The sequence below is a fragment of the Photobacterium sp. GB-1 genome (assembly GCF_003026165.1).
Lineage (GTDB): Bacteria > Pseudomonadota > Gammaproteobacteria > Enterobacterales > Vibrionaceae > Photobacterium.
The window spans coordinates 1-57,671 of sequence record NZ_PYOB01000027.1 but is presented as its reverse complement, the minus strand read 5'-3'; the positions used below and the strand labels follow the sequence as shown (position 1 = coordinate 57,671).

The window sequence follows — 57,671 nt, the reverse complement described above, 5'->3', positions numbered from 1 at the left end:
ACTTAAGTTATATTCATCGTTGTCTAATGCCGTGATATGAAAATCGCCATGTTTAGCTAATAAGGTAGTAACAACACCTTTACCACAGCCGATATCTAACACTTCACCAGATTTAATGGGCAATGTTTCAAGTGCTTTTAGAGAGTCTTCATCACAACTAGGGCCAAGTCGTTCTAAATCATCAAAGATCGCTTCAAAGTCTGCCATGTATTGCTCATGTTCGTTCATATCTTTTGATAGCCATTTTAATCGTAAGGCTTGTTTTTCACTGAAACCTTGCTTCATTAGCCACTCTAAGTGAGCCGAGGGTGCTGCTGATTCCATTGATTGATGCCATTCTTTCATCGAATTTATACCCAGCATGGCAGAAAGCAAATCACGGGCTTTCTGTTTTTGGGCGATTTCTTCATCAAGAATATTTAGCCGTTGAAGTAGCAGATCTCGATCTATTTGGGCATCTAAACAGGATTGGCACTCTTTCAATGAAAGCCCGCCTGCTTGCAGTTGCTGTAACAGTTTTACCCGTTGCACATCTTTGTCGGTATAGCCACGATAACCATTGCTTAAGCGTGTGCCAGTGATCAGTTTAAGCTTTTCGTAATAAAGTAATGTGGAACGACTTAATCCCACCTTTTGCGCTAACTCAGAAATACGGTACATGGCAGCTTTCCCCTTTATTGATAGGCGAACTATAAACTATGAAGCTTTAGACAGGTCAAGGGTTTTGAGATACAAAAAAGCCGACATTACGTCGGCTTTTTTCGCTTTGTTCTTTGTTACCCAATCCTATTAATCATCAGCAATTTCATGGGTCCAGAATAAAATGCCTGTTGCAATTAAGCTTAAGATGATCGGGAGAAGTAATGCATATTTGAAGGAGTAATCCATCACTTGTGTTCCTGCAATTGCGCCAAGAAAGATGGATAACCATAAGCTGAAATGGCGAAAAAACGTGCTACGATCGCCTTCACCCATTAATAGCATGGCAATAGAACGTCCAGTATTAACCAAAAAACCTGTTACGTAAGTGAGTGCGGTTGATTTTTCAATGGTTAATCGCAGTGCGATATTTTGAATACCCATAGCAAAGCTTAAGAAGAAATTGGTCACAATTGGTTTAGCGATAGGCTCAACAAACAATGTTGCTGATAGCACTAATGTGACTAGCGCCATGATCATACTGCGATAAAAAGGTTTGTTAGCTATCGCGATAGCTTCACCGACGGCAGCACCTAAAACAAATAATACAATAACCCCAATGTAGTGCCACGCTTGTGGTGTATTGCCTGAGGTTAACAGTATGCCCACATGGGTTGTGTTACCACTCATAAAAGAGATAAACAGGCCATTTTTCAGATGGATAAAGCCAATAGCATCAACAATACCTGCAATAAAAAGCAGATAGAAGGGCATGGTTGAATGAAGGTGTTTTTTCTTAATCATTAGTCATATTCATAAAGTTAGGTGGTAAATGTCCATCGCATGAAGCTCAATTATAAAACAGTTTTTTCTTGTTTGTGGTTTTGTGTCGACACTACTGTCGAAATAAGGTGTCGACAGCAGTGTCGATAGGCGAACATCCTATGTTTATTTCCTTTTAGTAGTAATAAAAAGTGAAGAGTAGGAGAGCGCGCTAGGTATAAGTGAATGATCTTTAGCTAATAAAACACAAAAATACCTTATTGGTATGATTATTGCTTTTTGTGATGCTTTTTGCAATTAACTGGAAAGATCATGAAAAGCTTTGTTGTTGCAGATCCCGACAAATGTATCGGTTGTGGCACTTGCATGGCAGCGTGCTCCGAAGAACATAAAAAAGTCGGACTGCAAAGCCATCCTCGTCTTACCGTGGTTAAACATGACAATGCTACGGCACCTGTTATGTGTCGTCACTGTGAAGACGCGCCTTGTGCGGCTGTATGTCCGGTACAAGCTATTTCTAAACAAGCAGATCGTGTTGTTCTTAACGAGTCGCTTTGTGTTGGTTGTACATTATGTGCAGTCGCGTGTCCGTTTGGTGCTATCGCTTTTGATGGTAGTCGACCAATTGCGATGGCAAACAGTTACGATACCTATATCCCTTCTACTCCTCGTTCTAGTAACCCATCAACGTCAATTCCTAGCACTTTTGGTCAAGATATTTTGGCATGGGAACCGGGCGTGAAAAGTATCGCAGTGAAATGTGATTTATGTGGTTTTCGTGAACAAGGGCCTGCCTGTGCACAAGTCTGTCCTACTCAAGCAATTGTGTTGATTGATGAGAGTAAAGTGATGAAAGCACGCCACAGTAAACGTGAAAGCGCGGCTGACAGTGCCGTTTCTGTGAAATCAGGAGCTATGAACAAATGAATCCGTTAGTTTTAGTTTTATTTGCTGTGATCAGCTACGGTGTAGCAGCCCTTATTTCTTGGCTTGGTCGTAAGGATGAACGTGATAGTTTACGTTTGGCGGGTGTGATTAGTGCATTTGGTGGCGTGTTTGGTGTTTTAGCGGGTGTGTCTACCATTGTGGGTCATTATGACTCAGCCGATTTTGCACTGGCGACGCGCTGTATGGTGAATATGGATATGCTTTCAGCCTTAATGGTGGTGGTAATATCCATAGTGACCATGGCGGCGTCTATTTATTCGATTAATTATTTAAAAGAATATCTGGGTAAATCGGGTTGGAAAATCAATATCCTATTTAACATCTTTGCTGCGGCAATGACGGTATTAGTGATTTCAGCCAATGTGATCACTTTTATGGTGTTTATGGAAGTGGTCTCAATCGCATCATGGTTGATTGTGATCAGCGATGGTAGTTTGGCAAGTCGTAAGGCTGGTTTGAATTACTTTATTGTCGATCATATTGCTAGCTTTTTGATCATGGCTGCATTTTTGATCCTATCGATAAATGCCCATAGCTATGACTTTAGTGCGTTCACTACTACACCAATAAGTGCTGGCTTTGCATCATTAACCTTCCTATTAGCGTTAGTTGGTTTCGGTATTAAATCAGCGGGTGTTGGTTTACACGGTTGGTTAATTAAAGCCTATCCTATTTCGCCTTCGTACTGCTCTACCTTGATCTCATGTGTGATGGTGAAGATTGGTATCTATGGCATCTTAAAATTCAGTATTATTTTCCTTGGCGCAACCCAGTTATGGTGGGGTTTCCTTGTTCTGATCTTCGGTGCGGTATCGTCTGTTTTAGGAGTAATGTATGCGTTAGCAGAACATGATATTAAGCGTCTATTGGCTTACCACACGATTGAAAATATTGGCATCATCTTAATTGGTGTCGGTGTCAGTATGATTGGTATCGCAAGCCATCATCCAGTGCTTGCGCTATTGGGCTTACTGGGTGGTTTATACCACTTATTAAACCATGCGATCTTCAAAGGCTTATTGTGTTTAGGCTCAGGCTCTATTGTGTATCGTATGCATACCAAAGACATGGATAAGATGGGCGGCTTGGGTAAGACCATGCCAAAAACAGCCATTGCGTTCTTAATTGGTACCTTAGCGATTTGTGCGTTGCCACCGTTTAACGGTTTTGTGTCTGAGTGGTTTATTTATCAATCACTATTTAGCATGGGTAAAGTAGGAACCGCAGCAAATATGTTGTTTGGCCCGTTCGGTATGGTAATGCTGGCACTAACAGGTGCATTAGCTTGTATGTGTTTTGTGAAGGTTTACGGTATCTGCTTTACTGGTGCACCGAAAACAGGACAAGCGGCGAATACTCGTGAAGTGGGCGCTGGCATGACAACAGCAACAACGATGTTAGCGATATTATGTATTGTATTAGGTGTGGGCTCGCCTTGGATTGCACCTTATTTTTCTGATATTGCATCTTCAATTCTTCATCTTGGCCCTGTTTCTGTTGCAACAGGCAGTGCGGTTTATCCAGCAGTGGCTGATCAAGCGATTCTCTCTACCCCTGTAATTGCGATTATGCTAGCGCTGTTAGCACTGGTTCCAGCGATATTGCTTTATGTGTTCCGTCAACGTCGTTTGGTACGTCGTCAACAAGGTGATCCTTGGGCGTGTGGTTACCAATATGAGCAGCGTATGACAGTTTCTGCCGAAGGTATTACGCGTCCAATGCGTCATATGTTTAGCCTTATTTATGACAACCGTCCAAAGCAATCTTTGATTGATCGTCATGTCTTACCACATTTATTTGCGGTAGCTGACGGTAGTCAACTTGATGGTCGAAAAGTCTGCATTATGTGCTGCGCGGCTGCGCTATTTGTGGTGTTGTTCTTTCCTTTCATTTCAGGAGTGAGTTGCTAATGTCCCCACTTGAAATGCCTTCTGCTAGTTGGATCACGCTAGCTGTTGTTCAGGCTTTATTGATGCTACTGCTTGCCCCTTTAGCCACCGGATTTTCCCGTGTTATTCGCGCTAAAATTCATTCTCGTAAAGGGCCGGGAGTACTCCAAGACTACCGCGATATTTATAAGTTATTGCAGCGCCAGTCGGTATCACCGTCAAATGCAGGCTTTATTTTCTGGATCACGCCTTGGGTAATGGTGATCACTATGATGTTGATCGGTATGGCATTGCCAACCGTGACGCAAGTGTCACCTTTCCCTATTTCGGGCGATATTATTACCGATATTTACTTATTGGCTATTTTCCGTTTCTTCTTTGCGTTATCAGGTATTGATTCAAACAGTATGTTTGGTGGCTTAGGTAGTAGCCGAGAATTGACTCTTGGTATCTTGGTTGAGCCAATGCTGATCCTGTCGATTGTAGTTGTTGCATTAGCAATGGGTACAACCGATCTTGGTTATATTAGCCATGCGATGGCAAATGACAGCTGGCATTCGCCATTAGCGATTATCTTGGCAGGTCTTGTGTGTGCATTTGCACTGTTTATTGAGATGGGTAAATTACCGTTCGATAGTGCAGAAGCAGAGCAAGAGCTACAAGAAGGCCCTGTGACTGAATACTCAGGTGCTGGTTTAGCGATGGTGAAATTAGGCCTAGGTCTAAAACAGCTCGTTGTCGCTCAGTTCTTCCTTGCGATTTTCATTCCTTGGGGTAAAGCCCAATCATTAGGTTTCGGCAGTTTATTTTCAGCAACCGTGATCTTATTCATCAAGCTTTTTGTGGTTTTCTTCATTGCAGGTATTGCGGAAAACACCATGGCGCGTTTCCGTTTTATGAAAATCCACCGCGCTATTTTCCCTGTATTTTTAGTGGCCGTGTTGGCACTTATCTTTTTAATTTTTGGTTGGTAAGAAACAATAATGACAAACAATACATTTGAACAATATGCCACTAAACCGCAATCAAATCGGATTGGCAAACAGTATGTCGATGGTGTGAATCATTTCTTTCCATCAGCCATTATTGATGAAGAGTGGCAAACGGATAATCAAGTGACCATCACGGTAAAAATGACCTCTTTGGTCGAAGTGATGAAATGGCTTTATTACGATCAAGGCGGTTGGCTGACCGTTACATTCGGTAATGACGAGCGTACTTTAAATGGTCACTTTGCGGTTTATCATGCGCTTTCTATGGAAGGGGAAGTCAAAAGTTGGGTAACGGTAAAAGTACTGGTTGATGCCAATAGCCAAGAGTTTATTTCTATTACGCCAACTATTCCTGCTGCTGTGTGGGGCGAGCGTGAAGTGCGTGATATGTACGGCTTACGTCCAGTAGGTTTACCTGATGAACGTCGTTTAGTCCTTCCTGATGATTGGCCTGAAGATCTACACCCACTACGTAAAGATGCGATGGACTACCGTCAGCGTCCACAGCCAACAACCGAAACAGAAACCTATAACTTTGATAACCAGTTAGGTGATGACAGCAACCGTATTGTACCTGTTGGTCCATTACACATTACTTCTGATGAACCGGGTCACTTCCGTTTATTCGTTGATGGTGAAGACATTGTTGATGCGGATTACCGTATGTTCTACGTTCACCGAGGCATGGAAAAACTGGCAGAAACACGTATGGGTTACCACGAGGTAGCGCAGTTAACTGACCGTGTTTGTGGTATTTGTGGCTTTACTCATAGTGTGGGTTACAGCAACACGATTGAAAATGCATTATCGGTTGATGTGCCATTCCGCGCCAAGATGATCCGCACTGTTTTACTTGAAGTTGAACGTCTACACAGCCACTTACTAAACATTGGTTTATCTAGCCACTTTGTTGGTTTTGACTCAGGTTTCATGCAGTTCTTCCGTGTCCGTGAAAAGACTATGGAGCTTGCTGAGCTACTAACAGGTGCCCGTAAAACTTACGGTATGAACTTGATTGGTGGTGTACGTCGAGATTTTCTTAAAGATCAACGCTTAAAAGGTATTGCGATGGTCAAAGAAGTACGCAAAACCTTTTCTGAGTTGGTGGAAGTGCTTCTAGCAACACCTAATATCGAAAGCCGTATTGCAGGTGTTGGTATTTTATCAAAAGACATTGCTCGTGATTACAGCCCTGTTGGTCCACTTATTCGTGCTAGCGGCTTTAAGCGTGATGTACGTATTATTCATGGACAATCTTTAGAGTCTTACGGTGATGTTCCAATGGAATTACAAACCATGGACGGCGGTGATGTGCAATCACGTGTGATGGTTCGTATCCGTGAAGTATTTGATTCACTAAATATTGTTGAATACGGCCTTGATCACCTACCACCGGGTGCAATTCTCACTGAAGGTTTTAACTACGTACCGAATAAGTTTGCGTTGGGCTTTACTGAAGCGCCACGTGGTGAAAACGTGCACTGGAGCATGACAGGGGATAACCAAAAACTATTCCGCTGGCGTTGTCGTGCAGCAACGTATGCGAACTGGCCTACGTTACGCTATATGTTACGAGGTAACACCGTTGCTGATGCGCCGTTAATTATCGGTAGTTTGGATCCATGTTACTCATGTACTGACCGTGTCACCATTGTTGATACCAAGAAGAAGCGTAGCAAAACTATTCCTTATAAAGCGATTGAGCAGTACAGCATCGACCGTAAAAATTCACCGTTTAAGCTGTAGGAGGCGTTGTGTTTAAGTTATTAAAGACCGTCTTAAAAACCGGTGAAGTCACAACCAAATACCCATTCGCACCATTGGAAGTGAATGAAGACTTCCGTGGTAAGCCAGAGCTAGATGCGGATCAGTGTCTGTCTTGTGCTGCCTGTATGCGTGCTTGTCCTGCCAATGCGTTAGTGATGGAAACTGACGAAAAAGCCGGTACACGCCGTTGGGAATTGTCGATGGCGCGATGCATTTACTGTGGTCGCTGTGAAGAAGTCTGCCCAATGAAAGCCATTAAGCTGTCGCAGAACTTTGAGTTAGCGGTAACCCGCAAAGAAGATCTGTATGAACATGCGGTGTTCCAACTGGCGAATTGTCGCCAATGTGAGCGTCCGTTTGTAGCGAAAAAGCTATTGGACTATGTGCTAGATACCTTGGCACAAACGGGTGTTTCAGCGGATCAATTAGAGTTACGTCGCCAACAATTAGAAACCTGTCCTGAATGTCGTCGCAGTAACAATATGCTAGATAGCGAAAACGTTAGCCACCTACGTTACCTTGAGGAGGAAATGTGAAAGGTATTAAACAGCTAAATGGTACAGCTCATACCCAAACTGTTCCTGTTCCATTACCGCCTAATAGCCAGAAATTAAAAGACGCGCTTATTAAGCAGATTCGTCGCTCGGCGTATGTTTACCGTGTTGACTGTGGTGGTTGTAACGCCTGTGAAATCGAAATTTTCGCAGCCACAACCCCTGTATTTGATACTGAGCGTTTTGGTATTAAGGTTGTTGCATCGCCTCGCCATGCCGATATTCTTCTCTTTACGGGGGCTGTGACTCGCGCAATGCGTGCACCCGCGCTTCGTGCTTATGAAGCAGCACCTGATCCTAAGATTGTGATTTCTTACGGCGCGTGTGGTTGTGATGGCGGTATTTTCCACGACTTATATTGTGTCTGGGGCGGTACTGACAAGATTGTACCTGTTGATGTCTACATTCCGGGCTGTCCTCCAACACCTGCGGCAACGATTTATGGTTTTGCGGTAGCTTTAGGTTTACTTGATCAGAAACTGAAAGCGAAAACGCACAATCCTGATGAGCAAAAAGCGAGCCTTAAACATACTGAAATTCCACTGGATATTAAGGTGATGATTGAGCGTCAAGCCCGCTTACTTGCCGGTTATGTTCAAGGCCAACGTATTGCAGATGAAGTGATGGATGTATTGGCAACCTGTAGTGCGGATAACGTTGATAGCAAGATTGCTGCTTACTTAGCGGAAAAAGACGATCCACGTTTAACCGAAATCGTGAATATTCTGCTGAGCAAAACCATGGCTGCATTAACGGGACAACCTGCGTGCGGGGCAGAGCAAAAAGCGTGCTGTGGAGGCGAAAATGCCTAATAGCAAGATTGCCGATTTACCTGAAGAGTTAACGCAATCTCGTCACCTTGAGCAGAATGTGTATTTCTACAGCTTGGGTCGCAAGTTTGTTGATGAAAGCTACGATGTACCAGAAGAAGCCAAGCAAATTATGTACTACAGCTTGGCAATTGGTCACCATCTTGGTGTGGTCGATTGCTTAGATGCGGTATTGAAATGCTCAGGCCATGAGTACCTTGAATGGATCAGTGGATTAGACCAAAGCGGTGAAGCATTTCGTAAAATGAAAGGCTTTCTGGTGTTTGGTGAAATCACGATTTATCCCGAGCATTTAAACATGTTGGCACTGGCGTTTGATGGTATTGATAGTGCGACTCAAAGCGAGAAGTCAAAGCTGTTAACCGATGGATTTATTGAAGCCTTAGGGGATATTCATCGCGAACCAACCATGTACATGATGATCCGAGGAGGACAGTAATTGTGCTAGAGGAAATTAACCTCTCTTCTGTCATGGGCGTAACGGTGTCGAATGACGATGTCGATCTGTCGGTCAGCAATATTGTATTGACGGTTGGTAACAGCATGATGGCAGACGATGGTGCTGGTCCATTACTCGCAAAGATGATGAAAGAGAATCCGATAGCGGATTGGAGCGTGCTGGAAGGTGGCTCGATGCCTGAGGATTGCTTACACCTTATTCGTAAAGCAATGCCGAAACGGGTGCTGGTGGTTGATGCTGCAGATATTGGTGAAGAAGCAGGGGAAGTACGAATTATTGATCCTGAGACTATCGTTGATATGTATGTGGTGTCGACCCACAGTTTGCCGTTGAACTTCTTAATCGATGAATTAAAGACTTTTGTACCAGAAGTGATCTTCATTGGTATACAGCCTGCGATTGTTGCTTTTTCATTCCCTTTAACGGAAATGGTACAACAAGGTGTTGAGCAAATTTATCAACAATTACCAACTTGGCAAGGCTCGGGCGGATTCACCCACTGTTAGCAGTAAACTGCGACAGTGACGATGCTTAATCGTTGGCCTGTCGATAAGGTGTCGATGAGATGTGACGAAGTGTGTCGATGATGGTTATCGATACATATCAGACATGTTCATTGCTATAAATAAAGCCTGATTTCGATCAGGCTTTATTTTTTTGTCTTAAATATTAATAGTTTGCGTTTTTGCTGTTCAAGGTGTAAAAACTGGCATAGCTCATGCTTATAAGGTATCGCAATGCGGATATGTATTGCGATGTATCGACATCAACAAGGGATACACCATGAACCGATTTGTTTTTGCAGATCCAAATTTGTGTATTGGATGCCGAACTTGTGAAATCGCTTGTGCGTTATCGCATCAAGCAGAAAATACGGTAGCAGGAATGGCACCATCGGATTTTTCACCACGTTTAACCGTCGTGAAAAATGCCCATGTAACTACGCCTGTAATGTGTCGTCAATGTGATGATGCGCCGTGTGCTCAGGTTTGTCCCAATAACGCCATCGTATTAGAAGATGGTTTTGTCAAAGTGATTCAATCTCGTTGTATCGGTTGTAAAACCTGCGTTATTGCATGCCCCTACGGTGCAATGAATGTGGTGACAACGATGGTTGAAGAGACAAAAGGTGCTGCGTTGTTTACGCGCAAAGTACCGCAAACCCAAGCATTAAAATGTGATTTATGTCATCACCAAGAGTCGGGTCCTTCTTGTGTTCAAGTTTGTCCTACTGGTGCGATTCGAATCATTGAGCCTGAGACGTTGACTGAAACGAGCCAACAAAAACGTGAAGCAGCGGCAATGAGCGCTGTAGTAGCAACAGGTTGCTAAGGTGATTGTTTAATCACAATGCTATTGACGTTTATTATTACAACCTAAGGTTAGTATGAAAAAATCAATTGTTGTTTGTCCCTACTGTGGTACTGGGTGCAAACTAAAATTGGTTGTCGAAAATAACAAAGTAATTGCAGCAGAGCCTGCAGATGGCCGTACCAACGAAGGTCAACTGTGTTTAAAAGGTTACTATGGCTGGGATTTCCTTAACGACACCAATTTATTAACTCCACGCTTGAAGCAACCGATGATCCGCCGTACACGCGATGCTGCGTTAGAAGCGGTTTCATGGGAAGAAGCTATTGATTTTGCCGGCGAAAAGCTAATGGCAATCAAGAAGCAATATGGCCCTGACGCGATCATGACAACGGGTTCTGCGCGCGGTCCAGGTAACGAAGCTAACTATGTGATGCAGAAGCTCGCACGTGCGGTGATAGGGACGAATAACGTCGATCACTGCGCCAGGGTGTGACACGCTCCATCAGTCTCCGGTCTGGAGACAACAGTAGGTAATGGCGCAATGAGTAACGCCATTCCCGAAATTCAAAAAACAAAATGTTTACTCATATTCGGTTACAACGCGGCTGATTCTCACCCAGTTGTAGCAAGGCACATTCTTAAGGCTCGCGCTAATGGTGCGAAGATCATTGTTTGCGACCCACGTAAGATCGAATCTGCACGTGTCGCTGATCAATGGTTAGCGTTGAAGAACGGTTCAAACATGGCACTGGTTAATGCGTTAGCGAATGTCATTATTGAAGAAAACTTATACGACAAAGAGTACGTTGCAAATAACACTGAAGGCTTTGATGCGTTCCGTGAGCTTGTATCTCGTTATACACCTGAAAGTGTTGAAACAACAACAGGCTTAAAAGCGGAAGATATTCGTTTAGCGGCACGTACTTATGCGGCAGCACCTGAAGCGATGATCCTTTGGGGTATGGGTGTTACCCAATACGGACAAGCTGTTGATGTTGTGCGTGGTTTAGCCGGTCTTGCATTATTAACCGGTAACTTTGGTCGTGAAGGTGTAGGTTGTGGTCCTGTTCGTGGACAAAACAACGTACAAGGTACCTGTGATATGGGTATGTTGCCACACCAGTTCCCAGGTTATCAGTCAGTAGAAGATGCCGACATTCGTGCAAAATTTGAAGCGGCTTGGGGTGTACAATTATCTGGTAAGCCGGGTTACCGCTTAACAGAAATTGGTCACAAAGTTGAGGAAGGGATCTGTAAAGCATTTTATGTTTTCGGTGAAGATCCAGCACAAACTGAAGCCGATCTTGCAGCGATGCGTGAAACCATGCGCAAGATGGAATTGGTGATTGTTCAAGATATCTTCATGACACAAACAGCAGAATTTGCTGATGTGATTTTCCCTGCGACAAGCTGGGGTGAGCATGAAGGTGTATACAGTAGCGCCGACCGTGGTTTCCAACGCTTCTATAAAGCGATTACACCACCGGGAGACGTGAAACCTGACTGGGAAATTTTCAGTTTATTAGCAACCCGTATGGGTTACCCAATGTCTTATCAAAATACCCAAGAAATTTGGGATGAGATGCGTCACCTTGCACCACTATATACAGGTGCAACGTACGAGAAGATGGAAGGGTTAAAATCTGTACAGTGGCCATGTCCAACTGAGGATCATCCGGGTACACCTTTCTTGTTTGAAGGTAATAAATTCAGTACACCATCAGGTAAAGGTCAGTTCATTGCTGCGGAATGGCGTGCGCCATTAGAACAACCAGATGCCCAATACCCGTTAGTATTATCTACTGTGCGTGAAGTAGGCCATTACTCTTGTCGTTCAATGACGGGTAACTGTTCTGCATTACAGACATTGGAAGATGAACCGGGTTATGTGCAGATGCACCCGGATGATGCACGTCAGTTAGGTATTGACGATCAACAATTGGTTTGGGTTTCATCACGTCGCGGTAAAGTTATTTCACGTGCAAACTATAATGAGCGTGTAAATAAGGGCGTGGTATACATGACTTACCAATGGTGGATTGGTGCATGTAATGAATTAACCATTGAGCATGTGGATCCAATTTCAAGCACACCTGAATTTAAATATTGTGCCGTTAAGGTAGAAAATATTGAAGATCAGTCATGGGCAGAAAATTACGTACAAACAGAGTACAGTAATTTGAAAGCACGCTTGAAGAGCCATGTTGTTAATGCTTAATAACAAAAAATGAGTGTATTTGTTTATTTTATTATTCAAATAAACCATTAATGAAAATAAGGTTTCCAAGATAGAATATTGTATATTTTAAATTTGGAAACCTTATATTTAATTGCTTTGCTGTATATTGCTACTAGTCATTCATATCGCTCAAATAATTAGCATCTACTCTGTTTTTCATCATTAGTTTGCATTTATATTTATTGTTTATTGATTGATATCAATACTTGGTTACTAAAATGGTTGAGAATTGTATAATAAATGCTTGAATTATTACTCTCTATTCGAGCGACATTATCAGCAAGAGTTAATGCCAACATGGAACGCTTTGAAAGTGATTTGATGACTTTTTCTAAAGCCTTATTATCAATCAATGATATTTCAGGCGTAATGGATTTTCTTAACAATGAAGATCTATTATTTATCAATGTTGAACGTGTGAATCTACTTTTAAAAAATGATCTTGATAGTCAACCAAGCCTTTACTACCTTGATCAAGATAAACAATGTCAGCAATTTGATTACACTGGCTCAAGTATTGGATTGCATGGCGCTACCATGCGTGATTATTGCCATCAGATGGATGGTGAAACGCTATATCAAACTTTTCCTCAGCTAGAAAGTCATCCTGCGTATGACTCGGTTTTTAATTATTGCAAAATACCGCTATCTATTTGTAATCAACCTTTAGGTGCGATTGAATATATTAATCTAACTATGCCTGATGATAGTGAGAGCGAGAAGCAATTCAAATTATTTAATAATATGATTTCAGCAATGATTGAACATATTATAGAGCACCAAACGGCATCAACGTTTACTGAAAAACTAACAACTGAAAAAAACAATTTTCAGGTTCTGGTTGATGTGACGAATACTGTTATAAGTCAAAGTACAAAAAAAGAATTGATAGGTTCATTATTACGCTTTTTATATCAGCATTTTGGTATGACTGATCTATCGATTATTCAATTACAAGATGGGCATTACAATCAACATTCTGCTTGTTTTATTAATAATGAAATTGATTATCAATGTCATTTCTTTACCAATGATAAACTAATTAAAAATGCAATTAAGAATAAACAGCCTGTATTTTTAAATGCGATAGATATTAAGAAAATGCAGGCTGATAATAATAGCCCGTACTTTCCTAGTCGTGTTAAAACCGCTTGTGTTATGCCACTCATATTTAGAGGCATTGCAGTGGGTTATATCAGTTTTATGAAGCCTATTGAAGCGCCATATCAAAATACGGATCTTGAGTTATTTAAACAGATAGCTGCGCGTGTAGCGTTAGCAATGCATAGTATAAAAACACATCAAGCGAGCATTCCTAATCAACCTATTACAAAGTTTGTAAACATCGATGAAGGGATGGGTGAACACGTTATTTTTGACGATATTATTAGTCAAAGTGAAGTGATGAATAAAGTCCTTGAACAAGTTGCCCTTGTTGCTTGTTGTGACAGTACGGTGTTGATTTTAGGCGAGTCGGGGACGGGAAAAGAATTAATTGCTCGTGCTATTCATAAGTTAAGCCTACGCAGCAAAACGGATATGGTGAAGATGAATTGTGCCGCCATTCCTGCTGGTTTATTTGAAAGTGAATTGTTTGGTCATGAACGTGGCGCCTTTACTGGCGCGATTAGCCAGCGTGTTGGTCGTTTTGAGCAAGCGCATAAAGGTACGTTATTTTTAGATGAAATTGGTGATATGCCGTTAGAGCTTCAGCCTAAATTATTACGTGCATTACAAGAAAATGAAATAGAACGTGTGGGTAAGAACGCATTAATCAGTGTTGATGTGCGAATTGTTGTCGCCACGAATGTTGATTTATTACGCCGTGTAGAAGAAAAGAAATTTCGTAATGATCTTTATTACCGTTTGAATGTTTTTCCTATCCAAATTCCGCCATTACGTGAACGTGCCGAAGATATCCCATTATTGGTTAAACATTTTACCCGTGAATTAGCCCAAAAAATGGCCAAAACGATCACCGTAATTGCAGCAGAAGATTTAGCGGTTATGAGCGCATTTCCATGGCCGGGCAACGTTCGTGAATTGCGTAACTTTGTTGAACGCTCTGTGATTTTAACGCGTGGTAATGTGCTTAATGTTCCTGTTCATGAGCTAAAAACAGCGTCTCATTCTGCCTGTGTACCAACCGAGAATGCGCCTTCTGTCGGATTGGTTACCCCTGAAGCTACTGGTGTTATCAATACGCCAGAATCAACAGTGAAAGGTGACGTAGTTAAACCCATTATTAGTAAAGCAGACGTGATTAAAGCATTAAAGGCTTGTCATGGTGTGGTCGCAGGGCCGAATGGTGCGGCAAGCCAATTAGGACTGAAACGGACAACCTTGTTATCTCGAATGCAGAAAATGGGGATTAAGAGCCAAGATTTTCGAGGTGGTATCTGATGCGTTTTATACCAGCCTACATTTTTATTTAATTATAGGATCACTATTTTGACCACTCTTGAGGTGCAATCAACCGATGCCGTTAGTGATGCTTGTCAGCGTCCGATCATTCGCTATCGCAAAGGAGAAAGCGATTTTAGAGAGATGGATTTCATTATTGAAGAAACGCCTGTTGCTCTTGCGTTTAATGGCGTTGCGTACACCGTGATGATGTGTACTCCTCATGATTTAGAGCCGTTTGCGATAGGCTTTTCATTGTCTGAGGGAATTATCGATCATCACCGTGATATTCACGATATACTGATTACCCATCATGATAATGGGATCAATCTTGATATTACAGTTGCAAATCGTTGTGCTGAGCGTTTAAAGCAGAAACGTCGTTCATTAGCGGGTTTAACGGGCTGTGGTATTTGTGGTGAAGAAAAATTGGAAACCGTATGTCGGATGCTAATGCCATTGCCGATGACAGTTGAGTTTGATTTAAGTCATTTAGAACAAGCGTTACAGCAATTACTTCAACACCAAGCACTTAATCAACTCACAGGTGCAGCACACGCGGCGGCATACATCGATGCCAATGGGCAATTAATCGCAACATTTGAAGATGTTGGTCGCCACATCGCGTTAGATAAATTAATTGGTTATATCCATCAACAGCGTTTATCTGGCGGTGCTGTGTTAGTCACCAGTCGCGCTAGTTTTGAAATGGTACAAAAGGCGGCCTCAGCCGGTGTTGAAGTGTTACTTGCCGTATCTTCTGCAACAAAAATGGCTGTCGATTTAGCGGATCGTTTAAATATGACGTTATTAGGGCATTGTCGCCGTGGTCGAGCCGATGCTTATGCTCACCCAGAACGTATTTTTGGCATGATTTGATCTCGTGCTTTCATCGTACTTTACGCTTAGTTATCGCGTGAAGTGTTTTATAACCCTCCGGATTTCCGGTTACTTTTATTAAGAAGATATTAATATGAAAATGAAACATCTAATGTTGGGCTTGCTAACTACTTCTTTTTCTCCTCTTGCTTTAGCACACCCTGGTCACATTGGTCCTCACGCTTCTGCGTTCATGAGTGGTTTTGTTCACCCATTTACTGGCATGGATCACCTAAGTGTTATGGTGGGTGTGGGTCTATTAGCAGCAATGATGGGGGGTAAAGCGATTTCACGTTTACCTCTTGCTTTCATCTCAATCATGATTGTAGGTGCTGCATTAGGTGTATCAGGTGTTGTGATCCCAGGTGTTGAGCTAGCTATTGCAGTGTCTGTGATTGCAATGGGTGGCATGCTATTAGCGGGTGGTCGTATCTCTGCAAAAGTAGCGACAGGTGCAGTAATGGCATTTGCATTATTCCACGGTATGGCTCACGGTATGGAAATGCCTTTAGGCGCTACGGCTGTTGAGTTCTTTATCGGTTTCGTACTCGCAACGGCAATTCTACACGCGTGTGGTGTGGTATTAGGTAAAGCTATCGCGTCTTCAGCTGCTAATCGCCGTGTTACTAATGTCCTAGGTGTCGTTATGGCGGCATTTGGTGGCATCTTAATGCTGTCTTAATTCAGGGCAGTTAGCGTGACAGACAACATTGCACGACAATATATTCATATTACCGGCATTGTACAGGGGGTCGGTTTCCGCCCCTTTGTCTACCAACTAGCGACACAACATGCGCTAGTTGGTTCGGTGATCAATGATTCAGAAGGGGTGAAAATTGATGTGCAAGGCTCTCTTGATACATTAGCTATTTTCACTTCGCAGTTAATTGACCAAGCGCCTCCTTTAAGTCGCATTGATGATGTGGCAATTCGCACTTTATCGCTATGGTCTGAATTGGAAAAGCCGAATACTTTTGATATAGAGCAAAGTCAGTGCGGTGACAGCACAACGGTATCTATTTCACCAGATCAAGGGCTTTGTGATGCTTGTAAGCGGGATATTTCCAATCCAGATTCTCGATACTTCCAATACCCATTTACCAACTGTACCCATTGCGGTCCACGTTACAGCATTATAAAAGCGCTACCTTATGATCGTGCAGCAACCAGTATGCAGGATTTTTCGTTGTGTTCTGATTGTGCCGAGGCATATCAAAATCCAGTCGATCGTCGTTATCATGCTCAGCCCATTAGTTGTGACTGCTGCGGCCCCTGGGTAACGCTTTATGATGCACAGCAGCGAGTGAAATCGAGCGCAGAATTACCACTTGTTGCAACCAAACAAACAGCGATTGAGCAGCTTGCGCAACAGATTAAAGACGGCGAAATTGTTGCAGTTAAAGGCATCGGTGGTTTTCATTTAGTGTGTGATGCCACTAACGCACAAGCAGTGGCGAGTTTACGTAAGCTTAAGCATCGGCAGTCAAAACCGTTAGCCATCATGGCGGCAAGTGATGACATTGCTCAACAATTCGTTGCAGGCTGTGATGCGGAATGGAGAGCATTAGCAGCGCAAGCGAGACCGATTGTTCTTATGAATAAGCGGTTAGATATTGTGGCTGAAGAAGTGACACGAACAGATGGTGTATTAGCTGAAAATGTTGCTCCGAATGTACCGTATCTTGGAATCATGCTGCCGTATACGCCATTGCATTATTTGTTGTTTGATGAATTACAAGCAATAGGTGCGACAAGTGCACTTGTTATGACCAGTGCGAACTTATCAGGTATGCCTATTGCCACTGAGTTAGCTCAAGTCTGTACTCAATTTTCAGGGAAAATCAGTGGTGTTTTAGATCATAATCGTCCGATTGTGAGTGCGTGCGATGATAGCTTGGTACATTATGCTGGTGGAAAGATCCGTGTGCTACGTATGGCAAGAGGCTATGCGCCTGTGAGTCATTTCGGTACAGGTAGTGAACAAAGTACAGGTAATATCACCGTTGCTTTAGGTGCTGAGCAAAAATCAACCATAGGGTTAGCATTACCTCAGCAATGGCTAATATCCCCTTATATTGGTGATTTAGACGATCTCGATACCGAGTTACGTTATCAAGAAACGGTTAACCATTTAACGACGCTTTATAATGTTAAGCCACAGCAAGTGGTGTGTGATAAACACCCTAACTATCATTCCTCTCAATTTGCTGAAAAATACCAAGCCAAAGCCAATTTAGCCGCGCCACTTTTAAAGGTGCAGCACCATCATGCTCATGTATTAGCTGTGATGGCTGAGCATAATTTAACGGAGCAGGTTTTAGGTTTTACCTTTGATGGGACTGGGTGGGGTGACGATTACAGCGTGTGGGGCGGTGAAGTCTTACTTTCTACGCCACAAAATTATCAACGTGTCGGACATTTACGTCAATTTCGCTTAATTGGAGGCGAAAAAGCGATAAAAGAGCCAGCTCGTTTGTTGTTTGCCCTTTTATTGGAATGTTACTCAGTCGATGCGATTAAAGCGATGCAGTTATCAGCCTTTAAAGCGTGGAGTGATATTTATTTCAATAATTTATACCAATTATGGCTAACAGGTAGTCAATCGCCTTATACCTCATCGATGGGACGTTTAATTGATGCGTGGGCAAGTTTGTTAGGTTTAGTTGATCGCGTTGATTATGAAGGTGAGTGCGGGTTGAAACTCGAACAAGCGGCAATGAAAGATCGATGCCATCAACCTATTTCTTTTGCTGTTGATGCTAATGGCGTGATTGATTGGCAACCACTTTTGGAATATGCATTACCACTGTTAAGTTTAGTTGCCGATGATTATCGCCCAGCATGGCGAAATTGTTTGGCGCACAGTTTTATTAGTGCCATTGCGAACGTCATCGTCACCATAGGACAAACGTATAAGCCATTACCGATTGTTTTAGGCGGTGGGGTATTCCAAAACCGTGTATTAGTTGATGAAGTGTTTGAAAAAGCCAGCGCGCACAGTTTATCCCTTTTTTGTGGTGAATCACTCCCTGCTAATGATGCATCTATTTCAGCAGGTCAGTTGTGGTTTGCCATACATCAAAAATAAGAATGAAGAGATCTCGTCATGCATGAATTATCACTGAGTATGAATACGGTAGATACCGTGGTTGAACAGGCGAAAAAGCAAGGCTTTCATCGTGTAACTCGAGTGACATTATCGATTGGGACATTATCGTGTATAGAGCCCCATGCATTGGCAACAGGATTTGAATTTGCAACACGAGGAACGATTGCAGAAGGCGCGAAGTTAGCCATTGAGTCTGTACAAGCTCAAGTTTGGTGTATGGAGTGTCAGCGCTATATCGAAATGGATGAGCGTGGTGTCTGCTGCCCTCATTGCCAAGGTTATCAGCTTAAAGTTGAAACCGGTGACGAATTAATGATTAAAAATATTGAGGTAGAGTAATGTGTAATGTATGCGGCTGCGGAGATAGCCATGTAGAAGGTGTCGATCACCATCATCATGGTTCTCATCACCACGATCATCATGGGCATAGTGATCACAATGACCATCACCATGATCACGCGCACTCCAATGTTCATAAAGCGAGTAATGAACAGCCTGTTGTGATCCATCATCACTACTATCATCAAGGTGATGTTCATCATCATGTGCATTACACGTTACCTGCAACATCGCACCATGAACACAGCCACCCACATCATCAACATTCTCACCATGACCATGCATCGCACGTACATCACAACCATGCTCATGATAGCCATGACCATCATCAGCCTGAAACCTTAGATAAAGGTGATTTGCACTACGGTAAAGGCGAAGCTGAAGTGCATGTGGCTGGGGTTTCTCAACGTCAACTTCTGACGTTAGAGATGGATATTCTAGGTAACAACAATAAACTGGCTGAACATAATCGCGAGCATTTCAAAGCCAATAAACAGCTTGTGCTGAATCTAGTATCAAGCCCAGGCTCTGGTAAAACGACCTTGCTTACTGAAACCCTGATGCAGCTAAAACAGCAGTATCCATGTGCGGTGATCGAAGGGGATCAGCAAACCTCTAACGATGCGGATCGTATTCGTGCTACCCAAGTGCCCGCTATTCAAGTTAATACAGGAAAAGGCTGCCATTTAGATGCACAAATGGTGCACGATGCTTATCATCAATTAGCAATGAATGAGCCAGGTTTCTTGTTTATCGAAAATGTCGGTAACTTGGTGTGCCCTGCGAGTTTTGATTTAGGTGAGGCATGCAAAGTCGCGATTTTGTCTGTTACTGAAGGGGAAGATAAGCCGCTTAAATACCCTAATATGTTTGCTGCCGCTGACTTAATGCTGATCAACAAGGTCGACCTATTGCCGTATGTTGATATCAACATTGAAGATTGTATTGCTAATGCACGAAAAGTGAATCCCAATATTCAGGTCATAAAACTTTCAGCTAAAACGGGTGAAGGGATGGATGCGTGGTTAAATTGGCTGACTGAGCAACTTCAACAACATCAATAGTTATTACGGTTCAGTAGACATTTAAAACCACAGGTTCATGAAAAGTGCCTGTGGTTTTTTATAAAGATGCGCACAAAAGTATGCATTAAAATGTAATGCCCCTTATTTACCTTCCTCTCAATTCACATCCTCTGTGTTTAATTTTGCTATAACTAATCGTTTCATCAATAGTTTACAAGTTAAAGAAATGAGGTGAGATGATGATAAGTGCTACAGGTATTGAGTATCGCTATATAAAGCATCACAGTGCTAAAGATTGTGTAGTGATTAATACGGGAGCTAACGTTACCATTGAAGATAACCGATGGTTACAAGACGAGTTAGCAAAGCGTTACAGTGTACTTTTATTTAATCGAGGTGGTTATGGCAGAAGTCCACTCAATACAAAGGTAAGGACACCAGAGGTTGTATCTCAGGAGTTGCATAGTTTACTTATAGAGTTAGATATTAAAAACGCCATCTTACTTGGTCCGTCCTTGGGTGGACTTTACGGTCGATATTTTAACTATAAATACCCTGATTTAGTTAAAGCCTTGGTGGCTGTTGATTCGCCAATTAGCTTTATTTTTGAGAAAATTGAAGCGCGCCTTCCAAAAGATATTAAGCAATTTGTTCAGCAAGAACTTTCTCTTTTAAAGCCAATAAATCCCGTTGTTGACTCTGAGCTGCTGGAGGTAACTCAACTGGAATTTACGGACTTTTCTTATCACCAAAAGCCGGTATTAAATTTTTATAATACCTATTTAGGCGATGGCGCAGAGTTTGTTAGTCAGTTGATTGTTGATGTTGCTAAGCAAGAAGCAGAAAAAGAAGGTTGCGTTAGATTGGCATTTTCAGCAACAGGACATGATATTATTTCTAATGATTTGGATTTTTTCTTGGCAACATTTCATCGTTTTATCGATGATATAAATAGTGACTCTAAATTTTAAATAACACAGTGACGTTAAGTATCGGCTTTGATTGAAGCCCTGATAAACAGGGCATTATTGCTTACTTTTTATAAATAACAGAAATGATGTCTTCAGGTTGCTGATGATTTAATTGTGCTATTTGTACAATGGACTGCTTAGGATTATCAATTGTAAAACCAGCCAATTTTATTTTATCTACTAAGTTATTAATGGGTTGATGAGTTAGCTCTGACATCAACGTAATTGGAGCATTATCGATAGAATCAAACAAGGCGACAGAGACATTGTTAGACTGTTCGACTTCTTTATCACTTTGGATCATTGCGATACCCAGTAACAAAATAGCCGCCATCATTACAATGTTATTCTTACGTGATAAGTGCTTGATAATTGAGTTCTTATATAAGAAAGCATGCCCGAGAACGGCAATGACCATTAAGATACCAATCCATTCATGCATAAGAACAATATTTTTCGAATTAATATCTAAAAATAGGAGAGAACCAGAAGTTAGCACAAGTAGTGCACAAACGAGTGTTAGTGGTGTCCAGTATTTTTTCATTTGATCTACTTTTAGTGTTTATAAAGACAGAGCAAAAAGTAGCATGATTAAGCTTTGCTCATTTTCGTTTGAGCGCCAATATCATCATTCTTTACGCCATTCCTATGAATAAAGACATTCTCTAAATTGTGTATCTCGAATAAGGTGCAATATTCATTAGCCTGTTGCTAATTGATGCAACTAAGCAAGTTGCGTTAGATTGTTTTTTTTCGATAGGACATGACACAATGGCTAATGATTTGGGCTTTTTATTGGCAACTCTTCATTGTTTTATCAGTGGCTTAATAGCTTCTTAATAGGATATTGCTTCGATAATTAATTTCAGCAATGTTAAATTATCATATGTATTCGTTAAGCGTTATTTTTACAAGGAATTAACGTAATGCTTTATGAGAGTGACTGTCTTCAAAAGAATGATGATGGAGGTTAATTAACACTACCAATTTGTTTTTTTATCTATACAATTCCGCGCAACTTCGCTAATGGCATATCGTTGATATTCATTTTTCGCCTGCAATTAGTGACACATTTTGATGCTATGAATAGTCTACGATGAAAACTAAAATCTTACTGCTTGCTCTACTGCTTTCTGGCTGTGATATGACAGCAACTCCTTTTACTCCACCTTCTACCAATGATATCGAGCAGTGCCAAATTTTGGTAACGAATAAAACGCAATATACTGCTGAAACCATTATTGCTAATGATGTTGATAATCAATCTGAAAGTAATCGAGGCTGGGTGTTTGTCGATCATATAAAGCCGGCACATCGTGGTGATATTAACTTTCGTTGTAATTTAGAGAAAAATAGAGTGGAAGTATGGGCGCCGGGTGCCGCAATGTGGAATGAATTGTAATACTTTCATTGCTAGCGCTTAAAGTGAAGCCTAGCTTTTTGCTTGTATAGTAAAAACAACAGTAAAAAAACGGCGATACCCCAATATCGCCGTTTTTTATTAATCGTTATTTGCCGTTTTTAATCGGTAGTCAACACGCCCAAATTTTTTCTCTGCACTTGCTGTACGCCCAATCATCGCCGTCGTAATTAACATGAATAAAGACGGTAATAACCAACCTGCATGTGCGTTGTAAAGCGGTAATGTATCGCTGAAAAAGTCACCGAGATCTTTTGGCATCTTACCTAAGATATTAATCGCATCAATAGTACCGAAAAGCGTCGCTGTGATCAGAACCGCACTGTGTGTAAGGCGTGAAACGGTAAATGTTGAAGCCGCCAATGATGCTAATACTAATGCGATGGCAACCGGACAAAGTACAAGGATGGCAGGTAAACTTACTTTCAGAATATCGTTTAAACCAAAGTTTGCGATAACCCCTGTTAGCACAACAATGACTGTTGCTGTGAAACCAAACGAAGCTTTAAACGTATCTTGATAATACTCAGCACATGCATTGGTTAAACCCACCGTGGTGGTTAAACATGCCATTAAGATAATAGCGGCTAATAACCATTGACCATAATGACCAAACTCACCTGCAACGTAACGAGTTAAGATCACGCTACCATTAACACCATGTTCAGCAATCGTTGATGATGTTGCGCCTACGTAGCCCATAATGATGTAACAAGACGCCATTAACGTGGCGTAAATTAATGCGACTTTAATAGAAGTTGATGCAATACCTTGTTGTGTTGTAACACCCTTAGCTTTTATTGCATGAATGATCACCCAGCCGAAACCGACAGCAGCAATGGCGTCCATCGTCATGTAACCTTGGATCAAACCACTTGTAACAGCACCGACTTGGTAATCACCAGATGGAGCAGCAGGTGTACCGAGAGGGCTAAGAAATGCTGCTAAGCCTAATCCACATAGTAAAATAATCAGTGCAGGCGTCATGATCTTACCAATGTAAGTCACAAGGTTTCCTGGTTTAAATGCAAGAAATAGGGTAGCGGCAGAAAAAATGATAGAAAAAGCAACCAAATGGTCATGAGTAAAAAATGGTTGAATACCCATTTCATAAGCAACAGTAACGGCGCGAGGCATACCAAATGCAGGGCCAATAGCGGTAAAAAGTAATACCCAAAAAGTTGTACCTAGCCACTTAGGTAAAGCCTTGGTTAAATTATTGGTATTACCAATTCGACCTAGCACAATAATAGTAAATGCGGGTAAGCCTACGGCAGTAATTAAAAATCCGGCCATTGCGGAGGTCAGAGAAGTCCCAGCATCTAATCCCATTGCTGGTGGAAAGATCAAGTTACCTGCACCAAGAAAGAGGGCAAATGTTGTGAGACCGAGTACGAAGATGTCTTGTGTTTTCAAATGTAGTTCCTGCATTTTTGAAGTTATAGACAACCATCGCGATTAATGCGCAATGCGTTAAACGTCCATGATTGAAATCGTATTCCGCAGGTTTGCTGAAAGAAGATATTTGACTTGATAGTATCCTCCGCCAGCTCGGCTGACGGAAGCTTGCCCGCCAGCCTAGCGAATAATCACTAGGATAATAGCGGTAATAATTCGTGTTGTATGTTTTATATCAACAACAGAAGCCTCGCTCCAATTAGTAAATTGGCTCGATGCTAAGTTTTTTCGTGTTTTATGTTCGCAAAGTGCTGAATACATAACTTAACAACTTCTGTTTTGTGATTGAATTAACGCTTACAACATATAAAGAAAATATAGAGTTGTAAACGATTTTTTTATGGTATGCGTTTTATTGCGACTAAGTAAAAGCAATTAACTAAATAAAATCATATTGATAGTTAAATATGTGAGTGCTAGTGCCAGGTTTTGTATTTTTATGCTTCGATATAATAATTGAAAGCAGTGGTAACGCTGATATTGAAGCTATACCAATGGCATAGCTTCAATTTTAGTATCAGTAGGTAGCAACTGTATTTCGATTACGTTGAATAATATGGGTCACTTTACTGATACAAATGGTTACTAGAACAGGGAGTAGCCATGACGCATGAGCATTAAACAAAGGTAACCATGCTGTTAGATCTTGATGCATAGCGGAAGGGATCTTACCTAAAATGTTTAGTGCATCAATACTGCCAAATAACGTGGCGATAATGACGATCAGTGTTTGGCTCATCGAGAATTTACGCTTTGCGTTACTCACAGTGTTCGGCATAAAAATAATGGCGATGATGAGTGATACTGCGATAGGGCATAAAATCAAAATAGCAGGTAGGCTGACTTCAATAATCGTTTCTAAGCCAACATTAGAGATAATGGCTGTTAAGCTCATGATCACAACGGCACTGATTTTAAAAGGGATGTTATAAGTATTTTTGTAGTATTCGCTATTTGCATTGGTTAAGCCAATAGTTGTGGTTAAACAAGCCATTAAAGTGATAGTTGCTAATAAAATTTGTCCAAATGTACCAAACTCACCAGCAGCATAGCGTGTTAGAATTTCACCGCCATTGGTTGAGTTGGGAGCAATCGAAGAGGACGTTGCACCTAAATAACCCATAGCTAAATAACACAAAGACATCAGTAATGCGTAGATACCAGCAATACGTAATGTGTAGTAAGAAATCGCTTTATTACAGCTAATACCCGTACTACGAATCGTTTGAATAATCACCCAACCAAATGCGACCGCTGCGATAGCATCTAATGTCATATAACCTTGGATCATACCGTTAACCGTCGGTGCTGCTTTATAAACAGCAATGGCATCTGTCGGAGAGCCTAATGGGTTAATCAAAGCGGCAATCACTAAGACCGCTAGCATCACGATTAATGCAGGCGTCATTACTTTACCAATATAGCTAACTAACTTACCGGGCTTCAGTGCCAAAATTAAGGTTAATAAGCAAAATAGCACTGAAAACAGCATTAACCCGTTACCGTGGTAGAAAGGTTTAACACCCATTTCATACGCCACAGTTACCGCTCGAGGTAGAACAAAGGCTGGCCCCAGAGTCGTTAATACTAAAAACCAGAAAGTACGATCCATCCAATGTGGTAATGAGGCAGTGAGTTTATCTGCAGATGACAGTCGACCTAAAACGATCAGTGTTAAGGCGGGTAAACCAACGGCGGTTAGTAGGAAGCCTACTATGGCAATTAACCAGTTTTCACCGGCTTGTTGTGCCATCATAGGGGGGAAAATAAGGTTTCCTGCCCCTAAAAATAAGGCAAAAGTCATAAATCCAATGGCGGCAAGTTCTCTTCTCTTCAAACGGCGTACCTTCTACATGAATGGTCAGTTTGGCTGGAAGATAAAAAGGAGAGTTAACATATCCGCCAGCAATAGTAACTGACGAATAAGCTTAAACGTCAGCGTTATTTGACGACGACGACAGAGACAAGCGCAATAGTATTCATAACAAATACAGTAGAAGATACTGCTAAATTGTTGTGCTTAACTGAATACATAAGTGATGCGCTCGAATGAAATAATTGACCTAAAACTAAAGCTATTTAAGATGATTGTAAAGTGATATTCGGTAATTATTCGTATTTAATACGGAATGTATAATGTATGTATCGCGAATATAGAATAAAAATTCGCGATACATATCCGTTATTAGATTTAACCTGTTGTTTTTAAGCTAATATTTTTTCAAGTTCAGCCAGTGTTGAAACTTGATAAGTTGGCTTTATAGTATCTGGCAATAATTGATTTTGATGATTAAACCAGCATGTGTCTAAACCTGCATTGATACCGCCTAAGATATCTGATTGCGGGTTATCACCGACCATAAGTACAGAAGTAGGTGCAGGGTTGCCCATTTTTTCAAGACTATAATCAAATATACGGCGATCGGGTTTAGCGACGCCGACCTGCTCTGAAATAACGAGCAGATCAAAATAATCGGCTAGTCCTGTTTTTTCTAAGCGGATTTTTTGCAGTGCAGTAAAGCCATTAGTAATGATGCCTAATTTAACTCGACCATTAAGAGATCGAATCAGTGATGTTGTCCCCGGTAATACTTCGCAAATATCAGCCATTGCTTGCATGTAATCATCATTAAGCTGTTGTTCTGTTGTTTTTAGTTTTTTTGCCCACTCCCGAAAACGTGTTTGCTGAAGTTCACTGGCTGAAATATCGCCATTTTGATATTGCACCCATAGCGGGCGGTTAATTAATTCATATTGTTTGAAGTCAGCGTCACTAAAGGCGATATCATAACGAGAAAACATGAGCTGTAGCCCTTTAAAAGCATCAAAATAGAACAGGGTCTCATCAGCATCAAAAAGAATCCAATCGTATTTCATATGTATTATTGCCTTATAATATCTATCTATAGTCATCGAATAGCGCGCATATTACACTATAGTGAATGAATAAAAAGAGTGATTTTAGGTGAGAGTAATTTAAACGATCTTATGCCCTCAAAGTTAATCTAATCATATTTGGTATATAAGTTTCTTATGATTTTATAAACTTCCTGACAAAGAATTGAACTTCGTTAGTGGATACCTGTCTACACTTACCAATTATAAGTATTTACTATTTTTAAAAGTATAGGGGCTCTTAATGGGTATTTTATCTTGGATTATTCTTGGTTTAATTGCTGGTGCATTGGCAAAGTTTTTAATGCCTGGTAAAGATGGCGGTGGTTGGATTGTAACAATGGCATTGGGTATTGGCGGTGCATTTGTTGGTGGTTTTGTGGGTAAATTTATTGGTTTAGGTCATGCAACAGGTGTAAACATTGGTAGCATTATTACCGCTACCTTGGGTGCATTTATTATTCTGTTTATCTATAACCGTTTTATTCGTTAATCTAATGTAATAATACATTATAAAAGCGAGAAATTACCGCTAATATGACGGGTGATTTCTCGCTTTTTTCATTTTAGCTACTAAATGCTAAATGCTGCTCCGCCCCCCGAAGCATCGCATGTATTAATTCATTTGCTTCAAATTTTGTCAGTGCTTCTTGAGCACCAACTTGGTGTGCTTGAGACACACTTATTTCACTTGAAAGGGAGGTGTGTAAAATAATATAGGTTGAGACGAGCGCATCGGTGTTTTTGACATTGAATGCCAGCTCATACCCATCTAACCCTGGCATTTCGATATCACTAACCAAAATATGGAACGGATCGTTTGCTTGCGCAGCCGTTTGCATCATATTAAAAGCATCTTGCCCATTTTTGGCAACAAAGTAGGGCACACTGATACTATCAAGTGCTTGAGTTAATTGTTTTCTGGCGACGGCTGAGTCATCAACTAATAAGATTTTTAACGGACGTAAAATCTCACGTTCAATATCGGTAAGAGTAGGCAATAACGTTGAAGGATCATCTGGAAATATTTTAGAGAGAAGCAATTCAACATCTAGTAGTTGAATCAACTTATCTGCATCGCGCATAACACCAGTGACAAAAATATCGCTACCTAAATGTTGGGGAGGTGCTTCAATATTTTGCCAGTTACACTCGGTGATCCGTTCAATACCTCTGACTAAAAATCCAACTAACTTACGACGACAATCTGTAATGATAATAAAGCAACGTTGGCGCTCTTCAAGACTGATAGCGGGATAACCAATTGCTTTGGCCATATCAATAACAGGAACAGTGTCGCCACGTAATGTAGTGGTGCCAAGTACGGTTGGGTGAGATTTTGGGATAACACTTAAATTTGTATAGGGTACGATTTCACGGACTTTAAGCGTACCAATCGCAAAGCTTTGTAGTGTGGACAGCTTAAAAAGTAACATCCCTTGTGATGCATTCGTTGCATTCTTTATCATACCGAATCCATTGCATAGATAATTTATGTTAATAATTCATTATAATAACACTATCGTAATTTATACCAAACGTTTATAAATAAAAATTCACAATTAATATATTAGTAAATTTCGATATTGATTATCTTTTTTCTGTCTTAACTGGTTTTCTATGCGTTCGAAATAAAGGACATCAAATTGTTTTTATCAATGAAAACTTGAAGCATGAGCTGATTTTTCATATTAATGTTGATTAATTAGGTATGACGTATAAAGAAGTGATGTCGAATAATATTCTTTCATCCGATTTTATAACTTACCTTAACCATCATAGTTTAGCGACTGATGTGAGAGAAGATTCACAGCAAAGATTACTGAATGAAAATAAAAGGATAATACTCTCTATTTTGATATCATGGAATTTGACGCAATTATAAACACAGAAACTTTTTATTATACAGTTGAAAAGATATTACTTGCCTTTATAGAGAGAAAAAGCAATATCAGCATATCTCATTAATTGGTGAATTTAGTGGTTTATATAATAAGCGATTTATCAATAACTATTGTTTAACAAAAAATCTTAATTATCATTGATTTAGATAGATTTAAGCATGCAATTATAATCATAACGATATAAAAGTGATGAATTAATTAAAAAATCATCTTCATTGTTGTGTTCAACTTTTTATTCGGAGGGCTCAGCTATTCGTTATGGTGGAGTGAATTTGTTTTCATTACTGAAAAATAATTCCTTGGGAATTAAATACATAATAAATTTTATTAATGAAAAATAAGTTATGCTTTTAGTGACTGACTATTTAGTTATGGTACTGAAAGTTATCAAGGTGAACTTATTAAGATAATGAATGTTATAGATAAAAAAATGTATGAGAATAAGAAAGCAAAATTGTAAAATAATTTACCTTGAATGAATTTAATTATTTGAGGTCTTGTTCATCTTCGATTAATTTAAGAGACATAATATATCTGTTACAGGTTATGCGTGGTCAACCAGTATTTTTGACCTTTTAAATTATGTCACTGTGCATAGAGGATATTTTATGAAACGTTCTATTCTAGCATTTGCAGGTATTGCCGCTGTAGCATGTATGAGTACTGCTGTGTGGGCTGCTAATAATACCACTGAAACTATCAAGCTATATCAAGAGCCTAATGTATCAGCTAAGGTAATTGAAACGATAAAAACAGATGTACCTTTGATCACTATCTATAAAAATGAGGGTTGGTCAAAAGTCGGTGATCCAAGTAATGGTCAAACGGGTTGGATTCAAACAGTTGATTTGAAGAATGTAGATAGTGCATCAGCTAATGTACAACCAAACCAAACGACAAAAACGGTAAAAACCGATAATGGTGAAAAAACGGTTACTAAAGGGACAGTGCAGACTCCACAGGGCCCAATGAATTATGAGATTGTTCAATTTCAATCCAAAGGTGATAACGCCAAAGTAGATAAAGCATTCTTTAAACAGTTGCAGCAACAACAAATTGAAATGAATAATGTATTTGCAAACTCATGGAATGATATGGGGGGTATGCAAATGAATATGTCTAACTTAATGGCAAAACAACAGCAGCAAATGATGGAAATGCAAAAACAATTTCAGCAACTTACGCAGCAAACAACCGCGCCTTCCAATCATAAAATTGAATTAAAAGATGCAACACCAGCGCAGGTACAGCCAGCAGCGAAATAAGCTTATTTTTAGTTAAGCAAGAAAGCCTCCAATAGCTTTAACTCATAGAGTATAAAGGTTATTGGAGGCTTTTTTTTACTGAAATTAACAAGCCGTTTATGCAAAGCTCAGGTTTCAGATTGATTGAGGTGCTTGATTTGCTGGAATAGTTCATCAGCTTCTGCTGTTAAGCGGGAATAGGTTCTGATATCGCCATTCCTTTGAGCATGCATGGCTTCTTCAAGTAGCATTGAGTGGCGTTTCTTTAATTTTTTAGCGGGATTATTTTTAAACCAAGAAAACATGTATATAACTCCAATAATTATATTTATATCGTATACGCAGTATGCGTAATAAAAGATTAATTAAGCTAGAGACTAACTTTAATTATGTTAAGATTTTGAATAGTAAGCGTTATTATTTTTTATTGTTTGTCTTATCTCGATTGGGAATACTACTGTGTTAATTGATATTCACTGCCATTTAGAAGGTGTATTAGCGGTCGATAGGGAACGGTTTTTTAAGCAAAACGGCAAAATAGGTGCCGTATCTATGACTAAGGCAAGTGCGTTAGAGTTGATACGCTTAAAACAACAATATTCAGAGCAGATTTATCTCTTTCTTGGTATTCACCCTGAGAAAGATGTCAGTGAACAAGAGATCCAAGCTGTTATTGATCTGATATACCAACATCGTCATTTATTATCTGGTATTGGTGAAATCGGCATTCCTTTTTTCTACTTAGACGAGAAAACAAAGCAAGAAAAACACCTTATTAAACAGCGCGGAAGTGAACGCTTAGCCCGTTTTGTTAAGATTGCAGCAGAGCTAAAACTACCTGTCAATTTGCATGTGGTAGAAGATGATATTCATTATGCGCTGCCTATTTTAAATACCTATCAAATCAAAGGGGCGTTGTTCCATTGGTATGAAGGCAGTGACGAAGACCTCGCCTTACTTCATCAACAAGCGCATTTCATTTCAGTAAGTCCTTGGATCTTTGTCGATCCTCATTACTTAGAGTTTGTTAAGAAAATTCCGCTTGATATGCTGTTGGTGGAGTCTGATTCGCCGTGTAAATACAATGGTGTGGAGGGGGAGCCAAATATGATCAATCAAGTGATTGACGTATTAGCAGAGCATCATCAATTATCACGGGATGTAATGGCGACACTAATCCATGAAAATACCCAACGCTTTCTGAGAATTTGAATCTGATGGTTTGCAGGTTGTTTTTGAGTGCGGATATCTAGTTGACATATGAAAAGCAAAGCCGCCTTTAATATATTAAATCATGGAATATATGAAAGGCGGCTTTTATTGTGCTGTGTTTAGCAAAGTAGAGGGTTGCGCTTGGTCGCTTTAAGTACCCCAAGTTTGCTTAATAACTGTTTTTCAATACGATTCGGTGAGCGTCTGAAATAGAACAAATACTCGGTCATAACAGTCAGTTCTGCTTTTTCATTAACCGTTAACGCATCTACGCTTGCTAGTAACAAATCAACAGACTCAAGCTCTGTTATTTCACATTGTTTCTTTTTATGAAGTTGCTCATAGAAGAACTCTAAATTGATATCACATTCTTGTTTATAGCTCTGTCTTACCGCAATTAAACGGAGTAAAGCAATAATGTAAGCTTGGCTCATCTCTTTAGCTTCAAGTTCTGCTAACTGGTTAAGTACGTACACGCGTGCCGAAATACGTAATCGCACTTCGCTAAGGGCTTTTTGTTGTACCCATGCGTCCCAAAACCCCGTAATTAAGGTAGAAACCAACGGAATGTAAACACGCACGCTACTACGTGATAGTGATTTTTGTAGTAATGCCTTGATAATAAAATTACTGAGTATGTCTTTACCGGTATACAAGGCAACTTTGATATAGCGAAATTTACTAAACTGTTTATAAGGTTTTATTCCATGAATATTCTCAACGGGCTCTGACAGCTCCATAACCGCACGCACTAATGATGCTTTCATTCTGTCACAAAACTGGTATTTAGCTGACGCACGATTGATGAGAATTGCGGTGGTAATAAATCCAACCTCAAATAGTAAAAATAATTCTAAGCTGATAAATACAATGTTAATAACAACGAGTCTTAGTAGGTTATCTAAGGCTAACCAGTTTTCTCCGAGTAACTCTAAATAGATTTCGAAAGAAACGATAAAAAAGGTTGTGATGAATCCAATAAAAAAAGAAAGCACAACACATAACTGACACAGTTTTTTATCATTTATTGTTTTAAAGAGACCCTGAGTTATGGGTAAATAACGCTCAACACGTTTGAGTCCCCAGTTTTCAATTTTTGCTTCAATCATGTTGAATATATCAAGCTCTTATAGAACATAATAATAGGTGAGCATTTTAATTTGTTGAGGGTGAAACACATAACTAATTTCTATAAGCGGATTAAAAATACGCAGTTAGAAAAAATATCTAACTGCGATTTAAAATAATGAGTTGCTTTTAACGCATAATCACTCAAGAAAAAGAATACAATGAAACAATGTTTATTGTAAGTGCTGCGTTAATTGCTACTTAGCAAGAAAACCAACGTGTGATAATTGTTTTTTTGCTGATTGTTCTGATGACTCATTTGATGATATTGGCGGTGTTTGTTCTGGCGTTTTCGCTGCTCGAGGAAGTAGACGGAACACGGGTTGACCATCTTCTTTTCTCACAAAAGCAACATCACGATAAAGTAGCTCGTTATCACTCTTAATGGCATCTAATTGTTGATCTTTAATCAGTGATAATGGGCCAATCATGGCTGTACAGTGATAGATTTTATGCTCGTAGTTATTAAATAATTTACAAGGTTGATCGAGTACAAAAGTTTCACCTGGTTCTAAATGACGGCTGTTTTCTACTGCGCGGTTGATGTCCGAGATGCTAGCAAATACTGTTGTTGATAAGCTTAATAACACAATACTCGCTAGCCTTGCTAAGGGATATTTCGATTTAAAAGTAGGCATAATGATTATCCAAACAAAAAGCCAATACCTTATTCATTTCGACTAAAATATTGGCTTTATTAGTATGATGGCTATTAAGACGGGAGTGTACTTCCGTCATGGGAAAATAAAAAGACAATTATCACAACGTCGTTTTTATTTACCACCGAGTGTTTGTTCTATAATCCAAACCCCGCCTAATTTTCTGAGTCTACAGCCCGTGAGATGCTAGCAAGTTATGGGTGTACATTGAGATACTAGCCCAGATTCGGGTGAACCAGCCGCCTTGCTGAACACTGTTGAGCGCGACAAGTGGTTCGGTTTTAATAACTTTGCCATTATAAGTGACAGTCATTTCACCTAACTTTTCACCCTTATCAACCGGTGCTTTGATGTCATGGTCAAATTGGAGATCAGTTTTCAGACCTTTTTCATCAACACTTGAAGGAAGAACCAAGGTTAATGGCTTCTCAAGACCTAAAGAGACTTTATCTTGTTGTCCTCCCCAAACGTGTTGTTCAGAAAGTTTGCTGTTTGCTGCATATAAAGTGTCTTGCTTGAAGAAGCGGAAGCCATAATTGAATAGCCCTTTGCTTTGCGCTGCGACATCATTCAGTGATTGCGTGCCCAGAACAACCGCAACCAACTTCATTGGGTTATCTGGCATTTGAGCAGAGCTTACCAGAGAGTACCCAGCGGCTTCTGTACTACCCGTTTTCATACCCGTCGCATATTGATAAGTGAACAATAAGCGATTGAAATTTGGTTGGCGGATATGATTGTATTCAAAATACTTCTGACTGAAAAAATGAAAGTATTGAGGGTAGTCGTTCATGATGTGCTCTCCGAGAAGACCAAGATCATAAGCGGTTGAGAAATGTGCAGGTGCTGGCAGACCCATAACAGTGGTGAAGTGGGTATTGTGCATACCTAACTTCACTGCCGTCGCGTTCATCATCGAAACGAATGAAGATTGCGATCCCGCGACGTAATTAGCCAGTGTTACAGCGGCATCGTTCCCCGATTCAACAATCACACCCTGAATAAGATCTTTCACTGACACATAAGAACCGGGCTTCAAGAACATTCTTGAACCACCAGTGCGCCACGCGACTTCTGGTACGAGTACTTTTGAGTCAAGTGAGATTACACCGTCAGCCAGTTTTTGCTCAACAATGTACATTAGCATTAACTTCGTGGTGCTGGCTGGAGCCATACGCATGTTGCCATTGTTGGATGCAATAATTTGTCCAGTGTTGGCATCGATTAAAATGAACGCCCGTGCTTTAAGACTAGGTGGGAATACGCCTGTCTGAGCCCACTTCTGTACCATAGTTTGTGGGATCCCATTCGCACCGCCGGCTTCTGCTGGAGCAGGAGGCACTTGCACATTTTCTGGGATATTGACTTTTACGTCGATAGCACCAAAGTTATTAAGTGGAGCTTTTGCTTCTTTGTATTGTGTTGCCGCATAGTAATCACTATCAGGCATGGTGTTCGCCGCATCGTTGCTAGGCGTGGCAAATACTGTACTGGAGGAAAATAATGCAGCGATTGCTACTGCTAAGGAAAGCTGTTTAATAGTTGTCATAAGGGTTTTAAATTTACAGTTATTCACAAAAAGCGCGATATAAAAAAGCGATTAGATTGGATACTGACTTCAGCAGGTAATTACTGCCCGTTGAGTCTATCCATCACTACCACGGCAATGGTGAGTGCTTTTCCGTTCTATTCAGCTTTACGATGACTTTGGTCACGGACCGCATTATCCATAATGATGTCCTGAGCGAGTGACCTGAATACTGTTGATAGCTATAACCAATCATGGTGCTTAAGCCCTGCCTTCTCAGCAAGTCATGCGTTCCCCGTATTGGTTATAGCCCTCGTATCTTGTCTACTTCTATCCTACCAGCTGAATCATTATGGAAACCTGAACGATAATGATGTTTATGCAGCAGCAAATTCGGCAAGTAGTTCTTTTTGACGTTCACTTAGGTTTTGTGGTGTTTCAATGACTAATTGAACAATTAAATCGCCAGTGTTGCCTTTACGATCTGTGACTCCTTTGCCTTTTAGGCGGAATTTACGACCGGTTTGTGTCCCTTCAGGGATCTTAAGGCTAATCGCACCATTTAAGGTATTTACTTCAATCTTGCCACCTAATGCAGCAGTCACAAAGTCGGTAGTCGCTTTACAATGTAAATTATTACCTTCGCGCGTGTAACGTGGATGAGGGCGAATATTCATTTGAATAAATACATCACCTTGCGGGCCACCGTTGATGCCAGGGTGACCTTTACCACTTAAGCGAATTCGACCGCCATCTTCAATGCCTGCAGGGATTTTGATATTCAGCTTTTTATTTACTTGGCTTGTGCCTTCAAATACGGGTAAATCAATAACACGAGATGCACCGCTAATTGCATCTTCTAAATCAATTTCCATGGTGTATTGAAGATCTTCGCCTTTTTGTGGGCGAGTGGAATGACGGCTACCAAATCCTCCACGACCACCGCGAGCATTTGAGAACATATCACCAAATGCGCCACCAAAAATATCTTCAAAATCACCGTAACCGCCACCTTGGAAACCACCGTGATGACCGCCACCATGATGTCCACCGCCCATACCTGGGTTATCAAACGCAGCATGACCAAATTGATCGTAGGCTGTGCGCTTTTCTTTGTCGGTTAAAATTTCGTAAGCTGCTTTTACTTCTTTAAATTTGTCTGCAGCCGTTGGATCATCCGGATTTTTGTCTGGGTGAAACTTCATTGCGAGCTTTTTGTACGCTTTTTTAATTTCCTTTTCTGATGCCGTTTTGGCGACACCTAGAACTTCATAAAAATCACGTTTTGACATTAGTAACACCTCTTATCTCAACTGAGATAACTATCTGGAATATTCTTTGCTAATCATACCTAAAAACGATAGCTGATTTAAGCGTAATCAACGATTAAAGGCACAGATAGTTAGCCAAATTAGATTTACATTTTGTCTGTTGTTATTGTAGAAAAGGGCGAGAGATGTTGATCTCTTCGCCCGTCTCTATTCATTGCGATTGATTGCTACCAATGATAGCAAACTATCGTGAGTAATTACTTCACTTCTTCAAACTCTGCATCTACAACATCGTCGTCTTTTGCATTGCTCTGAGCATCAGCTTGTTGCTGAGTGTTCGCTTGAGTTTGGGCATGCTCCATTAGCTTTTGTGCTGCAGTCATCAATGCTTGAGTGTGTTTTTCAATGGCGTCTTTATCATCGCCAGATTTCACACTCTCAAGTGCAGAGATAGCTGCTTCAACGCTTTCTTTATCTGTTGCTGGTAAATTATCGCCTGCTTCAGTTAACTGTTTGCGTGTGCTGTGGATCATGTGGTCAGCTTGGTTACGCGCTGTGACCAGTTGTTCAAATTGCATATCAGCGTCTTTGTTCGCTTCAGCTTCTTGAACCATTTTCTCAATCTCAGCCTCAGTTAAACCACCTGATGCTTGAATCGTGATTTTTTGTGCTTTGCCTGTCGCCTTATCGGTTGCTGATACATTCAATATACCATCAGCATCTAAGTCGAATGTCACTTCAATTTGTGGCATACCACGAGGTGCTGCTTGAATACCTTCAAGGTTGAATTGACCAAGTGACTTATTGTGCATCGCTTGCTTACGTTCACCTTGTAGTACGTGAATGGTGACCGCACTTTGGTTATCTTCCGCCGTTGAGAACACTTGTTCAGCTTTGGTTGGGATCGTGGTGTTCTTATTAATCAATGCTGTCATCACACCACCCATGGTTTCAATACCAAAGGATAATGGTGTTACATCAAGAAGAAGCACATCTTTCACATCACCCGCTAATACACCACCTTGAATTGCAGCGCCCATAGCAACAGCTTCATCAGGGTTTACATCTTTACGTGGCTCTTTACCAAAGAAATCAGCAACGGTTTTCTGTACTAGTGGCATACGTGTTTGACCACCCACTAAGATAACGTCTGTGATATCACTTACATTCAAGTTAGCGTCTTTAAGTGCTGATTTTACAGGGCTTAAAGTACCTTGTACTAGCTCATCAACCAGTGATTCCAATTTTGCACGTGTGATCTTAATATTCATGTGCTTAGGACCAGTAGCGTCCGCAGTCACATAAGGTAGATTCACATCTGTTTGTTGTGCAGAAGAAAGCTCAATTTTTGCTTTTTCAGCGGCTTCTTTTACACGTTGCATTGCAAGTGGATCATTGCGTAAATCAATACCTTGATCTTTCTTAAATTCATCAACAAGGTAGTTGATCATACGAGTATCGAAATCTTCACCACCAAGGTGTGTATCACCATTGGTTGCTAACACTTCAAAGGTTTGCTCGCCATCAACGTTATCAATTTCGATAATAGAAATATCAAAGGTACCACCACCTAAGTCGTACACTGCGATAGTGCGATCGCCACCTTTTTTATCTAAACCATAAGCAAGCGCTGCTGCTGTTGGCTCATTGATAATACGTTTAACTTCCAGCCCAGCAATACGGCCAGCATCTTTGGTTGCCTGACGCTGTGCATCATTAAAGTAAGCAGGTACTGTAATTACAGCTGCTGTTACTTTTTCACCTAAGTATTCTTCTGCTGTTTTCTTCATTTTTTTCAAAACTTCAGCAGAAACCTGAGGTGCCGCCATTTTTTGACCTTTTGCTTCTACCCAAGCATCGCCGTTGTCAGCTTTAACAATTTTGTATGGCATAACAGAAAGATCACGTTGAATTTCTTCGTCTTCAAAACGACGACCAATTAAACGCTTAATAGCAAATAACGTATTTTCAGGGTTGGTTACTGCCTGACGTTTTGCAGGTTGACCAACTAAGGTTTCACCATCTGTATATGCGATCACAGAAGCTGTAGTACGTTCACCTTCCGCATTTTCAATAACACGTGGCATGTCGCCGTCTAATACAGAAACACAAGAGTTAGTTGTACCTAAGTCAATACCGATAATTTTACTCATAAATCTTTTCCTCATTGTATCGCATTGATTAGTTATTCTTATCTGAACTATGTTCGATATTTTATTGAGGATAAGAATGTTGTTGGTTGAAGTACTGACTTCAAGCCAAAGATCAATGCAATTTAAATATGATTTCCCGATAGGGGATGAATATAGTGAGCTATCAACCTGTCGAATTTAGGTCGAAAAAAGGTGATAGCTCTAAATATGTTATCTACTCAAGGCTAATTAATAGCGTTGAAATTATTCTTCAGTTGGCAGTGTTGCTGCTTTACCGATAGAAATTTTACGTGGTTGCATTGCTTCAGGTACTTCACGTTCTAAATCGATATGAAGTAAACCATTCTCTAAGTTTGCACCAACAACTTTTACGTAATCTGCAAGTTGGAATTTACGTTCAAAGTTACGCTCAGCAATACCTTGATAGATAAAATTTTTGTTTTCTTCAGGAGCCTTAGTTCCTGTTACAACAAGCATATTTTCATTTTGAGTAAGATCTAAGCGATCCTCAGAGAAACCAGCCACCGCCATTGTAATGCGGTAATTATTCTCGTCAGTTTGCTCGATATTGTACGGAGGGTATCCGGTTGCCTGTGCTTTGTTGTTGCTTGCTTCAACGAGGTTGAATAAGCGATCAAAACCAATAGCGTGGCGGTATAGGGGAGTGAAATCTACATTACGCATAATAACTATCCTCAATAATAAGCAATAGTCTTAGTGTCGACAGAAGGTATATAAAGTTGTCGTTTATCACTAAGTGGATCTGTCTAAGATCCGTAAAACAAAACTAATAAGGGTTTCCCTAATAAGGCGAATCTCATTAGTATCCTGAACTCCATTTGGCAGTTCGTGTAATTAATATATGCTTCCGGAGTTATTCGGTCAATACTTTTTAATAAGTTTTTCTAATCTTTTTTATGGTTGGCGTGTAACTGATTGATTTCACAAGTTAACCAACACTAAAAAAGTTTAGCTGCTATCTCAATATTGACGATTTACACCTTTAATAAACGTAAATTGGTTTATTCAAATGGTGTCTCTAAACAAGAAATAAGGGCAGGAAAGTGATTTTCAAGGGGCTGTAATGCGTAAAGTTCAACCTTTTATTACTTGGATTAATCGTTTTAAAACTTCGGTGTGTGGCAGATAAAGTAGTGATGATAGATCACATAATTGACGGTGGAATGTGTAAATGTTCAAAAATATGAATGACATAGTGAACAAACTCACACTCTATTACGTACGGATTAATATTACGTTTCTACTTTTGAGCATTCATCTATGCTCTACAATTGAAACAAGATCTGATTATTGAAATGCGCTGATTAGGGATTAAAAGCATGCATGTAATGGTAAGACGATTACTACCTGTGGTTATTATCGCGATATTTATTGTGGCATCAGTGTTGTTGATAAACACCAAGAAACGGCCAGAGCAGCAAAAAGTTACAGTGCAGCCTCCTGTTTTAGAAGTCATTAAAATACAAAAACAAGATGTGCAACTTACCGTAGGTTCATATGGAATTGTTGAACCCAAGCAAAAAGCAGAAGTTGTCTCTGAAGTCGTCGGTTCGGTCAAATACATTTCTCCTGATTTTGCTGTGGGCAAGTTCGTTGCAAAAGGAGAGTTATTAGCACGTTTAGATGATAGCGACTATCATGCCGATCTTGCTCAAGCTGAAGCGACATTGGCACAAGCACAAGCGAAATTAAAAGAAGAAATTGCGCGAGGGAAAGTCGCTAAAAAGATCTTACATGATGTATCTGTGAATAAACAAACCTCTCTTGGTTTACGTGAACCGCAACGCAAACAAGAAGAAGCCAATGTAAAGTTTGCACAAGCGGCTGTAGAGCGTGCTAAACGTAATCTGACTAAAACAGAAATACGTGCTCCTTTTGATAGTTTAGTGACAGCGAAAGAAATCAATATCGGTAGTTATGTAACGAAAGGTAAGTTAATTGGCGAGTTGTATGGTACTCAAACGGCTGAAATTCGTTTACCTATCACGCCGCAATCGATGGCTTATCTTGATTTACCTCGTCTTGAAACCACAAAGATCACCTTAGAATCTCAATATAACGAAGTGAAAGTGATTCATTGGGCGGCACAGTTAGTACGTAATGAAGGTGTAATTGATAAAGATAATCGAATGATTTATCTCGTCGCAGAAGTCAACGACCCTTATAACCGTCATACATCCCTCGTTAATAACACATCTTCTTTTTCATTACCTATTTTGCAATTTGGTACATTCGTAACAACAAAGATCCAAGGGCGAAAAGTCAGTGATGTGATTAAGTTACCGCGCCACGTTGTTCGTTCTGAGCAGGTCATTGTGGTTGATGCGGATAATAAAACCACAACTCGAAAGGTGCATGTAGTCCGTTCAGATAAAGAAAATGCTTATATTATCGGGGGACTAAAAGATGGAGAGTTAGTTTCCTTAATAAGCCCTGATAGCTTAATTGATGGTACTGAAGTTACAACGGTGATGAGTAAAAGTTATTCCCCTGATATTTCACCACTAATGGCTGCCGATAAAAAAGTGGTAAATCCTAACGTCGTGAATAAGGGAGAATAGCGATGAAAGAAAAAGGATTAATTGCTTGGTTTACCCATAATCATGTTGCTGCCAATCTACTCATGTTGCTTGTTATTTTAGGTGGCTTATTTTCTATTAGTTTAATCAATAAAGAAATTTTCCCCGCTTTTGCTTTGAATCGCATTATGATCACAGCAAGTTATCCTGGCGCGTCTCCTGAAGATATAGAACAAAGCATCAACATTAAAATTGAACAATCGCTCGATAATGTAAAAAACATCAAGCGGATTGAATCTGTCGCTTCTCAAGGCTTGGCTTCATTGACTTTAGAGCTTGATACGGGAGCCGATCTTGAGAAAGTGCTAGATGATGTCAAACAACAAATTGATGCCATTACGACGTTTCCAGTCAATATGGAAACGCCATTGATCAAGCGGGCTGAATTTACCAGTAATGTCATGTTCATTTCGCTTTATGGCAATCTCAATGAAAGACAATTAAAAGAATATGCCAAACAAGTTCGAGACGATATTTTACTCGAAAGCAGTGCTTCTGACGTTGTCGTTTCAGGCGTAAAAGATTATGAAATAGCGATAGATGTCTCTGAAAATGCGCTAAGAAAGTATGGTTTAACCTTTGAGCAAGTCGCGAATGTTGTTCAACAGCGATCTATAGATTTACCCGGTGGCATTATTAAAGCTAAAGATGGTGATTTATTGGTTCGAACTAACGGTCAACTGTATAGCGGTGATGCGTTTTCATCGATTGTTTTACGCACGCGCTCAGACGGTAGCCGATTATTATTATCAGATGTCGCCACTGTTTCAGACGGTTTTGTTGAAAATAGGGTTTTAAATCGTTTTAATCGCCAACGAGCCGCAGTTATTCAAGTACGAAACTTAACGGATGAAGATGCGACTAAAATCTCACATCAAGTCAGTGAGTATATAGCCAAAAAGCAAGCTCAATTACCTTCGGGTGTCTATCTCGACACCTGGGGAGATATGTCACATTATTTGGAAGGGCGTTTGAATATGATGCTTTCCAATATGCTATATGGTGGCATATTAGTCTTTGTTATTCTTGCTCTTTTTCTTGATATACGCGTTGCGTTTTGGGTCATATTAGGGATCCCATTTTGTTTCCTTGGTACGCTTTTGTTTATGCCAACGCCGTTTATTGCGGTATCAATTAATCTTATCTCGCTGTTTGGTTTTATTTTAGTGCTAGGGATAGTTGTTGATGATGCAATAGTGGTGGGAGAAAGTGTTTACAGTGAAATTGAAGACAAAGGGCAAGGCATTGATAACGTTATAGCTGGGGCGAAGAAAGTCGCTATTCCTGCAACATTTGGCGTCTTAACGACCATGGCGGCGTTTATCCCCATGTTGATTTCGGATGCGCCTCGCACTGAGTTTTTCAAAGCTATCGCATGGATTGTATTGCTGTGTTTAAGCTTTTCTTTGATAGAGTCAAAACTTATCCTTCCTGCACATTTAGCGCGTATGCGTTTAACGCCGCGGAGCAAGACACCTCATTTACTTTCACGCTTAAAATTGCGTTTTAACAATGCAGTCGATCGGTTTATAAATTATAACTATCGTCGATTTATTACCCTGTGTACGAGGCATCGCTATAGTGTCTTAGCGACGTTTTCTGGCATCTTAATGCTTGCTATCGCACTTGTGGTAAGTGGCCAATTACGATGGGTCTTTTTTCCTAATCTTCCATCTGATTATATTCAAGTAAATGTAGATATGGATGTGTCTTCTTCTGATGAAAATAACGCGCGTGTTGCGGCTCAAATAGAAGATGCATTGTATCAAGCAGATGCCAAAATATATCAAGAGCTGGGTGTGAATGTGGTAAAACACACTTTTATGAATATGGCGAATCGGCAAGATTTATTTATCTTAGCCGAGCTCCATAAAACAGAAACGTTACCGATCAGTAGCTTTGAAATATTAAAACAATGGCAAGCACAAATGCCACCTTTGGTCGGAGTGAAAAATATTACCTATGATGCCTCGATTGATCGTAAGCAAAGTGATTTACAGTTTAGTTTAAAAGGCGAAAATTTAACGCAACTTGCTGCCGCATCGAAAGCAATGCAACAACTGTTATCTGAGTATGATGGCACGTTAAATATTAAAGATGATCTCTCATCACCAATACCAGAAGTGAAATTACAATTAACCGCAGTAGGGGAAGCATTAGGCTTATCATTATCAGCATTAGCCAACCAAGTTCGTCATGCTTTTTTTGGTTACGAAGCACAGCGTGTTTTGCGTAATAATGAAGAGGTTAAAGTCATGGTGCGTTATCCGCAACAAGAACGCAGTACGATTGGATATTTGGAGAATATGAAGGTGAGATTACCAAGTGGCAAGTTTGTCCCTTTTACTGAGGTTGCCACGGCTAATATTGAATCTTCTTATACCAGCATCAATCGGGTTGATCGAAAACGATCTGTGATTGTGTCTGCCAATGTTGATAAAGCACAAACATCACCGTCTGAGATCTATAATGATATTCTGACAAATAAACTCGATACATTACAACAGCAATACCCTGATATTAAGATAGCGTTAGATGGTCGAGCAAAAGATGAAAAAAATACCAAAGGTAGTTTAATTCGTGATGCTTTACTGGCTCTTCTCACTATATTCGCTTTAATGGCGATTCCGCTGCGATCTTATAGCCAGCCATTGATTATTATGTCTGTGATCCCATTCGGTATTATCGGCGCAATAGCTGGGCACTATATTGCTGGGCTTACCCTTAATTTACTCAGTGTGTTTGGAATTTTGGCGTTAGCTGGGGTTGTGGTCAATGACTCGTTAGTGTTAGTTACCTTTATTAATCGAGCATTAAAGCAAGGCGTTGACTTACAACAAGCGGTTATTGATGCGGGGTGTGCACGATTTAGGGCGATTGTATTAACGTCATTAACGACCTTTTTTGGTCTCGCGCCTATTTTATTAGAAGATAGCTTACAAGCACAGATCGTGATCCCGATGGCAACATCATTAGCCTTTGGGATTTTATTTGCCACCGTTGTGACCTTACTATTAGTGCCATCATTGTATTTAATATTACAAGATGTTAAATCAGTAATAAGGCGGTTTTATCACTGGTGGTGGCAACCACGCACATCCGAGTAAATTGCGTCAAAGGATGAACGTGGTTACATTTAACGAGGTATTCGGTATGGATGGCCTAACCTAGAAACCAATACCGACACCAGCAGAGACGCCTGTATCATGCTCTGAGTCGTCAGATGCAGCAACAGTAATGATACCTCGTTGTCCAACATCAAATTTACCGCCTAATGCAATTGCAGATTGGTTATCGTAATTTGCCGTACCTAGGCCGATGGTATAGTGATAACCTTGACGGAAAGGAATGGCACTCATCGCCATTGCACTTGCAATACCAGCATTGGCTTCGTTATGTACTTTGTTAATATCTTGGCTAAGTTCACTAAAACGTTGATCGGTATAGCTATTAGCTTTATTGAGTGTTGCTGCAGCATTTTGATCTGCATAATGATCAGCTTTATTTACGGCATTATTAGCGTCAATATCTGAATAATGGTTAGCCTGTTTAACCGCTTCGGCTGTTTTATTATCGGTATATCCATTCGCTTGATGTAAAGTGTTAGCGGCTGAAGTATCGGTATACTTATTAGCTTGGTGCAAAGTGTTAGCCGCTGAAGTATTGGTATAACTCTTTGCTTGGTTTAATGTTGATGATACTTGAGTATCAGTATACTTATTTGCTTGTGAAATACCTTGGTGTAGCTGACTTACGTTAACCGCATCTGTTTGTGCTATACCGGCTTGTACATGCTCTAAACGACGTTGGATCTTATCGCTACCAAATGATACTTGGCCATCAGTAGAAACAGATTGATTGCCTATCGCAATAGAACCAGGTTTGCCTGATGCAGTCGCATAGTTACCAATAGTAATATCTTTTTCACCCGCTGACGCTTTAGTCCCCAGTGCCATTGAATAGTTACCGTCAGCATGACTACTTGTACCCATAGCCATTGCATATGTACCTTTCGCGACACTATTGGTACCCAACGACGTCGTTGAATACCCAGTGGCTTTAGCACTAGAGCCAAAGGCAATAGAAGCATTGCCATCAGCATTGGCTGTAGAGCCAAAAGCCTCGGTTTGAACGCCTTTTGCGATTGCACCAGAGCCAAATGAAGAGGAACTATTGCCGTATGTTTGTGCATTAGAGCCAAAAGAGGCAGATTGGTTACCTTGGCTTTTTGCCGCAATCCCCATAGCTATCGCAGCATTACCATTAGCACTTGATGAATAACCTTCAGCAACACTCGATTCCCCTTTTGCTGATGATGCGTAACCAATTGCAACAGAATTGTTACTTTGCGCAACAGAAGCACCTTGGCCCAAAATAACATTATTCGTATTCGTTGCTGCATTAGAAGAATTATCACTTAAATTATTACTTAAATTAAGGGGTTGAGCGAAAGCAGGTAATGAAAAAAGTGATATTAATAAATAATGTTTTTTATTTAATAGCATGGCATAACCCTAATAGTTTAATTTAGCGGAAGCATATACAATTTAATTAATAAAGTTAGAGTTAGGAATAGAATTAAAGTTACCAAAAATGTGATTTATGCATTGTGGCAGGGTTTATATTCATTAAAAGCGAATATATATTAGTGTTTGATGTTAAATGTGCCAGTTTTTTGACTTTTTAGGTGTTTTTTAAAATAAAGAAAAATATGGGTGTTTTTCAAAATTAAAAGAAAATTAATTAATCTTGACTGCAAATCTACATTTAAATTTTAGAATATATTTAATCTTTAACCTTATTTCTTTTAACAGTTAAACAAACCGAATAATCATTAATGCCATTTTCTTGACACTTGATAACATTTTCTTTTAATTTTTTTAACTCTTGTTGATTGCGGACAGAATAGACCATCCCGTTTACGCAAGAAATCGTGATCATGCCTTGCGGTGAGAATTGATAACCTTCTACTTCACTCCCGCACGGGTTAAAGCCAATGCCTGCATTTACACTGACTTTTTTGGGTACAACTCTCACACTTTCAGTTACGCAACCTACCAGTAAAAAAAGACTTAAAATAATGCTTTGTGTCGTTATCAATTTCATGAGTATTCTCAGTTTGTTAATCTTGATGATGTTGTGTCTAAATTAGGATGCAGCAATGCTCAATAGAATGAATGCTAACGAACAACAATTAATGATTTTAACATCTCACTATGCCGTTTATCTATAATATGAGTTATTCATATGTTAATAAACGTTCAGCCTGATTAAACATTAGAGCCGTTTTTAATTTTTTCTAAGTTTATGAAAATATTGCGTTATAATAGATGTAATGCAAATGACTTTGTTTAAATTTAAAGGAGGAGAACTTAATGTTTAGCGATGTACTGTGGTTTGTTCCCTTCATGATTTTGTTTCTTATCTTTAATTTACTCTTTATAAGAAAACGAAAAAAGAAATCACATGGCAGTTATTTCTCTCATCTTAAAACGCGTTTGAACACTTATCAATCAATGCTAGAGAGTGAAAATGAAGAAGACGATAGTATTATTGAAGATGATTTCATCGAAGAAAAGCCGATAAAAAAACAAGGGACAAAAAAGCCTCGCCAACCTGATGCGATAGAGCCTGCGAAGAAAACAAGCCAGAGAAAAACACCACTAAGAAAGAATACCCAGATAGACAGTGACCATTGGTTAAATCAAAAAGCCAAACGAACGCCTGCCAATAAACCATAGATGCTTGGTGTTGTTATAGGTATCACTAGAACGCTATACAGCTGCTATAGAAAAGGATAAAGGATAAAGGATTATGAAATCAAAGAATAAAGCACTCTGGGGAAGAGGGAGTTGGCTTGATGTCACGATAAGAGTGACGCTGTTATTAGCCTTTGCTTATGCGGTAAAAACGTTTCATGAATTCGTGACCATTGATCGCTGTTTAGATGCTGGGCATAGCTATAATTACATAGAAAAACAATGTAATACGATAGAGTAAACCGCTTACCACTGCCTATTGGTGGGGTATGGTTATCGTCTGATATCCCACTTTTAACTTCTCTACAATCACCTTTCCCTTCCTGAAGATTTAAATACATCAAATAAACCCTTTTTCACATTTCGTTCACTGTTGACATTAAAAGTAGATCTACATATATTAAAAATCATATATATGAAAAATCGCATGTGAATTTATGGAAACACTATCTTTCTTCAAAGCCATGGCGGATGACACTCGCCTTAAAGTACTTATGCTCCTTAGTTTGAAAGGGGAGCTTTGTGTGTGTGATTTACAACAAGCATTAGATATTAGCCAGCCTAAAGTGTCTCGTCATTTAGCAGAATTACGTCGTACTGGGTTGTTGGTCGATGAGCGCCGAGCAAAATGGGTGTATTACCGACTGAATCCTGCAATACCACCTTGGATGAGCGAGATAGTTTCAACATCGTCACAAAACAGTCATCAATATTTAGAAGACTGTTTATCTCGACTCGAATCAGATTGTTCTAGTTGCTAATTACATATCGATTAGTGACAGAGTTAAAGACTATTTATACATAGGCCACAACATGGAAATTAAAGACTTATCGTTACCAAATCTTGATGAAAACCAGTTCAATGTTACGACGTCAGAAGATTTAGTTGCGCCAAAATCAACCCATAAACCGCGTATTCTGTTGCTTTACGGATCATTACGTAAGCGTTCTTTTAGCAAGTTAGTGATTGAAGAATCAGCGCGATTATTAGTAAAAATGGGCGCAGAAGTCCGTATTTTTGATCCACAAGGATTACCACTACCAGATGCAGAAGATCCAACGCACCCCAAAGTCGCAGAGTTAAGAGATCTTGTGATCTGGTCAGAAGGGCAAGTGTGGTGTTCACCAGAGCGACATGGCTCGATGACTGGCATTATGAAAGCACAAATTGATTGGATCCCATTATCTATGGGGGCTGTTCGTCCAACTCAAGGGAAAACACTGGCGGTAATGCAAGTGTGTGGTGGCTCTCAATCATTCAATGTAGTAAATCAGCTTCGTGTGCTGGGTCGTTGGATGCGTATGGTAACTATCCCTAACCAATCATCAGTAGCGAAAGCGTTTTTAGAATTTGACGATAACGATCGTATGAAGCCATCTGGTTACTACAACCGCATTGTTGATGTGATGGAAGAGCTAGTGAAATTTACGCTATTAACCCGCGATAACAGTGATTTCTTAGTCGATCGTTATTCAGAACGTGTCGAAAGTGCAGAGCAATTAATGCAACGTGTAAACCAAAAAGAAGGCTAATAAAATGGGACTGTTTGAACGTTACTTAACCGTATGGGTTGGGGCTGCCATTATTGCCGGTCTTATTCTTGGCAGTGCAATCCCACAATTATTTAGTGTGGTGGCATCGCTTGAATACGCGCACGTTAATATCGTCATTGCGGTATTAATTTGGTTAATGATCTTCCCAATGATGATGCAGATTGATTTCTCATCGATCAAAGATGTGGGTAAAAAACCGAAAGGCCTAGTGCTAACACTGGTGATTAACTGGTTAGTAAAACCATTTTCTATGGCGTTTCTAGGTTGGCTATTCTTCAAAGTTTTCTTCGCCTCTTGGGTTGATCCAGAAACCGCTTCTCAATACATCGCAGGTATGATCTTATTGGGCGTTGCACCTTGTACCGCAATGGTATTTGTGTGGAGCCAAATGACCAAAGGTGATGCGAACTACACCTTGGTACAAGTATCCGTTAACGATCTGATCATGATCTTTGCTTTCGCACCGATTGCGGCATTCTTGCTAGGTGTGACAGACATTACTGTGCCTTGGGATACCCTCGTATTATCAGTGGTGCTGTATGTGGTGATCCCATTAGTGGCGGGTGCCATTACTCGTAAAGCGTTAGATAAATCAAACGACCATTCTCGTTTAGATAACTTATTAGCCAAGCTAAAACCTTGGTCAATCATTGGTTTGTTATCAACAGTGGTTTTATTGTTTGGTTTCCAAGCTGAAACAATTATCGCTAACCCTGAAGCGATTGTATTAATTGCGATTCCACTATTGATCCAAACTTATGCGATTTTTGCCATTGCTTACTGGGCTGCAAAACGCATGAAGTTAGCTCATAACATTGCAGCACCCGCTTGTATGATTGGTACCTCTAACTTCTTTGAATTAGCGGTAGCCGTTGCGATTTCACTGTTTGGTTTACACTCAGGTGCCGCTCTTGCCACCGTTGTTGGCGTGCTGGTGGAAGTACCCGTTATGTTGTCTTTAGTATGGTTTGCCAACCGTACTCGCCATTGGTTTGATGAAAACGAAATGCCATCAAACACTATTTCAAAAGTACACGGAGAGTAAAAAAATGGTTGTTATTCACCATAATCCAGAGTGCGGTACCTCAAGAAATGTGCTGCAAATTATCCAAGATGCAGGCTATGAGCCAGTTGTGATTGAATACATTCAAGAAGGGTGGACAAAACCTCAGCTTCAAGCGTTATTTGCAGCGGCAAATTTAACCCCACGCACTGCATTACGTACCAGTAAGTCGCCAGCTAAAGAGCTCGGTTTATTAGATGAAAGTGTATCAGACGACGTGATTTTAGAAGCCATGCTAGAGCACCCTGTATTGGTGAACCGCCCAATCGTATGTACGGCAAAAGGTGTAAAACTGTGTCGCCCTAGTGAAGTAGTATTAGACGTGCTAGAAAACTGGCCGAAAGGACCACTAATTAAGGAAGATGGTGAAGTCATCATCGACGCCAACGGAAACCGTCTACTGTAATTGCTTTTGCCACTACAACTTAAGTAAGTATAAATAGACATGTTTAAAGCTCTGATGAAAATCAGAGCTTTTTTTCGTTTAGATGATAAGACAATGCTCAATTTCTTAATTATCTCAATTTCATTAGCTGTTGATATATGTGGCTGTATACATGGTTGTGCTTTTACTTTTATCAAGAGCAATTAATTAGAAGTGGTTTATTACGACCAAGTTAGTAAAAATAAGGTTTTTTAATTATTAGAATGATGAATATTTGCTGTATTAATAAAGCGTAGAAGTAAAGTGTTTGTTGATATTCCGTTATATGTACTAGCTGTGTGGTTGCTGATATTTAGTTAACACATTGAAAATTAGTATGTTAGTTGATAGAATTCTTTTTCTAATTTATGCAGCATAGTCAACCAGATAAAAATGAGTACTCAAACCTTGAATATTCTTCACATTTCAGATGTTCATTTTCAAGCAAATGAAAAAACCAACACTCAAGATAGAATTGTAGAAGCATTGGTAGAGGCAGTCCAAAACTATGAAAGGTCAATAGACTATTGTGTATTCACTGGGGATCTAGCGAACCATGCATTAGAAAGTGAATACAAATTAGCAGAATCTTGGCTAGAAGAGATTTTCTCAGCAATGGGTAACCCTAAGGCAAAAATGCTCATTTGTCCGGGAAATCACGATGTAGATAGAAAGTTGATTAAGTCTGTAACAGCCAGAGGTGCTGCTAGCAGTCAGGATATGTTTAATGAGTATTTGGAAGAATTTGAGGACACCTTTCTTTCCTTGGGTTGCTTCAAAAGTTGGCATAGTGAGTTTAAACGCAAAAACTCATGGGTAGTTAGTGAATGGGATAAACACGTCAACTTGGTATCCGATATAAATAATGACTTTAATATCAATTTTATCATGGCGAATACGGCTCTACTTTCATGTAACAATTCTGATCAAGGAAATCTGTGTGTTGACCTGAATCAGCTAAATGCCTGTTTAGGTCAAGCTAACCGTCTTGGAGGGTTAAACATTTGTATGATGCACCACCCAATCGAGGGTGGCTGGTTTGTAGATTGGAACCAAAAAGAGTTAGAAAACTTACTTGGTCAACAAACTGGTTGTCATTTCCTCATGTCTGGTCACGTACACGACGCTGAAGGGCATAGTCGTGCAAATAACTATGGTCAATCACTAACAAATTTTAAGTGTGGTTCTGCATATACAGGCGGTAAATGGAAAAAAGAGTTTTCAATCCTTGAAATCAACATTGAAGATTCAAGAGTAACTCCTAATAATTTTGTTTTTTCTGAGCAGTCTGGAAATTGGATTAAAAACAACGAGCAGTCTCAATCAATATTGGTTGACTTTAAAAATGCTAAAAAAAAACTTACATAAAAGCATGCTCTCAAGAATTTGATTTGAAAACATCAAATTTTTTTGATTCTATGTATAGTAATGTTGGGTCAATAAAAATATTAGATGATATTTTTATTGACCCAAATAGTGACTACGATAGTTACTACTCAGATTTTGACACTATATTATGGCTCCCAAGTCCAGATGTTGTAAAACAGACTCCTATTAATCAAAATATTACAGGTATTGTCTTATGTGTAAAAGATATAGGGTTTGCTTATGAGAATTTACTTGATCTTCAAAGTTATTTTTCTGGTGATGAGTTTTCTGGTTCTTTTAAAAAAATACCAGATGAACAAAAGGATATTACTGTAAGTAAGGTAAAGGCACTAAGTGAAAGTGGTTTCTTTCTTTCGGTCAGTTTGCCTGCCTATTTATTCGATCATGATGATGATAGAAAAAAGGTAAATGCAATTAATTATGCAATTACGAATTCTCTGTTACAGCGTGTCTTTAAAGAAAAACATAGAGTATGCATTAAAAATATTAATGTCTATATTGTGGGGCGCGGAAAAATTAACAATGGTTTAGACTCAAGAATAGCAAAACTTGCTAAGAAACTATTAAATTCAGAAGCTAAGACTAGTCGAATATTTGTTAATAGCGAAAAGTGTGAGCAATCTCTAACATTGGACAGGTTTCTTGGTTTATGTTGTTGGTTTGTTAATCAGAAAGGTAGCCGTGATAATTCTAAGTGGTTGGAACTGATTAAAGGTTGAAAATTTTAGGTTGTTGAAGCATGGACGCAAGTAATTTTTTGTATGGGAAAAAGTCCCTCATAGAGCCTCTGAATATGCTCGTTATTTACCCTAATTACATAAGTTACTTTACAGCCTACGAGGGTGTTAAATTATCAGAGCTACAGCCTGATAATGTTGTATACGGATATACTTGGTTTATATATTAAATGGTTATTATTTAAAAAGAGGATATTTAATGAGAATAGAACCTAGTATATTATTTAGAGTAGATTTATATATAGTAATGTAATCTAACAATAAGGTAAGGCGCTCAGCACTTTGTGTTGAGCGCTTTTTAGTATGTAGGAGTGTTTCGGGCTTATAACAGATAAGGATATGTGTCTCGCAGCCGATACCTATCCGAAGTGTTGGACAAACCCAAGCCACCTTATATAAGTAAGTATGGAAATATCATGACGGGGGATGCCAAAAAGAAATCGAGCGTTATTCTTGGTGTGAACCAATAACTTTAACACTCTGATTGATAATGAAATCCTCTTTACTCCTGAAGCGTTAATTCGATGACGCTATTTCTGATTACGACCACACAGCAAACCATAATAACGTACTCGTCGAAATCCTTTCGGTAATACATAGTAAAACCGAATATTTTTAGTGTTCGATGACGAAAAGTTAACAATGCATGAAATAGATTATGCTGAAATGAGTGTGGTTGGCTTAACGGTATTTGATTGACTGTTTAGATAACTAGCTTGTTGCTGGCTATTATTAAATAATGGCAATGCGGGTGTAAAATTAAATCAAAAGCGAATGAATCGCGGCTTACAGAATAAGGATATTGTTATACATGCCAATAAATAAAGTGATAGGTGCAAGTGTTATCTTTATCACTATTCTGACAGGGTGTTCCTCACTGCCTAAACAAGCAGAGCATCTTGATGCGCCACTAACACCGAAATTAACCAGTGCGTTATCGACATTAAACGATCGCCACAATCCATTTATAACGCCACAAACACCAAGCGCAGTTCTGGTGCAAAATACGGGCTGGGATGCATTGGCGCAACGTCTAGCTTTGGTTGAAGCTGCCGAGCATACAATAGATATTCAATACTATATTTGGAATTCAGATAGTTCTGGTCGTTATTTAGCGAGTCGTTTAGTCGCAGCCGCTGATCGTGGTGTTTATGTGCGTGTGTTGCTTGATGATATTAACCTAAACGATCGTGAAGCACTGCTAACAAAACTCGATGCACACCCTAATATCGATATCCGCATTTTTAATCCGATCCCTACCCGTAATGCTGGCAAATGGATAAGTTTTGTAGGGGACTTTTCACGTTTAAATCGTCGTATGCATAATAAATCTTTCACTGTTGATGGTGCTTTTACTGTTGTTGGTGGACGTAATATTGGTGATGAGTATTTTGACCTTTCCCATGAACTTAACTTGCGTGATCGTGATGTATTAGCAAGTGGAAAAGTTGTCGCGGATGTTCAACACAGCTTTAATGATTATTGGAATAGTGAGTGGGCATATTCAGTTGATTTATTAAGGGATAAAGCTAAACCACTACCACAGTTAATGCTTAACAGTATCCCTGTACCTGAATATAAAAACTATCCGGCATTGCCTCAAAGCCAAAATGCAGCCATGACGTACTTATCAACGCAGTTAAAGAAGATGACTGGAGCCAAAGCCACATATATTGCAGATAAGCCAATTCCAGATGATGTTGATAATAGTGATCAGCCAAAAGCAACGGCGCAGTATTTATCTACACTGGCGAAAAATACAAAAAATGACATCATTATTGAATCAGCATATTTAGTCTTTGATGATAAACAACTAGCAGGTTTACAGCAGCTTACGCAAAAGGGCGTGGAGATCAAAGCGCTGACAAACTCAATGGCATCGAATGATCTTGTGACGAATCATTCTGGTTATGCTGGTAGACGGCAAGAGATGCTTGAAAGTGGCATGGATTTATATGAATTAAAGCCTGACGCTAAGTTATGCAAGATTGTTATTCAAGATAACGACAAATGTGCACCGAATGCGGTATACGGTTTACACGCTAAATCAGCGGTATTTGACCATCAAATAGCGACGATTGGCTCATTCAACTTCAATTTACGTTCTACCTATCTTAACACTGAGTCGCTATTGGTGATAGAAAACCCTAAGATTGCCACAGAGCTGGCTACGACCTTAGAGGGCGCAATGCAAGACACTAACAGTTGGCATTTAAGTCTGGATGATGGCGATGTGTATTGGCATTCGGGTAACGAAATATGGGACAGTGAACCGAACACTAAACAATGGGATCGTATGAAATCAGAATTATTACAGTTATTGCCAATAGAGAAGTATTTGTAAGCACTAATTTTAATAAGAGATTGCAAAGTCAGCCTCTGAGGCTGGCTTTTTGTTTTTAATGCAATAGTTGCTCTTTTTTCTATTGTTTCACGGTTGGTTTCTAAGTTTATTTGTTACTCACTTCAGTATTAATAACATATTTATTAGTATCTGCTATGGGTTAATTATATAAAGGAGCATTTATGAAGGTTATTATTGTCACCGATATTTTTGGTTTATGTGAAACCACAGATAAGATGGCCTCATTTATTGCTCAACATACTGACAGTGTAAAAATCGTTGACCCTTACCAAGGTGTTCGCTTTGAGTTTTCTAGTGAAAAAGCTGCGTATGAGCAATTTATTAAAGCTTGTGGGCATGATGATTACTTATCTTTAGTTTGTGAGTCAGTATTAAAAGATAAGCCTGATGTACTGATAGGTTTTAGCGCAGGCGCAAATGCTGCTTGGCGAATATCCGAATTAGTCGCATCTGATTGTAAAAGTATTCTTTGCTTTTATCCTTCACAAATACGTCATCACGTGGATATTGAGCCGAAAGTACCAACAGCGGTTATTTTTCCGAAAAAAGAAGCCTCTTTTGACGTTTTAACCATGAATACAGTACTTCTTCATCGAGTAAATGTAACGACTCAAATCATGCCTTATAAACACGGCTTTATGAATTGTTTATCTGATGCTTATGATAAACAAGGTGAGACGATGGGGTTAGAGTATATTTTGAATGAAATTAGGTGATCTCATCGGCAGATAATAGGATGTACTTTGTATCTCAACGGATAGCCAACTAGTTTGTTTTAAACTTGGCGCGATCTCTAGTATTGAATACTTAATATGAAGGTGACTATTTTGGGTAAACAATTTTCTGAATTATCAGATAAACATGTAGAGTTTATCGAAAAGCAAAAAATCTATTTTGTTGGTACTGCCGCTGATAGCGGTAATGTGAATTTGTCACCTAAAGGTGGTGATTCATTGAGAGTCATCAATTCAAAGCAAATAGCGTGGTTAAATTTAACAGGTAGCGGTAATGAGTCTGCATCGCATGTTATTAAAAACGCACGAATGACACTCATGTTCTGTGCATTTGAAGGAGCTCCGCTCATTTTTCGAGTATATGGGAAGGCAAAAGTCTTACATACTAAAGATGAGGAATGGGATCAGTTTGTGCAGCTATTTCCAGAAAGTGTCGCTTCTAGACAAATATTTATCTTAGATATTGATTTTGTTCAGTCGTCTTGTGGCATGTCGGTTCCGTATTTTAGCTATGAGGGGGATCGTGATGACTTGGCGAATTGGTCAAAAAAGCAAGGTGTCGAAGGAATAGAGCAATACTGGCTCAAAAAGAATCAAAAAAGTATCGATGGCTTTGAAACTGAAATAGCGAAAAGATCTGGCTTGGACGTAGAGTAATGAATTAAGCGGTTATTTCGCGCCTAATACTTCATCATACTACTCACGATATAACGTATTCATGGCCTGTTACGCTAGTATTTTGCTAGAAAACGCTCATAATCTTGCAAAACAACATTTAAAGAAGAAATTATCTATGACTGACTTTCAATATTACTTTCAGAAACTGCCATGTTTTAACTGTAAAAAAAATACAGTAAGCATTGATCTTGGTTGGTTAACCGCAGCGATGAAAGAAGATGTTATTGCACAAGCGTCTGCGATTATTGCGCAAGATAACGTTGAGCCTGAAGTGTCGGTGAACGTAACTTGTACAAAAGATGAAGCTCGTGATTATTTATTGCTTAATTTCTACGGTTATTCTGAAGAAGAGTTAGCGCATCAAGTTAAAGCTGAAGATGAACAAGAAGTAGCAGAAGAAATTGCTGAGCTTTTTGCTGATGGTAGCGATGTCGGTGTATTTGAACACGAAATCGTACTGCTAAGTTGCACTGATTGCGGTATTGACGATTAGTTTAATTCAGCGTTGTAAGTATAAGGCAATGCTTTTGATAGCGTAATGCCAATGAAAAAGTCCGCAATTAACTTATTACTAGCGCCTAGTAGTAAAAGATTGCGGACTTTTTGTTATGTTTTTTAAGGTTGTTATTTGTCGACGTTTAACGCAATGGCGTTTTCAGTTGCAAATGCGGTTGCCACGTTACCTCCCGCAAGCGCTACATTGGTCGCTGTTAGCAATACATTGGTAGTCCCTGCTTCTGCCACGGCGAAATCGTAATTACCTTCACCCACGTTAAGTACAGCAGAGTCTTTGAAATTCACATTTTGTAATACCGCAGTATCGGCTGAGAATCCTGTACCGGTAGGGGCTGCGTGAATATCCACTGTGCCTGCTATTGGATTAGCATGAACGACTCTTAGTTTTGCATATGTCGCAACACTTCTTAAATCATCTTCAATAATAACAGGTTCTATAGATTGAGCGGCAAATTGTCCGACGGCAAAAATGGTTGTTTCAGAGCCTGCTGCAAAAGGGGTGCCTGGAGCTTTAATGGCTTCAGGTGTTGTTGATCCAGAAGGAGTAACCGTTAAATCGTAAGTGTTCGGCGCTAAATCAAGGCTTTTAATTGTTTCATAGCTTATCGAATCAAGTCCAGACACAACATTGCCACTGGCTCTTACATCGACATCACCTAAATCAGCGACGGCATGACCAACACGCACCGTTGAGTTTTCGCCAGTGTTTCTCAGTACATTAACGGTTGATCCGTCTGCAACAAGAAGGTTGACAGGAGAAACGGCACCACCGCTTACATTGGGTACTGCTGTGACCATTAAGTCGCTACCACCATCTAATGCGATGTTGCCACTGTCATATACTACATCGGCATCAGTACTGTTACCTGCTAACGTGATCCTTATTCGGTATTCACCAGCGGGAAGTGTAACGGGGAGATTTGCATCGTCTTCTTTAAAGGTGAGATCGGAAACCGCAATTGTATCTGCACTGATACTAGGATCGGTCGTTACGTGAATATCAACACCACCAACGTTGGGGTGTCCATGTAACACATCGACGCGAATAGATTGGTCATCAGGGGCTTCATTAGACCGAGAAAGAATCACAGGCTCTATAGCATTCACATTATTTACAGCAAAGACGTCATACTGCATATCTGGTGCAAGGTTTACTGCGTTTGCTGTGATCACATCAGCGGTCGCATCGTTTGCAAGAAGTCCACGCACAATCAGATCATGACTGCCTGAATTAACAGTAAGTAATGGGCTACCTTGCTGATAATCAACGTTAGATAAGCCACTGACTACATCACCATCCATTAAAATAGAAACAAGCGGAGCATCCGCACTTGCATGCGTGACCCTTAACTGTGAAGTAGGCATTTCAGCTTGTTTTGTCTCATTTTCATCATGCGAATCGCTGTCACAACCGTTTAAGATTAATGCCGCAGTTGTAAGTAATGTAAGTGTTGTTTTTTTCATATAAAACCTCTTCCTTGCTTGATTAAGGAAAAATTTCTACGGCAATATGAATATATTGGTTCACAAGCAAAAAAACGTCACTTTGCATCATTTGTCTTATTGTGAGGAATATCACTCAATAGCTATGAATTATTACTTTTTTCATATTAGAAACCTTGGATAAGTTGTTGTGAAAATTAAAAATAGATAAATATGCTTACGCTCTGTTTGTTATCATTTCTATTACATTGATCTAACTTGTTTGTATATGAAACTCATTTTTAAAAGCAACAAATTTATAAAATAGGTGATTTATTAATAAGGAAGTTAAATATTACTCTTATGAAGCGTTTTATTGCTCGCCTGTTAATTTAAATGTTCTGTATTTTATTATGG

At 39.8% G+C, this 57,671-nt stretch carries 52 protein-coding genes (1 of these 52 running past the window's edge); 35 read left to right on the top strand and 17 right to left on the bottom strand.

Translation table 11 applies throughout. The features are described 5' to 3' along the window. Positions 1-660 carry the 5' portion of a MerR family transcriptional regulator gene (locus C9J45_RS18855; protein ID WP_107287519.1) on the bottom strand. 513 nt of this gene lie to the left of the window's left edge, so only the first 660 of its 1,173 coding nucleotides appear in the window; the start codon lies at positions 658-660; its stop codon lies off the left edge, out of view. A gap of 129 nt (positions 661-789) precedes the next feature. After that, the gene (locus tag C9J45_RS18850) at positions 790-1,443 is read right to left on the bottom strand and encodes a YoaK family protein (protein ID WP_107206732.1); all 654 of its coding nucleotides are present in this window, start codon (positions 1,441-1,443) and stop codon (positions 790-792) included. Positions 1,444-1,734: 291 nt separating this feature from the next. Between C9J45_RS18850 and C9J45_RS18845 the strand changes: the two genes are divergently transcribed. The 17 genes from C9J45_RS18845 to C9J45_RS18765 all read left to right on the top strand — a co-directional run bounded on the left by C9J45_RS18845 (position 1,735) and on the right by C9J45_RS18765 (position 21,141). Then, positions 1,735-2,349 carry a 4Fe-4S dicluster domain-containing protein gene (locus C9J45_RS18845; RefSeq protein ID WP_045083233.1) on the top strand — a complete coding sequence of 205 codons (615 nt, stop codon included), beginning with the start codon at positions 1,735-1,737 and terminating at the stop codon, positions 2,347-2,349. Beyond that, complete coding sequence (locus C9J45_RS18840; protein WP_107206731.1) at positions 2,346-4,280, top strand: proton-conducting transporter membrane subunit; 1,935 nt, start codon at positions 2,346-2,348, stop codon at positions 4,278-4,280. Before C9J45_RS18845 ends, C9J45_RS18840 begins: the two co-directional genes overlap by 4 nt. Then, a complete protein-coding gene (locus tag C9J45_RS18835; protein ID WP_107206730.1) occupies positions 4,280-5,233 on the top strand; it encodes a respiratory chain complex I subunit 1 family protein in 954 nt (317 codons plus the stop codon). Before C9J45_RS18840 ends, C9J45_RS18835 begins: the two co-directional genes overlap by 1 nt. 9 nt (positions 5,234-5,242) lie before the next feature. Then, complete coding sequence (locus tag C9J45_RS18830; protein ID WP_107292869.1) at positions 5,243-6,997, top strand: NADH-quinone oxidoreductase subunit C; 1,755 nt, start codon at positions 5,243-5,245, stop codon at positions 6,995-6,997. Positions 6,998-7,005: 8 nt separating this feature from the next. After that, positions 7,006-7,554 (top strand): formate hydrogenlyase complex iron-sulfur subunit, encoded by a 549-nt coding sequence (locus C9J45_RS18825; protein ID WP_107292868.1) that lies wholly within the window; start codon positions 7,006-7,008, stop codon positions 7,552-7,554. Further along, complete coding sequence (locus C9J45_RS18820; protein ID WP_107206728.1) at positions 7,551-8,384, top strand: NADH-quinone oxidoreductase subunit B family protein; 834 nt, start codon at positions 7,551-7,553, stop codon at positions 8,382-8,384. Before C9J45_RS18825 ends, C9J45_RS18820 begins: the two co-directional genes overlap by 4 nt. After that, the gene (locus C9J45_RS18815; protein ID WP_107246242.1) at positions 8,377-8,841 is read left to right on the top strand and encodes a formate hydrogenlyase maturation HycH family protein; all 465 of its coding nucleotides are present in this window, start codon (positions 8,377-8,379) and stop codon (positions 8,839-8,841) included. The genes C9J45_RS18820 and C9J45_RS18815 overlap by 8 nt, the downstream gene beginning before the upstream one ends. 32 nt (positions 8,842-8,873) lie before the next feature. Next, positions 8,874-9,368: a hydrogenase maturation peptidase HycI gene (hycI, locus tag C9J45_RS18810; RefSeq protein WP_107206800.1), complete on the top strand. Its 495-nt coding sequence runs from the start codon at positions 8,874-8,876 to the stop codon at positions 9,366-9,368. A gap of 277 nt (positions 9,369-9,645) precedes the next feature. Continuing rightward, positions 9,646-10,194 carry a 4Fe-4S binding protein gene (locus tag C9J45_RS18805; protein ID WP_107246240.1) on the top strand — a complete coding sequence of 183 codons (549 nt, stop codon included), beginning with the start codon at positions 9,646-9,648 and terminating at the stop codon, positions 10,192-10,194. A gap of 55 nt (positions 10,195-10,249) precedes the next feature. Next, complete coding sequence (gene fdhF / locus C9J45_RS18800; protein WP_107206726.1) at positions 10,250-12,394, top strand: formate dehydrogenase subunit alpha; 2,145 nt, start codon at positions 10,250-10,252, stop codon at positions 12,392-12,394. 261 nt (positions 12,395-12,655) lie between these two features. Beyond that, a complete protein-coding gene (locus tag C9J45_RS18795; protein WP_107292867.1) occupies positions 12,656-14,818 on the top strand; it encodes a sigma 54-interacting transcriptional regulator in 2,163 nt (720 codons plus the stop codon). Positions 14,819-14,866: 48 nt separating this feature from the next. Then, positions 14,867-15,697 carry a formate dehydrogenase accessory sulfurtransferase FdhD gene (fdhD, locus tag C9J45_RS18790; protein ID WP_107292866.1) on the top strand — a complete coding sequence of 277 codons (831 nt, stop codon included), beginning with the start codon at positions 14,867-14,869 and terminating at the stop codon, positions 15,695-15,697. Between the two features lie 94 nt (positions 15,698-15,791). Then, a complete protein-coding gene (locus C9J45_RS18785; RefSeq protein ID WP_107246235.1) occupies positions 15,792-16,379 on the top strand; it encodes a HupE/UreJ family protein in 588 nt (195 codons plus the stop codon). A gap of 15 nt (positions 16,380-16,394) precedes the next feature. After that, positions 16,395-18,785: a carbamoyltransferase HypF gene (gene hypF / locus C9J45_RS18780; RefSeq protein WP_107292865.1), complete on the top strand. Its 2,391-nt coding sequence runs from the start codon at positions 16,395-16,397 to the stop codon at positions 18,783-18,785. Positions 18,786-18,803: 18 nt separating this feature from the next. Then, positions 18,804-19,145, top strand: a complete 342-nt coding sequence (gene hypA / locus C9J45_RS18775) for a hydrogenase maturation nickel metallochaperone HypA (RefSeq protein ID WP_045128683.1) — start codon at positions 18,804-18,806, stop codon at positions 19,143-19,145. Beyond that, positions 19,145-20,209: a hydrogenase nickel incorporation protein HypB gene (gene hypB, locus C9J45_RS18770; protein ID WP_107246232.1), complete on the top strand. Its 1,065-nt coding sequence runs from the start codon at positions 19,145-19,147 to the stop codon at positions 20,207-20,209. The genes hypA and hypB overlap by 1 nt, the downstream gene beginning before the upstream one ends. A gap of 197 nt (positions 20,210-20,406) precedes the next feature. Beyond that, on the top strand, positions 20,407-21,141 hold the full coding sequence (locus tag C9J45_RS18765; RefSeq protein ID WP_107246230.1) for an alpha/beta fold hydrolase: 735 nt from the start codon (positions 20,407-20,409) through the stop codon (positions 21,139-21,141). A gap of 61 nt (positions 21,142-21,202) precedes the next feature. On the opposite strand, the gene C9J45_RS18760 is transcribed toward C9J45_RS18765, so the two are convergent. Next, positions 21,203-21,685: a hypothetical protein gene (locus C9J45_RS18760; protein ID WP_107206719.1), complete on the bottom strand. Its 483-nt coding sequence runs from the start codon at positions 21,683-21,685 to the stop codon at positions 21,203-21,205. A 552-nt stretch (positions 21,686-22,237) separates the two neighbouring features. Between C9J45_RS18760 and C9J45_RS18755 the strand changes: the two genes are divergently transcribed. Next, complete coding sequence (locus tag C9J45_RS18755; protein WP_107206718.1) at positions 22,238-22,543, top strand: hypothetical protein; 306 nt, start codon at positions 22,238-22,240, stop codon at positions 22,541-22,543. A 99-nt stretch (positions 22,544-22,642) separates the two neighbouring features. Here C9J45_RS18755 and brnQ (C9J45_RS18750) read toward each other — a convergent pair whose 3' ends face one another. The 3 genes from brnQ (C9J45_RS18750) to yjjG all read right to left on the bottom strand — a co-directional run bounded on the left by brnQ (C9J45_RS18750) (position 22,643) and on the right by yjjG (position 26,896). Continuing rightward, on the bottom strand, positions 22,643-23,977 hold the full coding sequence (brnQ, locus tag C9J45_RS18750) for a branched-chain amino acid transport system II carrier protein (RefSeq protein ID WP_107261243.1): 1,335 nt from the start codon (positions 23,975-23,977) through the stop codon (positions 22,643-22,645). Positions 23,978-24,536: 559 nt separating this feature from the next. Next, positions 24,537-25,856 (bottom strand): branched-chain amino acid transport system II carrier protein, encoded by a 1,320-nt coding sequence (brnQ, locus tag C9J45_RS18745; protein ID WP_107206716.1) that lies wholly within the window; start codon positions 25,854-25,856, stop codon positions 24,537-24,539. A 368-nt stretch (positions 25,857-26,224) separates the two neighbouring features. Continuing rightward, a complete protein-coding gene (gene yjjG, locus C9J45_RS18740) occupies positions 26,225-26,896 on the bottom strand; it encodes a pyrimidine 5'-nucleotidase (protein ID WP_107206715.1) in 672 nt (223 codons plus the stop codon). A gap of 262 nt (positions 26,897-27,158) precedes the next feature. On the opposite strand from yjjG, the gene C9J45_RS18735 reads away from it, so the two are divergent. Further along, positions 27,159-27,407 carry a GlsB/YeaQ/YmgE family stress response membrane protein gene (locus tag C9J45_RS18735; protein ID WP_105062604.1) on the top strand — a complete coding sequence of 83 codons (249 nt, stop codon included), beginning with the start codon at positions 27,159-27,161 and terminating at the stop codon, positions 27,405-27,407. 73 nt (positions 27,408-27,480) lie between these two features. Here C9J45_RS18735 and C9J45_RS18730 read toward each other — a convergent pair whose 3' ends face one another. Beyond that, positions 27,481-28,383 (bottom strand): chemotaxis protein, encoded by a 903-nt coding sequence (locus tag C9J45_RS18730; protein WP_107206714.1) that lies wholly within the window; start codon positions 28,381-28,383, stop codon positions 27,481-27,483. 1,043 nt (positions 28,384-29,426) lie between these two features. Between C9J45_RS18730 and C9J45_RS18725 the strand changes: the two genes are divergently transcribed. Beyond that, the gene (locus C9J45_RS18725; RefSeq protein ID WP_107206713.1) at positions 29,427-30,083 is read left to right on the top strand and encodes an SH3 domain-containing protein; all 657 of its coding nucleotides are present in this window, start codon (positions 29,427-29,429) and stop codon (positions 30,081-30,083) included. A gap of 107 nt (positions 30,084-30,190) precedes the next feature. Here the strand turns inward: C9J45_RS18725 and C9J45_RS18720 are convergent, their stop codons facing one another. After that, positions 30,191-30,367, bottom strand: a complete 177-nt coding sequence (locus tag C9J45_RS18720; protein WP_006644842.1) for a DUF6435 family protein — start codon at positions 30,365-30,367, stop codon at positions 30,191-30,193. A 154-nt stretch (positions 30,368-30,521) separates the two neighbouring features. Between C9J45_RS18720 and C9J45_RS18715 the strand changes: the two genes are divergently transcribed. Then, positions 30,522-31,274 (top strand): TatD family hydrolase, encoded by a 753-nt coding sequence (locus C9J45_RS18715; protein ID WP_107206712.1) that lies wholly within the window; start codon positions 30,522-30,524, stop codon positions 31,272-31,274. 119 nt (positions 31,275-31,393) lie between these two features. On the opposite strand, the gene C9J45_RS18710 is transcribed toward C9J45_RS18715, so the two are convergent. The 6 genes from C9J45_RS18710 to C9J45_RS18685 form a co-directional block, all read right to left on the bottom strand. Then, a complete protein-coding gene (locus C9J45_RS18710) occupies positions 31,394-32,383 on the bottom strand; it encodes a hypothetical protein (RefSeq protein ID WP_107206711.1) in 990 nt (329 codons plus the stop codon). A gap of 216 nt (positions 32,384-32,599) precedes the next feature. Continuing rightward, positions 32,600-33,040, bottom strand: coding sequence for a hypothetical protein (locus C9J45_RS18705; RefSeq protein ID WP_107206710.1), 441 nt, complete (start codon positions 33,038-33,040; stop codon positions 32,600-32,602). A gap of 190 nt (positions 33,041-33,230) precedes the next feature. Next, positions 33,231-34,610, bottom strand: a complete 1,380-nt coding sequence (locus C9J45_RS18700; protein ID WP_107206799.1) for a D-alanyl-D-alanine carboxypeptidase family protein — start codon at positions 34,608-34,610, stop codon at positions 33,231-33,233. 356 nt (positions 34,611-34,966) lie between these two features. After that, on the bottom strand, positions 34,967-35,881 hold the full coding sequence (locus tag C9J45_RS18695) for a DnaJ C-terminal domain-containing protein (RefSeq protein ID WP_107206709.1): 915 nt from the start codon (positions 35,879-35,881) through the stop codon (positions 34,967-34,969). A 236-nt stretch (positions 35,882-36,117) separates the two neighbouring features. Next, positions 36,118-38,013 carry a molecular chaperone DnaK gene (gene dnaK / locus C9J45_RS18690; RefSeq protein ID WP_107206708.1) on the bottom strand — a complete coding sequence of 632 codons (1,896 nt, stop codon included), beginning with the start codon at positions 38,011-38,013 and terminating at the stop codon, positions 36,118-36,120. A 243-nt stretch (positions 38,014-38,256) separates the two neighbouring features. Beyond that, positions 38,257-38,697 carry an Hsp20 family protein gene (locus C9J45_RS18685; RefSeq protein ID WP_107206707.1) on the bottom strand — a complete coding sequence of 147 codons (441 nt, stop codon included), beginning with the start codon at positions 38,695-38,697 and terminating at the stop codon, positions 38,257-38,259. Between the two features lie 656 nt (positions 38,698-39,353). On the opposite strand from C9J45_RS18685, the gene C9J45_RS18680 reads away from it, so the two are divergent. Continuing rightward, complete coding sequence (locus C9J45_RS18680) at positions 39,354-40,595, top strand: efflux RND transporter periplasmic adaptor subunit (RefSeq protein ID WP_107287528.1); 1,242 nt, start codon at positions 39,354-39,356, stop codon at positions 40,593-40,595. Between the two features lie 2 nt (positions 40,596-40,597). Continuing rightward, positions 40,598-43,720, top strand: coding sequence for an efflux RND transporter permease subunit (locus C9J45_RS18675; RefSeq protein WP_107246218.1), 3,123 nt, complete (start codon positions 40,598-40,600; stop codon positions 43,718-43,720). Positions 43,721-43,780: 60 nt separating this feature from the next. Here C9J45_RS18675 and C9J45_RS18670 read toward each other — a convergent pair whose 3' ends face one another. After that, the gene (locus C9J45_RS18670) at positions 43,781-45,118 is read right to left on the bottom strand and encodes a YadA-like family protein (protein WP_107290617.1); all 1,338 of its coding nucleotides are present in this window, start codon (positions 45,116-45,118) and stop codon (positions 43,781-43,783) included. Between the two features lie 280 nt (positions 45,119-45,398). Continuing rightward, positions 45,399-45,719: a hypothetical protein gene (locus C9J45_RS18665; protein WP_107206703.1), complete on the bottom strand. Its 321-nt coding sequence runs from the start codon at positions 45,717-45,719 to the stop codon at positions 45,399-45,401. A gap of 269 nt (positions 45,720-45,988) precedes the next feature. On the opposite strand from C9J45_RS18665, the gene C9J45_RS18660 reads away from it, so the two are divergent. From C9J45_RS18660 to C9J45_RS18605, 12 genes are all read left to right on the top strand, one after another. Next, on the top strand, positions 45,989-46,354 hold the full coding sequence (locus C9J45_RS18660) for a hypothetical protein (RefSeq protein WP_107206702.1): 366 nt from the start codon (positions 45,989-45,991) through the stop codon (positions 46,352-46,354). 73 nt (positions 46,355-46,427) lie between these two features. Beyond that, on the top strand, positions 46,428-46,613 hold the full coding sequence (locus C9J45_RS18655) for a hypothetical protein (protein ID WP_107292864.1): 186 nt from the start codon (positions 46,428-46,430) through the stop codon (positions 46,611-46,613). Between the two features lie 196 nt (positions 46,614-46,809). Beyond that, positions 46,810-47,133 (top strand): metalloregulator ArsR/SmtB family transcription factor, encoded by a 324-nt coding sequence (locus C9J45_RS18650; RefSeq protein ID WP_107206700.1) that lies wholly within the window; start codon positions 46,810-46,812, stop codon positions 47,131-47,133. A gap of 52 nt (positions 47,134-47,185) precedes the next feature. Further along, positions 47,186-47,905 carry an arsenical resistance protein ArsH gene (gene arsH, locus C9J45_RS18645; protein WP_045185791.1) on the top strand — a complete coding sequence of 240 codons (720 nt, stop codon included), beginning with the start codon at positions 47,186-47,188 and terminating at the stop codon, positions 47,903-47,905. Positions 47,906-47,909: 4 nt separating this feature from the next. Then, entirely contained in the window at positions 47,910-48,971 is a 1,062-nt protein-coding gene (gene arsB / locus C9J45_RS18640) for an ACR3 family arsenite efflux transporter (RefSeq protein ID WP_107206699.1), read from the top strand. 4 nt (positions 48,972-48,975) lie between these two features. Next, positions 48,976-49,395, top strand: coding sequence for an arsenate reductase (glutaredoxin) (arsC, locus tag C9J45_RS18635; RefSeq protein ID WP_107262141.1), 420 nt, complete (start codon positions 48,976-48,978; stop codon positions 49,393-49,395). 411 nt (positions 49,396-49,806) lie between these two features. Continuing rightward, on the top strand, positions 49,807-50,781 hold the full coding sequence (locus C9J45_RS18630; RefSeq protein WP_107292863.1) for a metallophosphoesterase: 975 nt from the start codon (positions 49,807-49,809) through the stop codon (positions 50,779-50,781). A 23-nt stretch (positions 50,782-50,804) separates the two neighbouring features. After that, positions 50,805-51,521, top strand: coding sequence for a hypothetical protein (locus tag C9J45_RS18625; RefSeq protein ID WP_146144329.1), 717 nt, complete (start codon positions 50,805-50,807; stop codon positions 51,519-51,521). Positions 51,522-52,350: 829 nt separating this feature from the next. Further along, positions 52,351-53,883 carry a phospholipase D family protein gene (locus C9J45_RS18620; RefSeq protein ID WP_107262170.1) on the top strand — a complete coding sequence of 511 codons (1,533 nt, stop codon included), beginning with the start codon at positions 52,351-52,353 and terminating at the stop codon, positions 53,881-53,883. Positions 53,884-54,065: 182 nt separating this feature from the next. After that, complete coding sequence (locus tag C9J45_RS18615) at positions 54,066-54,620, top strand: dienelactone hydrolase family protein (RefSeq protein WP_107206695.1); 555 nt, start codon at positions 54,066-54,068, stop codon at positions 54,618-54,620. Between the two features lie 111 nt (positions 54,621-54,731). Then, the gene (locus C9J45_RS18610) at positions 54,732-55,295 is read left to right on the top strand and encodes a pyridoxamine 5'-phosphate oxidase family protein (RefSeq protein ID WP_369917485.1); all 564 of its coding nucleotides are present in this window, start codon (positions 54,732-54,734) and stop codon (positions 55,293-55,295) included. 136 nt (positions 55,296-55,431) lie between these two features. Beyond that, positions 55,432-55,809, top strand: coding sequence for a hypothetical protein (locus C9J45_RS18605; protein ID WP_107290612.1), 378 nt, complete (start codon positions 55,432-55,434; stop codon positions 55,807-55,809). Between the two features lie 131 nt (positions 55,810-55,940). On the opposite strand, the gene C9J45_RS18600 is transcribed toward C9J45_RS18605, so the two are convergent. Beyond that, positions 55,941-57,296 carry a DUF4397 domain-containing protein gene (locus tag C9J45_RS18600; protein ID WP_107262176.1) on the bottom strand — a complete coding sequence of 452 codons (1,356 nt, stop codon included), beginning with the start codon at positions 57,294-57,296 and terminating at the stop codon, positions 55,941-55,943. Positions 57,297-57,671 lie beyond the last annotated feature (375 nt).

Bases quoted from the DNA above. Each gene is read 5' to 3' on its own strand.
- hycI (WP_107206800.1), top strand. From the start codon at position 8,874: ATGGGCGTAACGGTGTCGAATGACGATGTCGATCTGTCGGTCAGCAAT.
- C9J45_RS18840 (WP_107206731.1), top strand. From the start codon at position 2,346: ATGAATCCGTTAGTTTTAGTTTTATTTGCTGTGATCAGCTACGGTGTA.
- arsB (WP_107206699.1), top strand. From the start codon at position 47,910: ATGGGACTGTTTGAACGTTACTTAACCGTATGGGTTGGGGCTGCCATT.
- C9J45_RS18685 (WP_107206707.1), bottom strand. From the start codon at position 38,697: ATGCGTAATGTAGATTTCACTCCCCTATACCGCCACGCTATTGGTTTT.
- C9J45_RS18695 (WP_107206709.1), bottom strand. From the start codon at position 35,881: ATGTCAAAACGTGATTTTTATGAAGTTCTAGGTGTCGCCAAAACGGCA.
- C9J45_RS18765 (WP_107246230.1), top strand. From the start codon at position 20,407: ATGATGATAAGTGCTACAGGTATTGAGTATCGCTATATAAAGCATCAC.
- yjjG (WP_107206715.1), bottom strand. From the start codon at position 26,896: ATGAAATACGATTGGATTCTTTTTGATGCTGATGAGACCCTGTTCTAT.
- hypB (WP_107246232.1), top strand. From the start codon at position 19,145: ATGTGTAATGTATGCGGCTGCGGAGATAGCCATGTAGAAGGTGTCGAT.
- C9J45_RS18630 (WP_107292863.1), top strand. From the start codon at position 49,807: ATGAGTACTCAAACCTTGAATATTCTTCACATTTCAGATGTTCATTTT.
- C9J45_RS18700 (WP_107206799.1), bottom strand. From the start codon at position 34,610: ATGACAACTATTAAACAGCTTTCCTTAGCAGTAGCAATCGCTGCATTA.
- C9J45_RS18845 (WP_045083233.1), top strand. From the start codon at position 1,735: ATGAAAAGCTTTGTTGTTGCAGATCCCGACAAATGTATCGGTTGTGGC.
- C9J45_RS18675 (WP_107246218.1), top strand. From the start codon at position 40,598: ATGAAAGAAAAAGGATTAATTGCTTGGTTTACCCATAATCATGTTGCT.
- C9J45_RS18760 (WP_107206719.1), bottom strand. From the start codon at position 21,685: ATGAAAAAATACTGGACACCACTAACACTCGTTTGTGCACTACTTGTG.
- C9J45_RS18660 (WP_107206702.1), top strand. From the start codon at position 45,989: ATGTTTAGCGATGTACTGTGGTTTGTTCCCTTCATGATTTTGTTTCTT.
- C9J45_RS18655 (WP_107292864.1), top strand. From the start codon at position 46,428: ATGAAATCAAAGAATAAAGCACTCTGGGGAAGAGGGAGTTGGCTTGAT.
- C9J45_RS18605 (WP_107290612.1), top strand. From the start codon at position 55,432: ATGACTGACTTTCAATATTACTTTCAGAAACTGCCATGTTTTAACTGT.
- C9J45_RS18670 (WP_107290617.1), bottom strand. From the start codon at position 45,118: ATGCTATTAAATAAAAAACATTATTTATTAATATCACTTTTTTCATTA.
- dnaK (WP_107206708.1), bottom strand. From the start codon at position 38,013: ATGAGTAAAATTATCGGTATTGACTTAGGTACAACTAACTCTTGTGTT.
- arsH (WP_045185791.1), top strand. From the start codon at position 47,186: ATGGAAATTAAAGACTTATCGTTACCAAATCTTGATGAAAACCAGTTC.
- C9J45_RS18755 (WP_107206718.1), top strand. From the start codon at position 22,238: ATGAAAACTAAAATCTTACTGCTTGCTCTACTGCTTTCTGGCTGTGAT.
- C9J45_RS18680 (WP_107287528.1), top strand. From the start codon at position 39,354: ATGCATGTAATGGTAAGACGATTACTACCTGTGGTTATTATCGCGATA.
- C9J45_RS18615 (WP_107206695.1), top strand. From the start codon at position 54,066: ATGAAGGTTATTATTGTCACCGATATTTTTGGTTTATGTGAAACCACA.
- C9J45_RS18830 (WP_107292869.1), top strand. From the start codon at position 5,243: ATGACAAACAATACATTTGAACAATATGCCACTAAACCGCAATCAAAT.
- C9J45_RS18665 (WP_107206703.1), bottom strand. From the start codon at position 45,719: ATGAAATTGATAACGACACAAAGCATTATTTTAAGTCTTTTTTTACTG.
- C9J45_RS18835 (WP_107206730.1), top strand. From the start codon at position 4,280: ATGTCCCCACTTGAAATGCCTTCTGCTAGTTGGATCACGCTAGCTGTT.
- C9J45_RS18620 (WP_107262170.1), top strand. From the start codon at position 52,351: ATGCCAATAAATAAAGTGATAGGTGCAAGTGTTATCTTTATCACTATT.
- C9J45_RS18650 (WP_107206700.1), top strand. From the start codon at position 46,810: ATGGAAACACTATCTTTCTTCAAAGCCATGGCGGATGACACTCGCCTT.
- C9J45_RS18815 (WP_107246242.1), top strand. From the start codon at position 8,377: ATGCCTAATAGCAAGATTGCCGATTTACCTGAAGAGTTAACGCAATCT.
- C9J45_RS18795 (WP_107292867.1), top strand. From the start codon at position 12,656: ATGCTTGAATTATTACTCTCTATTCGAGCGACATTATCAGCAAGAGTT.
- C9J45_RS18725 (WP_107206713.1), top strand. From the start codon at position 29,427: ATGAAACGTTCTATTCTAGCATTTGCAGGTATTGCCGCTGTAGCATGT.
- arsC (WP_107262141.1), top strand. From the start codon at position 48,976: ATGGTTGTTATTCACCATAATCCAGAGTGCGGTACCTCAAGAAATGTG.
- C9J45_RS18710 (WP_107206711.1), bottom strand. From the start codon at position 32,383: ATGATTGAAGCAAAAATTGAAAACTGGGGACTCAAACGTGTTGAGCGT.
- C9J45_RS18850 (WP_107206732.1), bottom strand. From the start codon at position 1,443: ATGATTAAGAAAAAACACCTTCATTCAACCATGCCCTTCTATCTGCTT.
- C9J45_RS18785 (WP_107246235.1), top strand. From the start codon at position 15,792: ATGAAAATGAAACATCTAATGTTGGGCTTGCTAACTACTTCTTTTTCT.
- C9J45_RS18730 (WP_107206714.1), bottom strand. From the start codon at position 28,383: ATGATAAAGAATGCAACGAATGCATCACAAGGGATGTTACTTTTTAAG.
- hypA (WP_045128683.1), top strand. From the start codon at position 18,804: ATGCATGAATTATCACTGAGTATGAATACGGTAGATACCGTGGTTGAA.
- C9J45_RS18735 (WP_105062604.1), top strand. From the start codon at position 27,159: ATGGGTATTTTATCTTGGATTATTCTTGGTTTAATTGCTGGTGCATTG.
- C9J45_RS18705 (WP_107206710.1), bottom strand. From the start codon at position 33,040: ATGCCTACTTTTAAATCGAAATATCCCTTAGCAAGGCTAGCGAGTATT.
- C9J45_RS18805 (WP_107246240.1), top strand. From the start codon at position 9,646: ATGAACCGATTTGTTTTTGCAGATCCAAATTTGTGTATTGGATGCCGA.
- C9J45_RS18600 (WP_107262176.1), bottom strand. From the start codon at position 57,296: ATGAAAAAAACAACACTTACATTACTTACAACTGCGGCATTAATCTTA.
- C9J45_RS18720 (WP_006644842.1), bottom strand. From the start codon at position 30,367: ATGTTTTCTTGGTTTAAAAATAATCCCGCTAAAAAATTAAAGAAACGC.